Source organism: Bacillus sp. FSL W7-1360 (assembly GCF_038592975.1).
Classification (GTDB): Bacteria; Bacillota; Bacilli; order Bacillales; family Bacillaceae_D; genus Shouchella; species Shouchella lonarensis.
Genome location: NZ_CP151950.1, coordinates 2,245,574 through 2,300,603, shown reverse-complemented (window position 1 = coordinate 2,300,603; position 55,030 = coordinate 2,245,574). Strand labels below are relative to the sequence as shown.

At 43.8% G+C, this 55,030-nt stretch carries 71 protein-coding genes (2 of these 71 cut by a window edge); 10 read left to right on the top strand and 61 right to left on the bottom strand.

Annotation, left to right across the window (positions count from 1 at the left end):
• From NSQ26_RS11925 to rocF, 17 genes are all read right to left on the bottom strand, one after another.
• Nucleotides 1-831, bottom strand: the 5' portion of a protein-coding gene (locus NSQ26_RS11925) for an AraC family transcriptional regulator (RefSeq protein ID WP_499718272.1). It extends 45 nt beyond the left edge of the window; 831 of the gene's 876 nt are visible here — the first part of the coding sequence; it begins with the start codon at nt 829-831; the stop codon falls past the left edge of the window.
• Nucleotides 832-921: 90 nt separating this feature from the next.
• Nucleotides 922-2,160 carry an MFS transporter gene (locus NSQ26_RS11920; protein WP_499718271.1) on the bottom strand — a complete coding sequence of 413 codons (1,239 nt, stop codon included), beginning with the start codon at nt 2,158-2,160 and terminating at the stop codon, nt 922-924.
• A 51-nt stretch (nt 2,161-2,211) separates the two neighbouring features.
• Entirely contained in the window at nt 2,212-3,090 is an 879-nt protein-coding gene (locus NSQ26_RS11915) for a GNAT family N-acetyltransferase (protein ID WP_499718270.1), read from the bottom strand.
• A gap of 12 nt (nt 3,091-3,102) precedes the next feature.
• Complete coding sequence (locus NSQ26_RS11910) at nt 3,103-3,498, bottom strand: RidA family protein (protein WP_499718269.1); 396 nt, start codon at nt 3,496-3,498, stop codon at nt 3,103-3,105.
• Complete coding sequence (locus NSQ26_RS11905; RefSeq protein ID WP_499718268.1) at nt 3,495-4,310, bottom strand: protein phosphatase 2C domain-containing protein; 816 nt, start codon at nt 4,308-4,310, stop codon at nt 3,495-3,497. The genes NSQ26_RS11910 and NSQ26_RS11905 overlap by 4 nt, the downstream gene beginning before the upstream one ends.
• Nucleotides 4,311-4,398: 88 nt before the next feature.
• Nucleotides 4,399-5,046: an ABC-2 transporter permease gene (locus NSQ26_RS11900; protein ID WP_499718267.1), complete on the bottom strand. Its 648-nt coding sequence runs from the start codon at nt 5,044-5,046 to the stop codon at nt 4,399-4,401.
• A gap of 59 nt (nt 5,047-5,105) precedes the next feature.
• On the bottom strand, nt 5,106-5,963 hold the full coding sequence (locus tag NSQ26_RS11895) for an ABC transporter ATP-binding protein (protein WP_499718266.1): 858 nt from the start codon (nt 5,961-5,963) through the stop codon (nt 5,106-5,108).
• 41 nt (nt 5,964-6,004) lie between these two features.
• Complete coding sequence (locus NSQ26_RS11890) at nt 6,005-6,832, bottom strand: PhzF family phenazine biosynthesis protein (RefSeq protein WP_499718265.1); 828 nt, start codon at nt 6,830-6,832, stop codon at nt 6,005-6,007.
• Nucleotides 6,833-6,853: 21 nt separating this feature from the next.
• Entirely contained in the window at nt 6,854-7,669 is an 816-nt protein-coding gene (locus tag NSQ26_RS11885) for a class I SAM-dependent methyltransferase (protein WP_499718264.1), read from the bottom strand.
• Between the two features lie 32 nt (nt 7,670-7,701).
• Nucleotides 7,702-8,469, bottom strand: a complete 768-nt coding sequence (locus tag NSQ26_RS11880; protein WP_499718263.1) for a GNAT family N-acetyltransferase — start codon at nt 8,467-8,469, stop codon at nt 7,702-7,704.
• Between the two features lie 576 nt (nt 8,470-9,045).
• Nucleotides 9,046-10,536 (bottom strand): L-lactate permease, encoded by a 1,491-nt coding sequence (locus NSQ26_RS11875; protein ID WP_499720058.1) that lies wholly within the window; start codon nt 10,534-10,536, stop codon nt 9,046-9,048.
• 91 nt (nt 10,537-10,627) lie between these two features.
• On the bottom strand, nt 10,628-11,077 hold the full coding sequence (locus tag NSQ26_RS11870) for a hypothetical protein (RefSeq protein WP_499718262.1): 450 nt from the start codon (nt 11,075-11,077) through the stop codon (nt 10,628-10,630).
• 53 nt (nt 11,078-11,130) lie between these two features.
• Nucleotides 11,131-11,712, bottom strand: coding sequence for an antiterminator LoaP (gene loaP / locus NSQ26_RS11865; RefSeq protein WP_499718261.1), 582 nt, complete (start codon nt 11,710-11,712; stop codon nt 11,131-11,133).
• A gap of 38 nt (nt 11,713-11,750) precedes the next feature.
• Entirely contained in the window at nt 11,751-12,131 is a 381-nt protein-coding gene (locus tag NSQ26_RS11860) for a sigma factor-like helix-turn-helix DNA-binding protein (RefSeq protein ID WP_499718260.1), read from the bottom strand.
• A 257-nt stretch (nt 12,132-12,388) separates the two neighbouring features.
• A complete protein-coding gene (locus NSQ26_RS11855) occupies nt 12,389-14,056 on the bottom strand; it encodes a nicotinate phosphoribosyltransferase (RefSeq protein ID WP_499718259.1) in 1,668 nt (555 codons plus the stop codon).
• Between the two features lie 67 nt (nt 14,057-14,123).
• Nucleotides 14,124-15,314, bottom strand: coding sequence for an ornithine--oxo-acid transaminase (locus NSQ26_RS11850; protein WP_499718258.1), 1,191 nt, complete (start codon nt 15,312-15,314; stop codon nt 14,124-14,126).
• A 13-nt stretch (nt 15,315-15,327) separates the two neighbouring features.
• On the bottom strand, nt 15,328-16,218 hold the full coding sequence (gene rocF, locus NSQ26_RS11845; protein WP_499718257.1) for an arginase: 891 nt from the start codon (nt 16,216-16,218) through the stop codon (nt 15,328-15,330).
• Between the two features lie 201 nt (nt 16,219-16,419).
• Here rocF and NSQ26_RS11840 point away from each other — a divergent pair, with 201 nt between their 5' ends.
• The 4 genes from NSQ26_RS11840 to NSQ26_RS11825 all read left to right on the top strand — a co-directional run bounded on the left by NSQ26_RS11840 (nt 16,420) and on the right by NSQ26_RS11825 (nt 21,417).
• Nucleotides 16,420-16,632, top strand: coding sequence for a hypothetical protein (locus NSQ26_RS11840; RefSeq protein WP_499718256.1), 213 nt, complete (start codon nt 16,420-16,422; stop codon nt 16,630-16,632).
• Between the two features lie 82 nt (nt 16,633-16,714).
• Nucleotides 16,715-18,370 carry an IS1634 family transposase gene (locus NSQ26_RS11835; protein ID WP_499717752.1) on the top strand — a complete coding sequence of 552 codons (1,656 nt, stop codon included), beginning with the start codon at nt 16,715-16,717 and terminating at the stop codon, nt 18,368-18,370.
• A 126-nt stretch (nt 18,371-18,496) separates the two neighbouring features.
• Nucleotides 18,497-19,639 (top strand): sigma-54 interaction domain-containing protein, encoded by a 1,143-nt coding sequence (locus NSQ26_RS11830; RefSeq protein ID WP_499718255.1) that lies wholly within the window; start codon nt 18,497-18,499, stop codon nt 19,637-19,639.
• Between the two features lie 119 nt (nt 19,640-19,758).
• The gene (locus NSQ26_RS11825; RefSeq protein WP_499718253.1) at nt 19,759-21,417 is read left to right on the top strand and encodes a glycoside hydrolase family 13 protein; all 1,659 of its coding nucleotides are present in this window, start codon (nt 19,759-19,761) and stop codon (nt 21,415-21,417) included.
• Nucleotides 21,418-21,448: 31 nt separating this feature from the next.
• Here the strand turns inward: NSQ26_RS11825 and murB are convergent, their stop codons facing one another.
• The gene (gene murB / locus NSQ26_RS11820; RefSeq protein WP_499718252.1) at nt 21,449-22,372 is read right to left on the bottom strand and encodes a UDP-N-acetylmuramate dehydrogenase; all 924 of its coding nucleotides are present in this window, start codon (nt 22,370-22,372) and stop codon (nt 21,449-21,451) included.
• Nucleotides 22,373-22,682: 310 nt separating this feature from the next.
• Between murB and ribD the strand changes: the two genes are divergently transcribed.
• Nucleotides 22,683-23,774 (top strand): bifunctional diaminohydroxyphosphoribosylaminopyrimidine deaminase/5-amino-6-(5-phosphoribosylamino)uracil reductase RibD, encoded by a 1,092-nt coding sequence (gene ribD / locus NSQ26_RS11815; RefSeq protein ID WP_499718251.1) that lies wholly within the window; start codon nt 22,683-22,685, stop codon nt 23,772-23,774.
• Nucleotides 23,775-23,833: 59 nt separating this feature from the next.
• Here ribD and brnQ read toward each other — a convergent pair whose 3' ends face one another.
• Nucleotides 23,834-25,195, bottom strand: a complete 1,362-nt coding sequence (brnQ, locus tag NSQ26_RS11810; protein WP_499720057.1) for a branched-chain amino acid transport system II carrier protein — start codon at nt 25,193-25,195, stop codon at nt 23,834-23,836.
• A 488-nt stretch (nt 25,196-25,683) separates the two neighbouring features.
• Between brnQ and NSQ26_RS11805 the strand changes: the two genes are divergently transcribed.
• From NSQ26_RS11805 to NSQ26_RS11785, 5 genes are all read left to right on the top strand, one after another.
• Nucleotides 25,684-25,902, top strand: coding sequence for a hypothetical protein (locus NSQ26_RS11805; RefSeq protein ID WP_090776273.1), 219 nt, complete (start codon nt 25,684-25,686; stop codon nt 25,900-25,902).
• Nucleotides 25,903-25,987: 85 nt separating this feature from the next.
• Nucleotides 25,988-26,737, top strand: a complete 750-nt coding sequence (locus NSQ26_RS11800; RefSeq protein WP_499718250.1) for an ABC transporter ATP-binding protein — start codon at nt 25,988-25,990, stop codon at nt 26,735-26,737.
• Nucleotides 26,712-28,181, top strand: a complete 1,470-nt coding sequence (locus tag NSQ26_RS11795; RefSeq protein WP_499718249.1) for a hypothetical protein — start codon at nt 26,712-26,714, stop codon at nt 28,179-28,181. Before NSQ26_RS11800 ends, NSQ26_RS11795 begins: the two co-directional genes overlap by 26 nt.
• A complete protein-coding gene (locus NSQ26_RS11790) occupies nt 28,174-29,031 on the top strand; it encodes a PqqD family protein (protein ID WP_499718248.1) in 858 nt (285 codons plus the stop codon). The genes NSQ26_RS11795 and NSQ26_RS11790 overlap by 8 nt, the downstream gene beginning before the upstream one ends.
• Nucleotides 29,028-29,318 carry a hypothetical protein gene (locus tag NSQ26_RS11785; protein WP_090776269.1) on the top strand — a complete coding sequence of 97 codons (291 nt, stop codon included), beginning with the start codon at nt 29,028-29,030 and terminating at the stop codon, nt 29,316-29,318. The genes NSQ26_RS11790 and NSQ26_RS11785 overlap by 4 nt, the downstream gene beginning before the upstream one ends.
• 49 nt (nt 29,319-29,367) lie before the next feature.
• Here NSQ26_RS11785 and NSQ26_RS11780 read toward each other — a convergent pair whose 3' ends face one another.
• From NSQ26_RS11780 to rpsL, 42 genes are all read right to left on the bottom strand, one after another.
• Nucleotides 29,368-29,964, bottom strand: a complete 597-nt coding sequence (locus NSQ26_RS11780; protein WP_499718247.1) for a flavin reductase family protein — start codon at nt 29,962-29,964, stop codon at nt 29,368-29,370.
• Nucleotides 29,965-30,469: 505 nt separating this feature from the next.
• Nucleotides 30,470-30,862, bottom strand: a complete 393-nt coding sequence (gene rpsI, locus NSQ26_RS11775; protein WP_090776267.1) for a 30S ribosomal protein S9 — start codon at nt 30,860-30,862, stop codon at nt 30,470-30,472.
• Nucleotides 30,863-30,882: 20 nt separating this feature from the next.
• Complete coding sequence (rplM, locus tag NSQ26_RS11770; protein ID WP_090776266.1) at nt 30,883-31,320, bottom strand: 50S ribosomal protein L13; 438 nt, start codon at nt 31,318-31,320, stop codon at nt 30,883-30,885.
• A gap of 275 nt (nt 31,321-31,595) precedes the next feature.
• Nucleotides 31,596-32,492 (bottom strand): phosphotransferase family protein, encoded by an 897-nt coding sequence (locus NSQ26_RS11765; protein ID WP_499718246.1) that lies wholly within the window; start codon nt 32,490-32,492, stop codon nt 31,596-31,598.
• A 74-nt stretch (nt 32,493-32,566) separates the two neighbouring features.
• Nucleotides 32,567-33,343, bottom strand: a complete 777-nt coding sequence (truA, locus tag NSQ26_RS11760) for a tRNA pseudouridine(38-40) synthase TruA (protein WP_499718245.1) — start codon at nt 33,341-33,343, stop codon at nt 32,567-32,569.
• A 19-nt stretch (nt 33,344-33,362) separates the two neighbouring features.
• On the bottom strand, nt 33,363-34,157 hold the full coding sequence (locus NSQ26_RS11755; protein ID WP_499718243.1) for an energy-coupling factor transporter transmembrane component T family protein: 795 nt from the start codon (nt 34,155-34,157) through the stop codon (nt 33,363-33,365).
• Nucleotides 34,154-35,011 carry an ATP-binding cassette domain-containing protein gene (locus NSQ26_RS11750; protein WP_499718242.1) on the bottom strand — a complete coding sequence of 286 codons (858 nt, stop codon included), beginning with the start codon at nt 35,009-35,011 and terminating at the stop codon, nt 34,154-34,156. The genes NSQ26_RS11755 and NSQ26_RS11750 overlap by 4 nt, the downstream gene beginning before the upstream one ends.
• Nucleotides 34,987-35,814 carry an energy-coupling factor transporter ATPase gene (locus NSQ26_RS11745; RefSeq protein WP_499718241.1) on the bottom strand — a complete coding sequence of 276 codons (828 nt, stop codon included), beginning with the start codon at nt 35,812-35,814 and terminating at the stop codon, nt 34,987-34,989. Before NSQ26_RS11745 ends, NSQ26_RS11750 begins: the two co-directional genes overlap by 25 nt.
• 127 nt (nt 35,815-35,941) lie before the next feature.
• Nucleotides 35,942-36,298 carry a 50S ribosomal protein L17 gene (gene rplQ / locus NSQ26_RS11740; RefSeq protein ID WP_090776260.1) on the bottom strand — a complete coding sequence of 119 codons (357 nt, stop codon included), beginning with the start codon at nt 36,296-36,298 and terminating at the stop codon, nt 35,942-35,944.
• Nucleotides 36,299-36,322: 24 nt separating this feature from the next.
• Nucleotides 36,323-37,267 (bottom strand): DNA-directed RNA polymerase subunit alpha, encoded by a 945-nt coding sequence (locus NSQ26_RS11735; protein ID WP_090776259.1) that lies wholly within the window; start codon nt 37,265-37,267, stop codon nt 36,323-36,325.
• A gap of 167 nt (nt 37,268-37,434) precedes the next feature.
• Complete coding sequence (gene rpsK, locus NSQ26_RS11730) at nt 37,435-37,827, bottom strand: 30S ribosomal protein S11 (RefSeq protein WP_090776258.1); 393 nt, start codon at nt 37,825-37,827, stop codon at nt 37,435-37,437.
• A gap of 20 nt (nt 37,828-37,847) precedes the next feature.
• Entirely contained in the window at nt 37,848-38,213 is a 366-nt protein-coding gene (rpsM, locus tag NSQ26_RS11725; RefSeq protein WP_090776257.1) for a 30S ribosomal protein S13, read from the bottom strand.
• A 21-nt stretch (nt 38,214-38,234) separates the two neighbouring features.
• Complete coding sequence (gene rpmJ / locus NSQ26_RS11720) at nt 38,235-38,348, bottom strand: 50S ribosomal protein L36 (protein ID WP_090776256.1); 114 nt, start codon at nt 38,346-38,348, stop codon at nt 38,235-38,237.
• Nucleotides 38,349-38,380: 32 nt separating this feature from the next.
• Nucleotides 38,381-38,599, bottom strand: coding sequence for a translation initiation factor IF-1 (gene infA / locus NSQ26_RS11715; RefSeq protein ID WP_010896341.1), 219 nt, complete (start codon nt 38,597-38,599; stop codon nt 38,381-38,383).
• Nucleotides 38,600-38,674: 75 nt separating this feature from the next.
• On the bottom strand, nt 38,675-39,421 hold the full coding sequence (map, locus tag NSQ26_RS11710; RefSeq protein ID WP_090776255.1) for a type I methionyl aminopeptidase: 747 nt from the start codon (nt 39,419-39,421) through the stop codon (nt 38,675-38,677).
• Nucleotides 39,418-40,071: an adenylate kinase gene (locus NSQ26_RS11705; RefSeq protein WP_090776254.1), complete on the bottom strand. Its 654-nt coding sequence runs from the start codon at nt 40,069-40,071 to the stop codon at nt 39,418-39,420. The genes map and NSQ26_RS11705 overlap by 4 nt, the downstream gene beginning before the upstream one ends.
• A gap of 112 nt (nt 40,072-40,183) precedes the next feature.
• On the bottom strand, nt 40,184-41,497 hold the full coding sequence (gene secY, locus NSQ26_RS11700) for a preprotein translocase subunit SecY (RefSeq protein WP_090776253.1): 1,314 nt from the start codon (nt 41,495-41,497) through the stop codon (nt 40,184-40,186).
• Nucleotides 41,497-41,937 (bottom strand): 50S ribosomal protein L15, encoded by a 441-nt coding sequence (gene rplO / locus NSQ26_RS11695; protein ID WP_090776252.1) that lies wholly within the window; start codon nt 41,935-41,937, stop codon nt 41,497-41,499. Before rplO ends, secY begins: the two co-directional genes overlap by 1 nt.
• Before the next feature lie 36 nt (nt 41,938-41,973).
• Nucleotides 41,974-42,162 carry a 50S ribosomal protein L30 gene (gene rpmD, locus NSQ26_RS11690; protein ID WP_090776251.1) on the bottom strand — a complete coding sequence of 63 codons (189 nt, stop codon included), beginning with the start codon at nt 42,160-42,162 and terminating at the stop codon, nt 41,974-41,976.
• 13 nt (nt 42,163-42,175) lie between these two features.
• On the bottom strand, nt 42,176-42,676 hold the full coding sequence (gene rpsE / locus NSQ26_RS11685) for a 30S ribosomal protein S5 (RefSeq protein ID WP_090776250.1): 501 nt from the start codon (nt 42,674-42,676) through the stop codon (nt 42,176-42,178).
• A gap of 21 nt (nt 42,677-42,697) precedes the next feature.
• On the bottom strand, nt 42,698-43,060 hold the full coding sequence (gene rplR, locus NSQ26_RS11680; RefSeq protein WP_090776249.1) for a 50S ribosomal protein L18: 363 nt from the start codon (nt 43,058-43,060) through the stop codon (nt 42,698-42,700).
• 29 nt (nt 43,061-43,089) lie between these two features.
• The gene (gene rplF, locus NSQ26_RS11675; RefSeq protein WP_090776248.1) at nt 43,090-43,626 is read right to left on the bottom strand and encodes a 50S ribosomal protein L6; all 537 of its coding nucleotides are present in this window, start codon (nt 43,624-43,626) and stop codon (nt 43,090-43,092) included.
• Between the two features lie 29 nt (nt 43,627-43,655).
• Nucleotides 43,656-44,054 carry a 30S ribosomal protein S8 gene (gene rpsH, locus NSQ26_RS11670; protein WP_090776247.1) on the bottom strand — a complete coding sequence of 133 codons (399 nt, stop codon included), beginning with the start codon at nt 44,052-44,054 and terminating at the stop codon, nt 43,656-43,658.
• A gap of 26 nt (nt 44,055-44,080) precedes the next feature.
• Complete coding sequence (gene rpsN / locus NSQ26_RS11665) at nt 44,081-44,266, bottom strand: 30S ribosomal protein S14 (RefSeq protein WP_090776246.1); 186 nt, start codon at nt 44,264-44,266, stop codon at nt 44,081-44,083.
• 30 nt (nt 44,267-44,296) lie between these two features.
• Nucleotides 44,297-44,836, bottom strand: a complete 540-nt coding sequence (gene rplE / locus NSQ26_RS11660) for a 50S ribosomal protein L5 (RefSeq protein WP_090776245.1) — start codon at nt 44,834-44,836, stop codon at nt 44,297-44,299.
• A 28-nt stretch (nt 44,837-44,864) separates the two neighbouring features.
• Nucleotides 44,865-45,176: a 50S ribosomal protein L24 gene (rplX, locus tag NSQ26_RS11655; protein ID WP_090776244.1), complete on the bottom strand. Its 312-nt coding sequence runs from the start codon at nt 45,174-45,176 to the stop codon at nt 44,865-44,867.
• A gap of 38 nt (nt 45,177-45,214) precedes the next feature.
• Nucleotides 45,215-45,583, bottom strand: a complete 369-nt coding sequence (gene rplN, locus NSQ26_RS11650) for a 50S ribosomal protein L14 (RefSeq protein WP_090776243.1) — start codon at nt 45,581-45,583, stop codon at nt 45,215-45,217.
• A gap of 30 nt (nt 45,584-45,613) precedes the next feature.
• The gene (rpsQ, locus tag NSQ26_RS11645) at nt 45,614-45,874 is read right to left on the bottom strand and encodes a 30S ribosomal protein S17 (protein ID WP_090776242.1); all 261 of its coding nucleotides are present in this window, start codon (nt 45,872-45,874) and stop codon (nt 45,614-45,616) included.
• 14 nt (nt 45,875-45,888) lie between these two features.
• Complete coding sequence (rpmC, locus tag NSQ26_RS11640; protein ID WP_090776241.1) at nt 45,889-46,092, bottom strand: 50S ribosomal protein L29; 204 nt, start codon at nt 46,090-46,092, stop codon at nt 45,889-45,891.
• Nucleotides 46,079-46,516 (bottom strand): 50S ribosomal protein L16, encoded by a 438-nt coding sequence (gene rplP, locus NSQ26_RS11635; protein WP_090776240.1) that lies wholly within the window; start codon nt 46,514-46,516, stop codon nt 46,079-46,081. The genes rpmC and rplP overlap by 14 nt, the downstream gene beginning before the upstream one ends.
• 2 nt (nt 46,517-46,518) lie before the next feature.
• On the bottom strand, nt 46,519-47,181 hold the full coding sequence (gene rpsC / locus NSQ26_RS11630) for a 30S ribosomal protein S3 (protein WP_499718239.1): 663 nt from the start codon (nt 47,179-47,181) through the stop codon (nt 46,519-46,521).
• 2 nt (nt 47,182-47,183) lie between these two features.
• Nucleotides 47,184-47,528 (bottom strand): 50S ribosomal protein L22, encoded by a 345-nt coding sequence (gene rplV / locus NSQ26_RS11625; RefSeq protein ID WP_499718238.1) that lies wholly within the window; start codon nt 47,526-47,528, stop codon nt 47,184-47,186.
• Between the two features lie 22 nt (nt 47,529-47,550).
• Nucleotides 47,551-47,826, bottom strand: a complete 276-nt coding sequence (gene rpsS / locus NSQ26_RS11620; RefSeq protein ID WP_090776237.1) for a 30S ribosomal protein S19 — start codon at nt 47,824-47,826, stop codon at nt 47,551-47,553.
• Nucleotides 47,827-47,886: 60 nt separating this feature from the next.
• Nucleotides 47,887-48,717, bottom strand: a complete 831-nt coding sequence (rplB, locus tag NSQ26_RS11615) for a 50S ribosomal protein L2 (RefSeq protein WP_090776236.1) — start codon at nt 48,715-48,717, stop codon at nt 47,887-47,889.
• 26 nt (nt 48,718-48,743) lie between these two features.
• Nucleotides 48,744-49,031, bottom strand: coding sequence for a 50S ribosomal protein L23 (rplW, locus tag NSQ26_RS11610; RefSeq protein WP_090776235.1), 288 nt, complete (start codon nt 49,029-49,031; stop codon nt 48,744-48,746).
• Complete coding sequence (gene rplD, locus NSQ26_RS11605) at nt 49,031-49,654, bottom strand: 50S ribosomal protein L4 (RefSeq protein WP_499718237.1); 624 nt, start codon at nt 49,652-49,654, stop codon at nt 49,031-49,033. Before rplD ends, rplW begins: the two co-directional genes overlap by 1 nt.
• Nucleotides 49,655-49,678: 24 nt before the next feature.
• On the bottom strand, nt 49,679-50,299 hold the full coding sequence (gene rplC / locus NSQ26_RS11600) for a 50S ribosomal protein L3 (RefSeq protein ID WP_499718236.1): 621 nt from the start codon (nt 50,297-50,299) through the stop codon (nt 49,679-49,681).
• Between the two features lie 60 nt (nt 50,300-50,359).
• On the bottom strand, nt 50,360-50,668 hold the full coding sequence (gene rpsJ / locus NSQ26_RS11595; protein ID WP_017729599.1) for a 30S ribosomal protein S10: 309 nt from the start codon (nt 50,666-50,668) through the stop codon (nt 50,360-50,362).
• 277 nt (nt 50,669-50,945) lie between these two features.
• Nucleotides 50,946-52,136, bottom strand: a complete 1,191-nt coding sequence (tuf, locus tag NSQ26_RS11590; RefSeq protein WP_090776232.1) for an elongation factor Tu — start codon at nt 52,134-52,136, stop codon at nt 50,946-50,948.
• A gap of 115 nt (nt 52,137-52,251) precedes the next feature.
• Nucleotides 52,252-54,330: an elongation factor G gene (gene fusA / locus NSQ26_RS11585; RefSeq protein ID WP_499720055.1), complete on the bottom strand. Its 2,079-nt coding sequence runs from the start codon at nt 54,328-54,330 to the stop codon at nt 52,252-52,254.
• A 41-nt stretch (nt 54,331-54,371) separates the two neighbouring features.
• Nucleotides 54,372-54,842, bottom strand: coding sequence for a 30S ribosomal protein S7 (gene rpsG / locus NSQ26_RS11580; protein ID WP_499718235.1), 471 nt, complete (start codon nt 54,840-54,842; stop codon nt 54,372-54,374).
• Nucleotides 54,843-54,883: 41 nt separating this feature from the next.
• A protein-coding gene (gene rpsL / locus NSQ26_RS11575; RefSeq protein ID WP_090776229.1) for a 30S ribosomal protein S12 crosses the window boundary here: on the bottom strand, nt 54,884-55,030 show its 3' end. It continues 273 nt past the right edge of the window; 147 of the gene's 420 nt are visible here — the last part of the coding sequence; its start codon lies off the right edge, out of view — the gene reads right to left on this strand; the stop codon is at nt 54,884-54,886.

Below are 55,030 nucleotides of genomic sequence, written 5' to 3'. Positions count from 1 at the left end.
TGGCGCAGTTAAATCCTTATCTTTGATTGACAAAAGCTCCGGCCCTTCTATTTGTTGAAAATGCGACGACGGAAACCATTCTGAATAAATGCGGCCCCACGTTTCTTGGACAGTTTGCGGAAAGGGCCCTCCTGATTGAAACACCGCCCACGTCAGCGCAGGAACCTCCAGTTGCGTAAACCCTGCTGGACACTCATCTGTTGTGGCTACGCCAATGTAATGGTCAAGCTCACCTTTTTCCTCCATCCGTCCTTCCGAAAAGTTGGTCGACGCTTGGATGATACCGAGCGGCTCAGCATTGGACAGTGTCTTTAACTGCTCAATTTTCTCCGCGCCTAGCTCTTTCCACATCGCCGTAATATGTGGGTTTTCGCCTTTAAAAATAATCGGCACCCTCTTCTTCACGCCAACAATCCGATACGCTTCCTTCTTTACAATGCGATAATCCATTTCTGTTCCTCCCTTAACCGATAATTGGAAGGTCATTCGTGGAAATGCTTTAAGCGACTGCTCATCATGTCGGGCTTCTGACGGCGTAACACCATGCACGCTTTGAAAAGCTCTTGTAAAAGCGTCTGGTGAGCTGTAACCATACTTCACCGCAACATCGACTACCCGCACATTGCCCTGATTCAGCTCAAAAGCCGCCAACGTCAACCGCCTGCGTCGGATATATTCTGATAACGTAACCCCCGCTAGGAACGAAAACATCCTTTTGAAATGATATTCCGAACACAAAGCCCTCCTAGCTACTTCTTCAAAGTCAATATCTTGCGCAATATTTTCTTCGATATACGCAATCGCCGCATTCATGCTCTTCAGCAAATCCATTGTAGTGACCTCCCTTATCGACAGATTAACAAAAATGAATGGTGAGCATCCGATAATTGGTGCACAATAAAGTCGGATTTTTTCTAACCTCTAACTCGCGCTATACTCGCTTCCCTCTACAAACAACGCTCTTTTCTCGCGCCGGAACACTGATTTACAAATGACACCACCTAATAGTAATAACCCGACTGAACCAGCAATCACCACTGGTCGAATGGACAGCATTTCTGCTAATCCCCCTACTAGTACCGTTAAAAAGATAATCAATAGCGATGTAACCATCCCAAAAATACTCTCAAAACGCCCCATAATTCCAATCGGGACATTATTTTGATAAAATGTCAAAAAGCCCGTATTCGCAAACGTTAACGCAAATGTCAACAAGAAAAATCCGATCGTTGCCATCATAAAGCTGTTAGAGAAGGCATAAATGAGGTACCCAAATCCTATAAACAGAGAGCCAATACCGATTAATGTATTTGGAACAAGCTTCTTTGCAAATATTGTATTCACTATCGCCCCCGCAATAAAACCCAGTCCTGCCATACTCACAAGGAAACCGTATGCACTATTAGACAATGACAGCACTCCTTTAGCGAAAGCAGCTTCTTGTGAGTCCATGGCCGTCATGAAAACTGTCACACCACTAAATAATAAATAAACCTTCGCAACGTAAGCGGAGGACTTACTAAATTTGATTACCTCTAACCAGTCTTTTTTGATTACATGCCAGGACACTTTCTCCATACTCTTTTGTTGTGACCTATCCACATTAGGCAAAAACAAGAGAATGAACGCAGAAATAAAGATTGCAATTGCATTTAATTGAATCGCTAAAGATGGTGTCCCAATGATAAACAACAACCCAGCGAGAGACGGCCCAACGAGAAATCCACAAGAGTTAATAAAATTACGCAACGCATTGAAACGCTGGCGATTTTCTTTTGGAACCAACTTGGTCATATACACCATTGAGGTTGGCTCAAATATAGACGTTGCCATGTTAATAACAAAAACCAACACATAAATGAGCCATAAAGGCGAAACAAATGACAGCAGGAAAATACAAATCGCTCTAAAAATATCCAAACTGATCATCATATTCCGCTGATTTAGGCGATCAATAAAGCTCCCCGCCCAAAAGTTTGCACATAAAGTTGCAATCGGCAATAAAATATATAGCGCCGCAACAGCAAGAGGAGACTTAGTCATATCAAATACCATTAAATTAATTGCAAGCAAGTACACCCACGCACCTATATTGGACGTTCCAATCCCGACTAACAACAGCGCCGGATGCTTCCCAACAGAAAACGTGTCTTTATTCATCGTAGTAGCTCCCCCCTTAAGATGTCGTAGCAGAACGGGGGATGAGTAATGTTATCTCTCTTTCCGCGCCGTTACCGCCAACCTATAAGCTTCCAGCATATGTTTTTCCGTAAAGCCCATGCTTTTATACAAATGGATTGCCGCTTGATGATCTTCATCCACACATAGTGTGATGTCTTCTACACCAATCGCTTCAAATAAAAAGTGAACCGCTTGTGACAGCAATATTTTCCCGTACCCTTTCTTTCTCGCGTTCGCCTTGACACCGACGAACTCAATTGATCCCTCTTTAAATGCTTTTTGCCCCTCGACATACACGTATCCAATTATTTCATTTGCTTCCTTCACAACATAAGCAACGCGCTCTTTATTCAAACGTTCGACAATCTCTCTCCCAGAATAGTATGTGTTCGGAAATAGTTCATCATGAAGAGCAATAAACGTGGCTTCATCGTCGCGTTGTAATGGCTCGACACCCATTCTCTCTCGCTCGCAGCTATTTGACGTTACCTGCAAAATACACTCTCTCCCAGTAAATGTCGCTTGCTTTTGTTTCATCCAGGCAATCGCATGCGTATTTTGTTCATTATAAAAGCTATGACACGTATACGTTTCCGTTCCCGAAAGTGACGAAACACGCTGGTGCCACAATTGGTCAGCAATTTCTTCCCAATTTGAGGCCCGCACAAATGGACCCCACAACTCAAGCTCTTTTCTCTCCGTATCTACTTCAAAACCAAGTGCACCGATGATTTCTCCTTGCTCATATTGGACGACAAAATCTGTCGGGCTAAAGTCTTCCTTTAATGTACTCAATATTTCTTCTGCTTTGCTACCGCAGTAACCGACGTGATGCTCTGGTAATTGGTTCATCGTTGCCAAAAAACGTGCTAACTCCTTAAAGTTCACCTGCTCTACCTGTTGATTCATATCATTTTCCCCCTATTCATCCGCGACAGCAATCGCTTCTACTTCAATGAAAAGCTCATCTTTAATGAGTCTACTTACTTCCACCGCCGAGCTAGCCGGTGGATTTTTTACTGAAATATATTGATCCCGGATGTCGCGCACAACATGCATTTGCGAAATATCTGTTAAAAAGAACGTCAACTTGATCACATCTTCAAAACTGACACCTGCCGCTTCTAACGCAATCCGGATGTTTTCAAACACTTGTTTTGTTTGTCCAGCTAAATCATTTACACCAACCACTTGTCCATCTTGATTTAACGCTATTTGGCCTGAAATATAAATCGTTCTCGCATGGCGCGACTCAACGACATGCGTGTAGCCAAACGTAGGTGGCATTTCTTTTGGATTCATAAATTTTTTACTCACTTCGTTCCCTCCCCGTGATTTGCTGGGTACACACCCTGCTCTTCATTTTCATATGTCCAGCTAATTAAAGTCGCACTATCCACGCCATTTTCTGCGTGGATCTTATTTAAAATGCGACTAAAATGACTCTTCCTATCCCCATCACGCGTGATCCAACTTGATAATGTTTCATCATCAAGGAATAGACTATCTTTTTGATGATAAAGGCCATCTGTCGCTAAAAGAACCACATTTTTCCCGCTCCGCAGCTCTCTCACTCCTGTCGTATAGCACGGCACGTCCAGTGCTAAAGAACTGTTTTCCCCTACAAACTCAAAAAATTGCCTTTGATTGATTCTGTATTGATGGAAAGAGGCCAGTTCTTCATGAAACACATACAAGGAGCAGTCTCCAATCGACAGCCACCATATAAACGGGCCTTTTTGTACACAAATCAAACAAGAAGCTTCCCCTTTAACGCTTGCACACTTCTGCTTGAATGCTTCCGATAAGAGCATCTCTTTCATATACAGGTCGATACGTGTAATCGCACTTGACACCGTGCGCGAAAGGATCTCCTCAATATTTTCGTGATGACGATCTAGCTCAGAAATGATGCATGCAGCACTTTCACTTGAGTGATGCGCATCAATGATAACCGCAAACGTCCAGTCATTTCCTGTCATCAAAAAGAGCGCATCCTCATTTTTATGTGCACCAGCGGTCGTACTGCCGCCATACATGCCTAAAATGGTATTTTCTATCGATAAAACTGTTGGCTTATTTAGAAATGGTTTTTGTTTCCCTGTCCAGCTATAGAACAACTTTCTCACCTCTTTATTTCACCCCTTTTTGTTCATCAACGAACAAAAAACGAAAGAATGCCCCCAACTACCCGAGACATTCTTATGCAAAAAACACTTAAAACTCTTTTCTTTTATAAATCAACACTGCAATAAAATAGGATAAAATGAACAACACCAACGTCATAACTAAGAATAGACTAGAGAACAGCAATTCACGGAGAGCCTCCTGCAACGCATGTGACACAATGATTTCATACAGTATCCGGCTGAATATAAACAATCCAATGGCTGTGATGACACCAGTGACCACAGCCGCTTGTGATTTCTCTATTCCTAATTTATACGTAAGCGGGTATGTTACTGAACCCAACACAAGAGTCACCCCAAGCCCATTGACCATCCAGGAAATCGTATACACTGTCAAAAACCCTCCCGCAACCAATTCGGCTACCGTAAATAGCACAACCGTCACAACCAAGCCTAGCAACACTGTCATCACATAAAAGAAGTAATGACTTTGAACAACATGATTGCGTTTTAATGGCATTGTCAGCATCAATTTATGCCAACCAGACATCGATTCATGCTTCAAGCTCTCCGCTGCAGGAGAAGAAATAAGTACCATTGGGATATATGCGGCGAAAAAGAACCAGTTTTCATTTTGTATGAGAAACACAATGCCCACAATCGCCACACTCAACGCAATATACATCTTCAGGCTCTTCTCGACTGAATAGTATTGACTTAACAGCAACCCTTTCACGATCCTCAACTCCCCTTCTTCAAAACTTAAATTCTAATACTGGTTTAACAACAATCCTCTCATGCTCTTTCCCCTCTCATCAACAACACCGTTACATCATCAATTGAAAAGTCTTTTTGCTCGACTGTGGCAGGTATTCGCCCCCAGTCAGAGACGAGCACCTCAAGCTGATCTCCAGCCTGCTTGTATGCAACAACCAAATGAGACGCAATTTGTTCAAACTCACTTTGTGTACATGAAAGAACCGCGTATTGGGTGAGCAGTACTTCTTTACTCACTTTCAATAAAATCTCTCCACCTTTAATGAAGATAAGTTCATCGGCAATCTTTTCTATATCGCTTGTAATGTGCGATGACAACAAAATGCTGCGCTCTCCATCCTTCACAAACTCCTGTAGCACTTGTAACAAGTCATGTCTACCAGCTGTATCAAGCCCCGCTGTCGCTTCATCTAAAATGAGCAGTTTTGCATCGTGAGACAACGCCACTGCCGCAGACAATTTCATTGACATGCCTCGTGAGAAGCCCCCAATTTTCTTTTTGCGTGGCAATGAAAAAAAGTCAATATAGCGATCGAATGTTCCTTGGTCCCAATTTTGATAAATATGACGCAGCACGTCCCCTAATTTCACAACTGTCAATGTGCCTGGCAAATTCATCTCGTCAAAGACGACGCCAATGCGTTCTTTTACCTCATAATTCTTCTCCGTCATTTCCTCTCCAAAAACCCGCACGGTCCCAGCATCTTTATGTAGCGTCCCTAAAATCGCCCCCATCGTCGTAGATTTTCCCGCGCCATTTTCCCCAATAAACCCAACGACCACGCCACGAGGAATTGAAAATGATACCCCTTTTAAAGCAAACGCCTTATCTGCATAACGCTTCTGTAAATTTTCTACTTCTAAAATTGCTGCCATGTTTGTTCCCCTTTCTCCATCGTAATCTCATCTTTTCTCACTCACATCAATGAAAAACTCTTTCCAATTCTTACAGCATATCCACCAACATAAACATGCGAGCGCTCATCTACAAAACTATTGATTGTGCTCCCTGAACCTAAAACATACCCTTGTTCAATGACGACACTCTTTTGTTCGTACCTTTTATATAGGACGCCACTTAGAGCACCTGCGGCTACTCCTGTTGCGATATCTTCCTCTACGCCATATAACGGATTAAAACTACGCGCATGAAAGTTTGCCGCTTTATCAAGCGTTTCCTCCGTATAGACATAAATCCCATTCACTTGATTGTCATGAGACCAGGCGCTTATTTTGCAGAAATGAGGACTCATTTCGTGTAAGTCGGTTAAACATTTAACAGGAACGAGTAGTTTAGGGCTACCAATGGACGCAATCGTCAGCGGATGTGTTGGATCAATTGCAGAAACCGGAATGTTTAAAAGATGTGCGACCATCTCTAGTTTTTCATAAGGACGATCCATAGACAGGCATCCTGCATTAAAGTGGATCAAGCCATCCTCATTCTTTCTTACCACAACCTCTTTGTTCAACATCGCTAGTGTCAACGTCACCTCTGTATTGACCGGTAAATCATGCGCGACCGCGATTAATCCGTGACCACAAAAAGGTGACTCTTTTTGTGAGGGAAAAAACCGTACCCGTGGCGTCGATTCGTTCTCATACATGAATACGGTTAAAGTATCATGACTCGCAGTGGCCGCTTGTATTTCCTCTTGGGTCACGGAGCCATCCACTTTCACAACGTAGGCCGGATTTCCTTTCGTGCGGTCTTTTGTGAATGTTTTTATCAGTGTTTCATTCATCGTTGTTCGCTCCTGTGTTGTTTATAGAAAACTTTTCGTGAAATCCCCCTGTTTTTCCGCTATCAGAATATAACTTGCAGGGACGTTTACTGGCTGTTCTGCTAAGTGCGGAAATAATGCTGAGATGTCGTGAGGGAACTCTTCAAACTTCTCTAACTGCAGCTTGTTTGCAATGACAGCGGAAATCACTTGCGATAGGGTCGGATCGAATACATAATGAGGCGCACTTTCATACGCTGTGTTTGAAACATAATCTAGCCCGTCATCGTAGACACGCGGCTCCTCAATAAAATACGAATATTTCAGTTGCAAGGGATTGTCTCTATCCTTCTCATCTAACATGAACAATAATGGATGGATATCATAGATGAGTACTTTGCCATTACGAGCAAGCAGCCTATTCACGACCTGAAAGAATTCTTGCAGATCAGGAAACCAAATCAAAGAACCAGATGAAATATAGATGAGATCAAATTGGTGATCGTATCGCTCGGGTATCTCGCAGATATCTGTTTGCACAAAATCACATGTGATCCCTGTGTCTGCCGCTAATTGTTTTGCTTGCTCGATGGCATGGTCACTAATATCAAAACCGACACAAGAAGACGCGCCCAAGTTTTTAATAGACAATGTCTCCAGTCCATCGTTACAGCAGAGCTGCGCGACACGCTTTCCTTTTAAACCGACTGATTCCAAATGACGCGTGACCAATTCATCTAAACAAGCGTATCCTGAAACAAAAAACTTCTCCTTTATCTTTTTCTTCGCTTCATGATGAACAGCGGCTACTTCGTTCCAACTTTTACGATTTGCTTGGATATAGTCTTTTTTCTTCATTAATGTCTTCCCCTTTATGCATCAGTTACTTTTTAGCGCTGAAAAATATAGTAAGTATCGTACGCTTCTTCATACACGTAACCGAGCTTTTTTGCCAGCTCAGTTGACTCAGGATTCGCTGCATCCCAGCTTGGGTACTTTCCTTTCGCGAGACAGTCCAATATTAATGCAGCTGATACAATGGTGGCTAGCCCCTTCCTTCTATGGTCGGGGTGTGTACCCACTTCAATTTCAATCCCATCATCATAAATACTATACGATGACGCACCGCACATGACTTGTCCTTCATGTAAAATCGCAAATCCTTCTCCTCGCGCCAAAAAATCTTCTATAGATTCAAACTGAGCGGTGAAGTCCTCAGAAACTTCCTGCAATGACGGATGGTGCGCGATGTTTTCGTCCATCTTTTTTAATTCATACCCTTCCGGCAGACTTGCTAACAACGACTGCAAGTGCTCACGATCTAAATCTCCAGCGTTCTTTTTAAATTGATATCTATGAAATTTCTCGAATGCACCTTGATGAATCGTTTCTATCTGCTTTTTCCATTCGTCTGTATGAACAATGACCAACGCATCTTCTGGGAGGTTGCATAGTAATTCCCGCGCCCCTTTCGCGTGCGGATCTCCACCATAAAACGTAAAAATACCAATCGTCACTTGCGCCGCGGTAGGATTGGTCCGGTCATTCACCCAAGCTTCTCCCATGTGTCCTTGAAGACAGGAAAGGAGGATGGTGCTCTGGATTCCTTCAAACATTGGAAATAGTTTTTTTCTCAAATCAATATCAACTTCAATCATCGATGCACCCTCTTTTATCTAAAAAATTCTCCAGTTTCTCTTTTACTATTTTAATCGCTTTCATGATCATCATCAACATATTTCGACTTAAAGTGATACTCACACACACCTGTTCTACTCCCTCAAACACGCCCTCAACACCTCATCATCACAAAAAGGATATGACTGATTGCCAATCACTTGAGCGCGCTCATGCCCTTTCCCGCAAATGATAACGACATCGCCGTTCTTCGCACCATCACCCCACGCCCTTTACACATAGCTCCGCCCGTTCACCCAAATGGCCGATTTGCGCTACGCAAAAATATGTCCCCTTTATTCCATTAACGAGCCGAAACATCGATTAATTTCCTTCAGGTTTTTAGTTAAACGTTATATTAAATTGTTTATCTGAAGAAATCAATAGAAACGACTTTGTTCGACATTTCTTTATCTCTTCATCTGTTGACCTTCAATCGTATTCACTTCCTTTCTAGAAGGATAGAGAAATCGCCATTTCAATCATTATGATAGAGGGAACGGCTCTTGGTGTACATGGTTCATTTTCGTTTTATATGTGCATCATCACGATGAATATCATGATACAAACCAAGAGACCGCCAACAGCTGTAAAATAATTAGCGTCAAAGTCCCCGACCCTACAAGCATCATCTTCTTTAAAATTTCGTTTTCTTTATCCCCAATTTTACAAACAGAAATCGCAAGTACCACTCTAGAAGGATTAAGCATCGTCATTAACGATGAACTCACATTTTGTGCACATGCAAGTAAGACAGGCGATAATCCTATTTGTAGGGCAGTTTCCGTTTGCAATCTAATAAACATCGTATTTGAAGCCGTATTACTTCCCGTTAAAAAACCCCCTATAGCCCCAATAAAAGGAGAAAGATACAAAAAGAAAGACCCGAAAGCATTTGCTGCGACTGAAGATAATATAGCTATCATGCCCGCTTCCATCATCATTTCAGAAACAGCAACAAATAAAAGCGTGGTGACAATCACAGGTGCACACTTTTTTATCGTTACATCGACACTTTCCATTGTTTTTGGTCGGTTAAGCCTAAATAGTGCAATTGCAAAAAGGCAACTTAAAATTAAAAAGAACCCCGGAGAATATAGCAACGGCAGCTGGAAATTATATTCTGGTAGATCAATATATAAATTATTTGATAATACGTCTTTCACATGTACAACAGTTCTTGATATAAATAAGGTCACAATTAAAAATAAGTACGGCGCAATAAACTTTAGAAATAAGGACTTTCTCGTCATTTTCTCTGAAGGAATATCACCATGGTTTCTAACACTTTTAATTTTTATCATCGCAAAAATAACAAACATGACCGTGAATGAGCCAAATAGTCCCGCCAACTCTACACTCAAATACTCGTTACATAACCATACAGAGACACCAAGGACAGCACCAATTACAACAATCTCATGTAATCTCTTCAATGTCTCCTTTTTCCCTACTGCAATAAAGCCGACCAATATCGCAAAATAAATGTAAATAGGAATACAGAGCAAAGCACTCCCCGATCCCAGTTTTTCTAAAGGTACATTTCCTAGCGTCGCACCTATAATCGTTCCCATAGAAAGCGTCCCCCAAGGAATGATGCATAGACTGACTAATGCAATTAAAGTTGATTGTACCCCATTAAATCCTAGCGCAAGTAAAATCGGCGCGATGACAATTACTGCAAGACCAAAACCACTCACCGACTCTACTAATGGAGATAAACCTAATGCTAGTAATAATGCTTGATAAACTTTATCATTCGTCGCACTGGAAATAGTAGAAGCAATTCCCTCGACTGCTCCTGCTTTATCCAACAATTGAAATAGCAAAATCCCAAAAAATAAAATGTACGCGATCGTCGATGTCGTTAAAATGCTTTTGAAAAAAGGTTCAAGTAAATGCCCAACCGACACACCGAAAACAGGTAATAATGCGACACCCAGTGTGAGAAAGCAAGTGATCAGACCTGTAAAAACGGCAGATTTTTTTAGCACAAAAATCAAAAATAAGATACTGACTATGGGGATTAATGATAGGACAACTTCCACGATCAAGTGACCACTCCTTTTTACGTTGTTCAGTGGGGCTATTCCCACCGAACAACCAAAACCTTCCCTGTTCTTATTGTCCAGTTAAGTGTCACACCGCGCCCATCACCTCATGCTCTTCCAACTTCATCCGCAAATTAAACCCAAACGCCAACACCCGCTTTGTCAACATGTCAAAGAAAATTTTGTCTAACAACGTCATCTCATGGCAGTTGTACAATTCTAAAAAAATCCGCTCATTTTCATTTTTTTCAAGGTAATGTTGTAGCTGGTCAATTAATAACGTGAAACTTGCCTTCATATTTCGAATATAGTCGGCATCTTCATCAACCTGTAATGTACGCGCAACACTTCGTCTCTCCTTAACCACAAACTGGCGCACATCAGGATAAATCCGGACAACAGCGTCATAATGGTCCATAAAATAATCTTCTTTATTCTTCACTGTAAGGAAAATATGTTCCGTTAAGGCAAACACACTTTCACAACCACGGTGATACTTGGAAAAGAAAATCGGAAACGCTTTTGTGATTGTTTTCATTCGATAATCCCCTTTTCTTTTATCAGCATGTCAGATAACCAATATGTTGAATGCTAATGAGCAACTTCACTCATGACAGATAATATTTCTACACTCATATCCACTTCTTGGGTATCTCCCATAAACGAAAATGCTACTTTTGCTCGTTTTTTACGCTTGTTCACCTTTTTAATGAGGCCTTCAAATCCTTTTAGTGGACCTGAGCGAACAACAACACGTGCGTTTTCGATATAAATTTCAGAAACACCTATATTTTCGCCTTCCTTCATCAGGCTTAATAATAACGCCATCTCTTTCACTGGAATTGCACTAAAACATTCGCTTTGGGTCATCACATTTGAAGCGTCTTGTGCATCATAGTCAAGGTGATAACGGCGGTGATTTAATAAATGGAAACAACCTGGGGTTGTTTTTAAGCGGTTGTATAAATCTATGTTCATATGAGTTTGCAGGAGCAAATAACCTGGAAATAATTTTTTTATCACTTCATAATGTATCCCTTGACGTCTTTCCCACATTTTCCTTCTTGGAATGAGTACTTGCTCAATATACGCACTTAAGTATTTATCAATTAAACAACGGGCTTGTTCTTCTCTCCCTGATCGGACGTATAAGGCATACCATGAAGGTTCCATACTTTTCGCCTCCCCGCAGTTCACTGTTTTTGCAAAAGCTACTTGGAAAACACTAATTGCTTTTCTAAGCGGAGTAAGCGCGCCAATTCGTCTAAAGCCTCTCCTTTGATCCGGTGATAATGTCGGTGACTGATTGAGAAATTTTGCGCAATTTGTTGCACTGTTATTTTCTCTCGTTGGAAATTACGTAAGAAAAATAGTTTACGTTCTTGTTGTGGTAGTTTGTTTAACGCTTTCAATAGGTTAGAAATTTGTATACATTGTTCCTCGCTTAATATTCCTTGCTGCACAGCAGAAGCTATTTGTTCTTCTGTCCAATCAAACTCAAATATTTCGCTTATGTGTGGCATATCTTTTTGGTCTAATAAATCAAGGTTTTCACGACATTCTTGCAGCAGTTTATCCACTTTTCTACGCATTCTCTACTCCCTCCCTTTAATATCGACAAGATTTTCTTATCTCTAAAAAAAGGTAACGCAGTGATCAACGACCTTACTCTTCATTCGACAAATGTCCTTGCTGCTATGCGCTGATCATGTCCCACCTTCTCGAACATTGTAGCACGCTATGTTGAATCGAGCAATACAATTCCCTAAAGTGTGCACAAAAGTGTACAGAGAACATTTGTTCACAAAATGAAAAACACCTGTTCCCAGATGTTTTTCATTCCCATATACTATTCTTCAGTGCGATGCGCTGCAATCAAGCGCACTTTCATCTCTCGCAATTCATCCGATAACGCCACTGGGTACACTTCCGGCACTTCAAGGCGCAAATATTCCTCCCAGAAAGAGGCTTTTTGCTGCCTATGATTGTCACGAACCACTTGTAGCGACGGCACATCATAGACACATTCTCCGTTTTGAAAAATCGGTTTGTTCAACAGGACTGCTTCAAAATCTCGGACTTTCTTTGATTTGAGTGGATTTGTCGGATGCTTTAACGTAATCTCTTCTTTTCCTGCTAACGTTTCGTGTTCAAGACAAATGTAATCACCTTTTGCCATCCCATCCTTACCGAAAAGACGGTATACCTTCTTCCGTCCGGGATTTAAGATTTTTTCTAGGCTCTCGGAAATTTTGATGAGTGCTATCCAGTCATCAAAATTGGATTCGCCACGTTCAACTTCGTCCGCAAACGGGCGGCGGGCAACGATTTTATGCACCCCACCAAGCGCCGGGTTGTCGTAGGCAGTAATGTATTTTGTGCCAACGCCCCAAATGTCGATTTTTGCTCCTTGTTGCTTCAAGGATGCAATCGTGTATTCGTCTAAATCATTGGTGGCGGCAATTTTGACATGCTGCAACCCAGCTTCATCAAGCCGTTTGCGAACTTCTTTTGATAAGTAGGCGAGGTCACCGCTATCGAGGCGGACAGCGACCATGTCGTAGCCTTTTTCCGCAAGGGTATGCGCAGTGGTGATTGCATTCGGTAAACCACTGCCAAGTGTATCTGTCGTATCAAGCAGTGGGATCGTTTTTTCTGGGAACACGTCTGCATATGCGAGAAATGCCTCTAGTTCGGACGGGTGGAACATAATGTACACATGCGCTTGGGTACCTGTGACCGGCACATCAAATTGCTTTCCTGCTTTCACATTGCTCGTTGCATCAAAGCCAGCGATGTACGCCATTTTGGCACCGTACACACTCGCGTCACGGCCTTGGGCACGGCGCTTTCCCATTTCAAGCAGTGTATCTTCACCGACAATTGTCTTCATACGAGAACCTTTTGTCAGTACGAGTGATTCAGCGTTCACAATATTAAGGAGCATTGCTTCAATCCAAATGCATTCCCACACAGGGGCCTCGATGCGCATGAATGGCGTATTTGGGAAGACGAGGTTGCCTTCTTCTACTGCATATAAATCGCCGCTAAAGCGTAGTGACCGTAAGTCTTCTAAAAATGCTTCTTCAAAGTTTTCTGGTCGAGCACGTAAATAAGCGATATCACTCTCGTTAAAGTACAAGTTCTTAATTGTGTCGATCAGATGACCTAAACCGCCGAAAGCGACGTAGCCACCGAGTTCCCCAGTCACATCGCCAACCGCTTTGACAAACGGGGCTTTGCGGTAAAAGTCATCAAAGACTACTTCGGTTTTATGTAAGCCTTCTTTCCAGAGCGCGTACATCATTGTAATGGCATAGTAGTCAACATCAAGGGCGTAGTCTTCCGCTGGATTATAGTATGGCGTCACGTGAAAGTGCGTACCTTCACAAGCAAGGCATGATCGGTTTGCTTTCTCCTCATTGGAAAAGTGCGGCTGATCACAATTGGTACAAATATGTATGTAGCGGAATTTTGTTGGTTTAACGTAGTCAAAAATCGTTTTATCGGGTTTCATCACATATCATTCCTTCACATTTGTTACGAAAACACCGCCGCGGTTTTATCCGCGACGGACGACCATTTTATTTCAGTACTTCTTTAATTTGCGCGAGCGCCCAATCAAGCTCTTCTTTTGTAATGATGAGTGGTGGGGCAAAGCGGATCACCGTGTCATGTGTTTCTTTGCACAGTAAGCCTCGTACTTTTAATTGCTCACAATACGGGCGCGCTGCTTCAGTCAACTCAATGCCGATAAACAAGCCGCGTCCTCGTACTTCTTTGATGCTTGGATGCGTCAATTTTTTCAGTTCGGCCATGAAATAAGCACCTAGTTCTTCTGCTTTTTCAACGAGTCTTTCTTCCTCTAATACATTGAGTGCCTCAATGGCCACTGCACAAGCAAGTGGGTTCCCACCGAATGTCGAGCCATGCGAGCCGGGTTCAAATACACCTAATACATCGCTATTGGCACAAACAACGGAAATTGGCATCACGCCGCCACCGAGTGCTTTTCCTAAAATGTACATGTCTGGCTCGACGCCTTCGTGGTCACAGGCAAAGCGCTTGCCCGTACGTCCAAGTCCGGCTTGGATTTCATCTGCGATCATGAGCACATTTTCTATACTACAAATATCTCGAACCGCTTTTAAGAAGCCGTCTGGCGGAATGATAATACCTGCTTCTCCTTGGATTGGTTCAAACATAAAGGCAGCCGTATTCGGTGTGATTGCCGCTTTTAGCGCGTCGATGTCGCCGTAAGGAATGATTTTAATCCCTGGTAAGAGTGGGCCAAATCCGCGTTTGTATTCTTCACTCGACGATAAAGACACTGCCGCCATCGTCCGTCCGTGGAAGTTGTTTTCACAAACAATGATTTCCGCTTGATTGTCTTGTACGCCTTTGACATCATATGCCCAACGACGTGCCGTTTTAATGGCAGTCTCGACCGCTTCTGCACCGGTATTCATCGGCAACACCATGTTTTTATTCGTCCACGCGGCAATTTTTTCGTAAAATGGTGCGAGTTGATCGTTGTGGAATGCACGCGACGTGAGCGTGACGCGCTCCGCTTGTTCTTTCAATTTATTAATGAGGCGCGGGTGACAGTGTCCTTGGTTTACCGCAGAATATGCACTTAACATATCCATGTAGCGGTTGCCTTCCGGGTCTTTTACCCATACCCCTTTTGCTTCAGAAATGACGATTGGTAGTGGATGATAGTTATTTGCACCATATTTTTCTGTTGTTTCAATGATCGTTTTTGTTGCTGTCATCGGTAACGCCTCCTTATAAGTATGTTTTGCCGAGTAGTGATGCCGTCAAGGCCACTGCAATTTCCGCCGTTTTGTTTTGCTCATCCAGTAGTGGGTTTACTTCCACAACATCAATGGATGTGATCAGTTCTGATTTGGCAAGCATTTCAAACGCGAGCTCTGTTTCTCTATATGTCGGGCCAGCAGCAACGCGTGTGCCCGTGCCGACCACTTCACGCGCATCAAGGGAATCTACGTCAAAACTAATATGAACACGGTTTGTTTTTGCACGCAAGTAAGCGATCGCTTCTTGCATAACCGCGGCCATCCCTTTTTCATTGATGTATGGCATTGTATACGTTTGAATGCCGTGCTCGCGAATCAGTTTCTTTTCTCCCTCATCGATTGAGCGCGCCGCAATGAGGACGACATTTTCTGGCTTAATGAATCCACCGGTAAAGAGGCTTTTTAAACGCTCGTGCCCGATGCCCAGCCCAGCTGCAAGTGGCATGCCGTGAATATTGCCAGATGGAGACGTTTCATCTGTATTTAAATCAGGGTGCGCGTCATACCAAATGACACCGACGTTCGGATCATGCTTGACAACCCCGGCTAATGTACCGAGCGCAATGCTATGGTCACCACCAAGCGTAATCGGTAGCGTCCTCTCTGTCAACATCTCATACACTTGATCGCGCAATTCATTTGTTGTTTCAACAATCGCGCGCCCGTTTTGCAGGCCCTCTTCTTTCCCTGATGCAGTGGACGGTACAATGTCGCCTTTGTCGATGACGGTTGTATATAATGTCTTTAACATATCAATAAATCCGGCGTGCCGCAATGCTTGCGGCCCAAGATCGACCCCACCGATGCCTTGACCGAAATGCATCGGCACCCCGATTACGGAAATGGTTTTATTTTTCATTCGTTACACCTACCTTTTAAACTTACACATTCATGATGCTGTACATCAAACTTCTTATGCAAAATAGATGCCAGCGTCTCTAATACGAACGTTGCGTGCGTTTCCATGACTTCCTCTCTCTATTTTAGCAAAAAATCTTGGCATATGCGCAGATTTTTTTTACAATCATCTTATATACAAATGTAAAGGGGCACAACAACGATGGATCAAGCAGAGGAAAAGGCATATGTTTATGAACGCGTCTTAGCAAAAGCAGATATTGGCGTACACATCATTACAAAAGATGGCCGCACAGCTTTTTATAACGAAACGATGTCGCAAATTGAACATCTTGCGCAAGAAGAGGTCATCCAATCGAATTTACTTGACATTTTTTCTTTTAACTCACATTTCGCATCCTTCCTATCACCCTAGGAAGGATTTTTTCATCCAATGTCGAATGATGTATAAGCAGGTATAAAGCTACCCGAAATACATAGCCAGATGAGGGATGGACATGAACATACAGATTGATGCAGTTTACCAAGCCACGTATTTGAATATGATTAGCGAGCTCATAAAACAATTGAAACTCCCAAGTAAAATCACGAACTTTGTCAATGCCAACGACCAATGTCAGGTGTCGCCAGGAGATGCTGTTCATCTATTATTGCTCGATATTCTTAGTGGCCGTCAAGCCTTGGTACATGTAGAAGAATGGGCAAAAGAGATCGATCTCCATAAACTGTTACATGAAAAAGTCGCTCCTAGCTTTTTTAATGATGACGCATTAGGAAGACATTTAGATCGCTTACATGATGCAGGCATTCACCAACTTTTATCATCGATTTTGCTGGATGTATACAAACACGAGGAGATCCCCTTGAGCGTATTTCACGGCGATACAACAAGCCTGTCCTTGTACGGCGCATACGATCGCCCAAGCCGAACACTGAACATCACAGAAGGATACAGTCGAGATAAACCCGGTTATAAGCAAATTCAATTTGGTGTTGTCGCTAATGAAGATGGCATCCCTATTTATGCGGATGTTCATGACGGAAATGAATCTGATAAAAGCTGGAATCCTCAAGTGTTAGACCAACTCCATGATCAATTCTCACAAGTCGATCTGGATGGGTTCATTTATGTAGCGGACTCAGCTGCAATGAGCGCAAAAACGTTAAAACAAGCGAAAGCTGCGGGCGCAGCGATCCTTACCCGAGGGCCGAATCATTTAAAAATCGTGAAAGCTGCACTTGAGAAAGCAGATGAGACAGACACACCATGGTCCGAGGAAATCTCCTTTGTTTCAAGCAAAAAAGGTGCCACGTACCGCTTATTTGAATGCGCTGATACATATGAGGGACATGACGTGCGACTCATCGTTGCCGAATCCAGCGCATTAGACAAGAAAAAAGAAAAGACACTAACAAAAAAACGAGAACAAGAACACGCGATGATCGAGAAGCAACAACAAAGCTGGATAAAATCACCGTTTCATTGCGAAGAGGATGCAATAAAAGCCTTTAGCGAGTGGGAAAAAGAAGCAGGTCTCTGTTTTCATACGGTTCAACCAAACATTCGCGCCACCGAGGTAACGAAGCGGAAGCGCGGCCGCCCGAAAAAAGGTGTAGAACCTGAAGTCCAAACGCACTACATCCTTGAAGTAGAGAAGACGTTTGATGAAACAGCTTTTGCACACGCAAGAAGAAAGGCTTCACGTTTTGTACTTGTCACAACAGTGCCAACCGAGTGGCAAGGAGAACCTGCGTGCCCGAAGCGTTTGCTTGAGCTTTACAAAGGACAGATCAACGTGGAGATGAACTTTCGCTTTCTCAAAAACCCTTTTTATATCGATGATGTCTATGTCCATAAACCAGAGCGTGTTCAAGTACTTGGTTACTTATTTCTTCTCGCCCTTGTCATTTATCGAGTCTTCCAACGACGTATCCGGCAACATATTACCACAGCGCATCCAATGAAAGGAGCCGGTGGTCGAACGCTAACAAAGCCTACAGGAGAGGCGATTTTTCAGCTATTTAAATACATTCAAGTGGTTGCCTTTACGCTACCAGACAACACAAAACAAAGGAGTTTTTCACGACCGCTTACGTATGAACAACAAAGGGTGTTAACCGCGCTGGGCATGGATGAATCGATTTACCTGTAATCAATTCCATATGAATGAGCCATGGAAAAAAATTTGCCTCTTCCATGGCTTTTCGGGTAGCGTTAAATCTATAGGTAAAAAAAGGAATTTAATTCTTGGTTATTCCACCTCGGAGAGGTGCGAAATGTGAGTTTTAAAGACGGACAAGAAAGTACTTTATTAAAAGTATTACATGAAGAAGAGGCGACACTGAATCGTGAGCAAACATACTACAATGCACACGGCGACCAAATTGTCGCTGTTACGCACACATTTCCCATTTATTATCACGGTGAGGTCATTGCTGCAGCTGAATTGGCGCGCAATGTCACATCTACAAAAGAGCATGTTCATACACGCGGACAAACGGGAACAGCACGCTACCAATTTGAAGATATCATTGGTACCAGTGACGTGATGAAGCAAGCGGTGCAGCGTGCAAAACAAGTGGCGCAGTCGGACTTGCCAGTGCTCATCACCGGGGAAACCGGGACAGGAAAAGAGTTGTTTGCCCAAAGTATTCATGCAGCGAGCAGCCGCGCTGAAGCGCCTTTTATCGCCGAAAACTGCGCTGCCATCCCTGAATCATTAATGGAAAGTTTATTGTTCGGTTCTAAAAAAGGGGCCTTCACCGGTGCCACAGATCGACCGGGTTTACTGGAGCAAGTAAAGTTTGGGACATTGTTGCTCGACGAACTTCAGTCATTAAATCCAATGCTGCAAGCAAAGCTGTTACGCGCCATTCAAGAACGCGTTTTCAGGCGTGTTGGCGATACAGTTGAGCGGCCATTTAACGGACGTATTTTATCAACGATGAATGAATCACCTGAACACGCGATGCAGGCAGGTACATTGCGTCCTGACTTATATTATCGCCTTGCTGCGATTCAATTACACATCCCACCACTAAGAGAACGCCCATCAGACATTGAACCACTATTGCAACACTTCATCACAAAAAGCGCGCCCCACGCGACGTATGATCCGCGCTTAGCCAGACAATTACAAGCATATCCTTTCCCGGGAAATGTTCGTGAACTTGCACATGGGGTCGAAGCTGGCTTGTTGTTTGCCGGAAACGCGCCACTGGCACTTACTCATTTCCCTTCTCATATTGCACAAGGCAATCAACAAAAATCAGCAGCCACATTAAAAGACATCGTCGCCCGTGCTGAACAGAAAGCAATCACCACCGCCCTTCGTACACACGACGGCAATATTACAAAAGCCGCAAAATCACTTGGGGTGAGTCGCCAAAGTTTACAATATCGGTTGAAGGAACGGCCATAAACCCCTGTAAACGGTACAACTTGCCAGGAAAACGCTTCACTTTTTTCTTGAGATTTTCACCCGCACCCCTTATAATAACAGTGATGCAAACGTTTGCACTAGAAATGGGGAGATCAATTATGAAGCAAACATGGTGGAAAGAAGCCATTTGTTACCAAGTTTATCCGCGCAGCTTTTACGATGCAAATGGCGATGGAATTGGCGATATCCGTGGCGTCATCGAGAAGCTCGATTACTTACATTGGCTTGGCATTGATGTCATTTGGCTTAGCCCGATGTATGATTCACCTAATGATGACAACGGGTATGATATTCGTGATTATCAAGCGATTATGTCCGAGTTTGGCACAATGGCAGACTTTGATGAGTTATTAGCAGCTGTCCACGCGCGTGGCATGAAGCTCATCATCGACCTTGTCATTAATCATACATCTGACGAACACGCATGGTTTGTGGAATCACGCACATCTCGCAACAGCAACAAGCGCGACTGGTACATTTGGCGCGATGCCTTGCCAGATGGGCGCGAACCGAACAATTGGGCTTCCATTTTCAATGGCTCAGCGTGGAAATGGGATGAAGCAACGAACCAATATTACTTACATTTATTTTCTGAGAAACAACCTGATTTAAATTGGGAAAATAAAGACGTCCGCCATGCCTTATATGACATGATGCGTTGGTGGCTTGATAAAGGGGTAGATGGCTTCCGCGTTGATGCAATTAGTCATATTAAAAAGGTGCCCGGACTCCCAGACTTACCAAATCCAAATGAAGATGACTACGTTGAATCTTTTGCTGGCCATATGAATAGACCAGGTATCCATCAATTTTTGCAAGAAATGAAGAAAGAAACGTTCGACCACTACGATATTATGACGGTTGGCGAGGCAAATGGTGTCAGCATTGATGATCCTACTGATGCTGATGCGTGGGTCGGTGAAGAGAACGGTGTCTTTCACATGGTCTTTCAATTTGAGCACTTAGGCTTGTGGGGCAAAGATGCCGAACAAAAACTAGACTTAGCCGCGTTAAAAACCGTCCTCTCAAAATGGCAAACTGGCTTAGAAGGTACTGGTTGGAATGCGTTATTTTTAGAAAATCATGATCAACCACGCAGCGTTTCTACTTGGGGAAATGACACAACGTACTGGCAAGAAAGCGCGAAGGCACTCGGGACTTTATTCTTTTTTATGCAAGGCACACCATTCATTTATCAAGGCCAAGAGATCGGCATGACCAATGTTCGCTTCCCATCAATTGATGATTATGATGATGTGTCAATGCGCAACTTTTACCGGATCGAACGGGAAAAAGGCCGTAGCCACGATGAGATCATGGCTATTATTTGGACGCAAGGGCGCGACAATGCCCGGACGCCGATGCAATGGTCAGCAGAAACGCAAGGCGGATTCTCAACTTCGGAAACAACCTGGCTTGGGGTAAACGATAACTTCAAACAGATCAACGTTGTCCAGCAACAAAACGATGCGCACTCCATTTTACATTACTATAAACAAATGATTTCTTTGCGGAAACAAGAAAAAGCCCTCACGTACGGGGCGTATACACTCGTTGCCGGAGATCATCCCGACGTGTTTGCCTACGAGCGGACATATGAAGGGACAACTTGGAAGGTCGTGGTGAACATGGGTGCCCGCGACACCGACTTTTCACTCGATAAAGAAGCCATTTGTCGGTTACACAATTACGAGACCTGTCCAGAAAACGGCCAGCTTCGTCCTTATGAAGCGCGCGTCTACCAATCTAAAAAATAACCATAAGCCGATCACTTTCATTGTGGTCGGCTTAATGAGGCGCATCCTCACCAATCGTAATCACTTCTGTTTCTAAGTCAACCGCAAACTTTTCTTTCACCGTTTGTTGTACGTGTCGAACCAAATTCATGTAATCCGTTGCGGTTGCACGGTCAACATTGACGATAAACCCTGCATGCTTCGTAGACACTTCTGCTCCGCCGATGCGCGTGCCTTGCAAGCCACTGTCTTGAATCAATTTCCCTGCAAACATACCAGGCGGGCGCTTAAAGACACTGCCACATGATGGATACTCAAGCGGTTGCTTCGTTTCCCGGGCAATAGTCAATTCGTCCATTTTCTTCTGGATCGCTTCTGCATCACCATGCGCAAGTGAAAATGTCGCTTCAAGGGCAATATAATGCTTTTCTGAGAAAACGCTTTTTCGGTAAGCAAACGCAAACTCATCTCGGTAAAGCATCTTCTCCTCGCCCGTCGGTGTAAGCACACGCACACTTTGCAAAACGTCAGAGATTTGCCCACCATATGCACCTGCATTCATATATAACGCGCCGCCAACGGTTCCGGGAATGCCGCACGCGAATTCAAGTCCCGAAAGAGACGCATCTCGTGCAGTGTGTGATGCAGCGATAATCATTGCGCCTGCTTGCGCGACCATGTCTGTTCCTGACACGGTCATCTGGTTAAAGTTTTTCAAGCTCAGTGTAATGCCCCGAATGCCACCATCTTTGACAATGACATTTGAACCTTTGCCGAGCAATGTCACTGGTACATCATACTTTGCAGCAAACTGCAAAATACGCTGCGCTTCATCATACGTCTGTGGCGTCAAAAATAAGTCAGCTGCACCACCCATTTGTGTGTACGTATGTTTATATAAGTATTCATCAACATGTATCGTCTCTTCCGGCAACGTCGCAAGTAACGGCCGACAAATATCAATGTATGTGTCCATTCGTCATCTTCCTCTATGCTTATTTATCCATGAGGGTTGTCACGCATGTTCCTTTATTCTTTCACCTATAATGTAGCCTATGCATGGCACATATTTTCGTGCGATAAAATCAAGTCACTCGTGTGCGCCAAAATGACATACCCATGTCCCATTATGCATGATTCCTTCCAAAAAAGACAGGAGAAAGGATGTTCTTGCGGTACGAATGTTGCCATGCGGTGTGCTGCACATTCATCTGCCGTTGCTAGTTGTCCCTTTGTCCGTTAATATAGAAGGACGAGATCCGTCATTCGCAAGAGGAGGAATAATCATGACGACAACGGACGAACAGTACATGCAACTAGCACTCACTAACGCTCGCGCTGCAAAAGGACAAACCGCCCCTAACCCACTCGTTGGTGCCGTCATCGTCAACCATAACGAAATCGTCGGGATTGGCGCCCACTTAAAGGCAGGAGAAGCACACGCTGAAATTCATGCACTCCGCATGGCCGGCGAGAAAGCACGTGGCAGCACTGTTTATGTCACGCTTGAACCATGCGCCCATACAGGCAAAACAGGACCGTGTGCACAAGCATTAATTGATGCGAACGTGAAAAAGGTTTTTGTTGCGACACGTGATCCAAACCCGCTTGTTGCCGGAAGAGGCATCGACATGCTCGAACAAGCAGGTATCAAAGTCAACGTTGGTTTATGTGAACAAGAAGCACAAAAATTAAATGAAGTGTTTAACTATACCATTGTTAAGCGCCTGCCTTTTGTGACGTTAAAAGCAGCCATGACACTAGATGGAAAAATTTCCGCCTATACAGCAGATAGTCAATGGATCACTTCTGAGGCTGCACGAAAAGACGTTCACCACTTACGCCATGAACATCAAGCGATTGCCGTCGGGGTCGGAACCGTTTTAAAAGACAATCCCTCCTTAACAGCACGCATTGAAAACGGACGACACCCGCTGCGCATCATCGTTGACTCACGGTTGCGCACACCGCTTGATGCCCATGTCGTCTGCGACGGTACTGCAGAGACATGGATCTTTACTGCAAGCGAATGTGATCACAAAAAAAAATTAGCATTGGCTGCTAAGAAAGGTGTCCGCATTTTCCATACCACTGGAGGCTCCGAAGTAAACTTGCGCGACATGCTGCATACATTATATGAATCAGGTATCACATCGCTATTGCTAGAAGCAGGGGGGACATTGAACGCTGCCTTTTTAAATGATTCTCTCGTCCAAAAACTGATTGTCTATGTCGCGCCAAAATTGATTGGCGGTAAGAACGCACCGACTTTTTTTGAAGGCGCGGGACTTTCTGCAATGAGTAATGCTCATGCACTAGACATGACCGCTTTCGAACAAATTGGTCCCGACTTAAAGATTACGTGCTATCCTACATGAGCATTTAAAGTAAGAGCATGAAAAAGGACGCTACAAGAGCGCCCTTTTTTTGATGATGCTTATGACTTTTTAAAGAACGAGATGGTTACACCAAGAACGAGTCCAACCGCCGCGGGGAGGAGCCAGGCTAGACCTTGGTCCATAAGTGGCAAAGTCATTACTCGACCTATTAAATCCCATTCTTCATTAAATTCCTTCAGCCCAGCATTAAAACTAACAATCGCCGTAAACAAGACGGTGAACTGATAAATGGCGCGCCGCTTCCCAATGAGCTTGTCAAAGAAGGCAAGGAAGATGAGGACAATAATAATTGGATAAATAAACTGTAAAACAGGAATAGAAAAGCGAATCAATTGATCCAATCCAACATTGGCGATAATCGCACTAAACAACACAAACACAAACACAAACACTTTATACGAAATACCAGGGAAGTATTTCCGGAAATACATTGAGCAAGCAGACGCGAGACCCGCTGCAGTTGGGATGCAGGCAAACAAAATTGTGAGTCCTAAAATGACATTACCTGTTAAACCAAAATATTCTCGCGCTACAGCAACTAGTAAGGAGGCACCATTACTTTCAAAGTCACCGACTGCAGAAGTGCTCACCGCCCCTAGATAACCTAATCCAGCGTAAATAAGCGCGAGTGGGATCGCTGCTACGAGACCTGCTTTCCATGCCACTTTACGCACATGTAACGGATTTGATACACCTCGGTCTTTAATTGCCTTCACAATGATAATCCCAAAAACAAACGAAGCAATGGTATCCATTGTTAAATACCCTTCTGTAAATCCTTTAAATAACGGGTAGGACGCATAGGCATCCTTTGGCGCTTGGAACGTTCCAAGTGGACCTGTCATCACAGATACAAGCAAAATACCGATCACTGTAAATAACAATGGTGTCAAAATCTTTCCGATTCGATCGACAAATTTCCCCGGACGCAGCGCCAGCACATACACAATCGTAAAATAAATGATTGTAAATAAAAATAACGGCCAACTTTGTATACCGAAAGCCTCTAGAAATGCCGGACTACTTTGATTTACACCAAACTGCTCCAGAAAAGGTACAACCCCAATTTCATAAGCGACATTCCCTGTCCGCGGCATTGCAAAAAACGGTCCAATCGTCAAAAATGTCAGACTAGTAAATGCGATAGAAAATCTGATGCCTACACGTTTGCTCAACCCTTCTGCATCGTCACTCCCTAAATAAGTAATGGCCAGCACCCCAAGAATAGGCAAGCTCACACCAGAAATAAGAAAACCGACAATGGCCGACCATGCATTCATGCCTGCATCTTGTCCAAGTACAGGAGGGAAAATTAAGTTTCCAGCACCAAAAAATAAAGAAAATAGCATGAGACCAATAAAAATGGTTTCTTTGTTTGAAATTTTCGTTCCTGTATTCATCAAAAACAGCCCTTCCTTTTAGAAATATCATTAAATTAACACCATGTAAATATAAGGTAATTTAACTAATAGATTTTTCAAATTGTAGCACATCTTTTTTTTGCTGTCCATACCTATGAACATTTTTTCTCATTTCAAGCAAAATCATTTTAAAGACAAAAAACTCCCAAAAAATGACTGCTGTAAAAAAACACTTTCCACAAAAAACACCACAATCAACAAAAAATATGTAAAAAATAAAAGCTAAATTTCCCTTTATATCAATGGTTTCATCCTACTACACAAAAAATATTTATTAAGTTTTTATTTTTTATAGTGAAATCCATATATTTATATATTATAATAACGTTATCAAGACCCCATGTCTTGGTAACGCCTTCCATCTACTGACAATCGGTGAAATAAGGGGGAAATCGTATGAATCACATGTCGGATCGGCGTGCCTTTAGCAGTAAAACATCCATTTATTTAACTAGGGGGAAATACTTATGACGACAGCAGCATATGAAACACCGGTAGTTGATTTGCACTCTTATGAAGTAACAGAAGACTTTGCCTGGTTCTCTGTCTTTGTTGTTGTTCTTATCGCACTAGGCGCAACAATCCTTCTAGGCGCAGGCATTTGGTGTCTTGTGAACGGAAACGGCTCTTTCACTGGCGGGCTCGAGTGGGAAGGCGGCCTCCGCGTTGCTTTGGAATGTAAATAGAATTTGAATATTTTAGACATATCGGGGCGGAGGCTACTCCGTTCCAATGTCTTCATCACCTTACATACATAAAGGAGGGTTCTCAATGCTTCATGTACAAGCAATTAAAAAAGTTTATGACAAGCAGATCGCAGTTCATGACGTGAGCTTTCACATCGGACAAGGAGAAGTTGTTGGGCTTGTCGGTCCGAATGGGAGCGGGAAAACGACGACCATTAATGCCATTTTAAATGTCATTAACTTAACTGACGGTGCTGTACATATGGGAGACTTTCCATGCACGAGCAAATCATTTAAGAAGCAAGTCTCTTATGTTCCTGATGACCTCCTCCTCCCACATGTGCTCACAGGGAAAGAATATATTGAGTTCGTCGCTGCAATGTATGAACTCGACATTGCCAACAATGAACGCTTGACCTCTTTAATTGACATCTTTGATATGAAAGAAGCATTAAAGAAACCGATCGAGGCGTATTCCCACGGCATGAAGAAAAAAATCCAACTCATTTCCGCGGTCATGCTTGATACAAAACTACTTGTCTTAGATGAACCATTCCGTGGGCTTGATATTGAAGCAAGTATTATTACAAAAAAATTAATCAAAAATTTCACCAGACAAAACTGCTCGTTGCTGCTTTCAACACATGATTTGCTTACCGCTGAAGCACTTTGCGATCGGATTGTCATTCTTTCTAAAGGAGAAAAGGTCGCTGAAGGGTCCCCAGAAGAATTGAAACAGACGTACGGCGCAACCGATTTAGAGGAAGTGTTCTTAATTGCATCTGGACTCAAAAGCAGGAGTGATCGGTATGAAAAAATCATTCAAAATATGTAAGATTGTCCTCAAAATGTGGCTGAAAGAGTTCGCCAAAATCATTAACTCCTATCAAAAACTCATTTTGCTTATCTTTTTCTTAGGATCGATCATGTTTGTTGGTGCTTATGGTAGTTATCAATTGACCAGCCCGATTATGGAAACCTTTTTACAAGGAAATTATGAATCGCTTACATTACTTGTGTTTGCAGCACTCATGAATACATCGGTCATCTCTGTGGCACTTTATATTGCTTTTAAAACAATCACACCAGAACAAGACCGCTTATCGACACAATTAAACTGGTTCCCGCTCTCGAAGTTTGATATTCAAGTAGGGTACTACTTACCTTTCGTCGCGATGATTACATTCACCACACTACTATTTACATCGATTATGATGTTGCCGTCATTGCTTGTACACGGCATCGACATTGGTTTTATTGGTTGGTTATATGCAGTTATTCTGTTACAAACATTGATGATTGTTTCTTTGGCACATGCCACATATACCATCCTCTATGTCTCGATGAAAAAAGTTGGTTTGCCGTTGCCGAAGTCGTTGTCATTGTTTGCGCTCACGGCCATTTGTGTCATACTCGGTTTGTCTTTATTCGATCTAAACGAAATTACGACAGCAGCAACAAACTTTGACTATAAACTTTTTTATTTGCTTGCGCCACTATTTTTGGTCGTGTTTGATCTGATGGTGACGAGCCCATCCATGGTTTTTGCAGTGACAAGCGTCCTTTTATTTGCAGTGGCGATCCCTTTTATTACGATGTTGCTGCCATACAACCAACCAGAGAAACGACAAGTCACCCTCCTTTCTAGTGTAGAAGGACCGAAAAACAAATATTTAGCTCTGATGATGAAAGAACTGAAAACGGCGATCCGACACGAAGAAACGATCTCCACATTTGTGATGATCGTGACACTCCTTCTCATCGCTGTCATTTCTTTCGAATTCACACCAACGGTTTACGCGATTTTACCATACTTCCTTGCTGCCCTTGCTTCACTACATGCACTGCAATCGTATGGCAATGATGTACACATGTTCCCACTCTATCGCTTTTATGGACTCGAGACGCGAATGGTATTTGGGGCAAAGCTCTCTGCCCTTGTCGCAGTTGCATTATTTCAGCTCATCGTCTTTTTCTTATTTATCGTCAGTCCGTATCTCACCGTCAACATGTTACTCATTTGTGTTGCTGTGTTATTGACGGCGAGTTTGATACTTTATGCCATCGGCTCAATTATTCCGATTAATAAAGACAACCCTTTGACAGGGGTTTTCTCTTTTGCAAGTTTGTTAGTGTTCGTGATCCCGATGTTCTTTATTATTAATACCTTTTTTCCCGACTTATCGCTTGGCATTAAAATAGGGATCATCATCGTATTTGAAAGCATCCTGCTTTATCTCGCTTTCTATGTGACGAAATGGAGACTACATTATGTTTAACTACATTCCTGTCATTCCTCATAGCGTGGAGGTTCATACAGACTGCATTGAAGATAAGCAGACAACACAATCATTTCCACTTAACGCAACGGCAAGAACGATGTTAACTGTCATTGACGGTAAAAAAAACATCGCGATGATTATTGAAGCACTTAACGACATTTTCCCTGTGAGTAAGGAGCAATTACAAACAGATTTCATTCAATTATGTCGCTCCTTGAACGAAAAACATTTGCTTAATTTTCATGTCACTTCTTCTAATAAAGTGGTCTCAGTCTTACGATATTACGCCCAACAATACCACCCTAGCTTCCATGAGCGAACAGATATTTCCGGAAAAAACTTTTTGCCGATTTTCATGCACTTGTTCGTCCTGTTATTTAAAAAGCTGTCGCTCTTTTGGTGCTTTATCACCCTCATGTTTGCTGGGGCAGCGGTCATTTTTCAAACACCGCAATTACTTTTATACGTTTACTATTTTTCAGTGCTTCACATCGTCGTCGTTGTCAGCTTCGCTCTCCATGAAGCCCTTCATACGTATCTCGGCAGAAAAATTGCCGGCACACCTTTTGGTTTTATCGCCAATGATTGGCTTTCAATCAAATTTGTCCGTCCTGCCTCTAGTCAAAAGATGCCGCGGATGTGGCTGGCGACATTACTCGGTCCACTCATCCCTGGCACGATCGGGCTCATCGGGCTGATTACCTTAGTAAGCACCACTTCAACACCACCTATTGTTGGCGTGTTCAGTTGCATCTTATTTTCACTTCATTTACTTTATCTTAATCCATTCTTTGGCGACGGACGCACCTTAGTTCAACAACTTTTACTTAGGAGGCTTTCATTATGATGAAAAAACCATTACGAGCAGCACTAACAGCCGGTGCCTTTAGTTCACTTATTATCATTCCATTCGTAACCGTCATGTTCACACTCTATTACATGTTTTCAGGAACAGCAAAAAGTTTTTTGTTCAATACTGTGACAATTGATGCTGATGCAGACGCGGGGCGCTTATCTTTTGAAATTAGCCAAAACTACTTTTATCTGCTCATCGCAACCTTTTTCATCGTATTTGCCGTTATGTGGCTCTTCACCTCTTGGCGGACAAAAAGAGCAGAAGCTATTAGTAAGTAAATGTAAAAGGTCAACCGAAGCACAAATGATGTGCCCCGGTTGACCTTTTTTATGCGCGGAATGTTTTTCCGAGTGATTGTTCAGCTAAACCAAAGTAATGGCGGAAGTTGTAAATGAGTGGACTCCATCTACTCGGATCAACATGGTGCTCATCTAGCACAATGTCTTTATGTGCGTGTACACAAACGACTTCCGTTTCAACAATTGCAAAAAACGAAGCATACTCTGGCTCACGAATGTGATGTACTTTCGCTTCAAGTTGCAGTGGAAATTCAGCTAGCCGGGAAGGTGCGACATCATGCGCACCCACAGCAGTTAAGCCACTCGCTTCATGCTTGTCCTTTTTGTATGTAAATCCAAGTTCATGCTTCCAGTCCGGTACTGGGTCTGTCCCAGTATAAGAAGCGATCCGCTCAACATGCTTCCATAATGCCGGGCTTGGTACGTTGATGACACATTCGGGATGACGTTTTAAGTTTTCAATGGCTTTTCCGCCTAAACCTATACCAAGTGTTACAAAAGAACCAAGTGCCCACGAAGAAGACATCGGGCTAATATTGATGGTGCCATCTTCGTTTAACGTATTTAATAAAATGACGGGTGTACCATAATACAAGATTTTCGGTTCGATCACTGTTGTTTCCATTATTGTTCTCTCCTTGTTGGTGTTATGAACCTTAAAAAGAAAGCGTATACATATGTTCTTATGTTACAATAACTACTAGTTGAACAAGCTAGATGAGGGCTAATGTCGCCTCCTGCTAGAAGGGAGGTGATACGCATGACGACGTTCCAACAATGATGCTCATGCTGCAAACAGCGATTGTTGTTGTCTTGATCCTGTCGTTCCGCGATAAAGAAGAAAAATAAGCCCTCGAGCCGCTGAAGTTCGTCGGGCTTATTTTTCAGTTCCAACGTGACGTTAGCGCCACTAGCATTCAACCATGCCGGTGGATCTATGATCTGCCGGTCTTTTTTAGCTTATGTCTTTATACCAATATTATACACTGAAAAAAGGAAACGAATCAAGGGGCATATTGACTAGAAGCACCAGCAACATAAGGGTATTTACCAAAAGTGTGAGCACCTACTTTTTCAAACAAAAACAACCTCCACACCAAAAGGCGCGGAGGCTTGGAAACATTGCTGTATTAACGTTTTGAGAACTGAGGTGCACGACGTGCTGCTTTCAAACCGTATTTCTTACGTTCTTTCATACGTGCATCACGTGTAAGGAAACCAGCAGATTTCAATGATGGACGGTTTTCTGGATCAACTTGTAATAGCGCACGCGCTACACCGTGGCGAATTGCGCCCGCTTGTCCAGTGAAGCCACCACCGTTTACATTTACATGTACGTCATATTGTCCAGTCACACCTGTTTCTACAAGTGGTTGCTTGACAATAAGTTTCAATGTTTCTAGACCGAAATATTCATCAAGGTCACGACCGTTTACAGTGATTGCACCGTCGCCAGGAACGAGGCGTACACGGGCAACTGAATGTTTACGGCGACCTGTACCATAATATTGTACTTGAGCCAAAGTCATTACCTCCTAACAGATTAACCGCGAAGCTCGTATGCTTCTGGTTTTTGTGCATGATGATTGTGTTCAGGGCCTGCGAATACGTGCAATTTCATGCCTTGTTTGCGGCCAAGCGTGTTCTTTGGTAACATCCCTTTAATCGCTAACTCTAGCATACGCTCAGGCTTGTTTGCGCGCATATCTTGTGCCGTCGTTTGCTTCAAGCCACCTGGGTGGTTTGTGTGACGGTAGTAGATTTTGTCTTGTAGCTTCTTTCCTGTCAAGTGAATCTTGCTTGCATTCACGATGATCACATGATCGCCTGTATCAACATGCGGTGTGAACGTTGGTTTATATTTTCCACGTAAGATGGACGCAACTTCTGATGCAAGACGACCAAGTGTTTGACCTTCTGCATCAATTACATACCATTTACGCTCAACTTCATTGGACTTTGCCATATAGGTTGTACGCATTGATGATCCTCCTTCATAATAAACAGCTTCCTATTGTTGTTCTTTTTATTCATGCAGACGCACATCATATCCTGTGAGACTGGCTGATCTACTGAGGATGTGGTGCATGCTTCTATGCATATTCATTCCGTAACCCGGGGCAGTGGGTCTTTAGAATTACCATTTAACATCATACAATATATAGCGGGTGATGTCAACTACTTTTCCCTTCATGGAACCGCCATTTCCTCAGCAATACAGATGTCAATCCAGTTCAATCATTAAAATATGGATCATCATTTACGCACCGTCGCCTTCCCTACTTCTTCCTGTAACGCACCGACAATGTTGTGAATGCGCTTTACTTGTTGTTCAAATTGCTGTTCATTTCGTTGCTCCGAATAAAAAACAATGGCCAACATGACCGCCGTATCCAACCGGTACAATAATGCACGTACCGTTTTAAATGCCGCTTTTTCAAATGGCAACGCAAGATCAAAGTCCCCATACTCCATCATTCTGCAAAACTCTAACAAAGGGGGCCCGATTAACGCATTACTCCAATCAAGTAAAAAGAGTCTATTTCCATCTTGACTTTCTAAAAAGTTTTGTGGGCGCACGTCCATGTGAAGCAAACAATATTGTTCATGTTCCTGTCCGGGAACCAAATAGGGGCGGACTTGGTCTAAAGAGAATGGGAGTGATACAAAGTTTTCAATCACTGTTAACCGCCGCGAAAGACGCGCTACGATCACTTCATTAACATCATTATAGTCTTCCATGCCTCGCAATAGGAACGTTGGCAATGGCATAGCGTGCACAGACGCGAGTACATTTGCGACTTCCTTGTTACTGAGCGGTTTTGCTGGGTACAAACGATCCATTACCAATAGAGGTTCTCTGCTCGTCTCGATTAATGTCAATCGTTTAGGACTATGTGCAAACCCATTTTGCTGCAAATGCTTAAGTAATGCATATTCTTGCGCAAGAATTTCTCTACTCTCATGTATGAGATCGTTACCATTATTGATGTGTGCCTCTCTCGTTTGTTTGATTGCTACTTGCTCATTCGTGACATGGTCGAAACCTTCATACACAATTGATTCAAGTCCTTCACCAATTTTTGTTGTTGCAACGATGCGACGTTCTTGAAGCATTTTATTTAACATAAAAAGTTTATCCTTGTCGGTCATTGTAACACCTCTTTTGGAGATTTCGCACATCATAAAGCATCAAGTTCTCTACCTCACCACTTGATGCTTCCCTTTTAACATCCTTCCCGCCTATCAAACGTAAAAAGTGACTCCTCATAATCCACCTGCCATAAATACAACCCATGCGCCGGTGCGGTCTTCCCTGCTTGCTCGCGGTCTTCTGCCACAATAATCTGCTTTAAATCATCAGCATGACGCTTTCCTACCCCTACTTCTAGCAGTGTTCCTACAATAATTCGAACCATATTATACAAAAAACCGTCCCCACGAACAATAAACACAAGCTCATCCCCTTGCGGCTGCACACAAGCGTGCGTAATCGTCCGTACTTTGTGACTAATGTTAGTGTTCGCAGCGCAAAATGACGAAAAGTCGTGTGTACCGAGTAAATGTCGCGCCGCCGTTTGCATTGCTGGCACATCAAGCCGTTCTCGAATGTGTACAGCTTGATGGCGCCTAAAAATATTCGGACGTGCCCCGCACATCACCATATAGCGATATTCCTTGGCAACCGTATCATAACGGGCGTGAAATGTGTCTGGTACGGTCTTTACTTCTTCTACTTGAATATCTGCTGGCAACTTTGGATTGAGCGCATACGGCCATTTTTCATCTGGGAGTGCGAGCGGTGTATCAAAATGAATCACTTGACCATAGGCGTGCACACCGGCATCGGTGCGTCCTGAGGCAACGACAGGGATGTGCATCCCTTTATGGACCTCCGTTAGCGCTTGTTCAAGCGCAGCTTGAATTGTCCGTTTTTGCGGCTGTACTTGATAACCCGCATAGTTCGTGCCTTCGTAACTAATTTTACATGCGCGTCTTCCCATGTCTTTCTCCCCTTTAACTTTACAGCGATATCATCACGACGATGAGCACAAATGATAGTAGCAACGTCAATGTATCACGCTTTGTCCACTTCATTTTTTTCCACATCGTTCGGTGCTTCCCCGGAACATACCCACGTGCTTCCATTGCTTGCGCCAATTCTTCTGCTCGTTTCAATGAACGGACCATCAATGGAACCAATAAAGAACTGATTGTGCGTACACGTCTCCTTAATGGCTGATCACGAATGACAACCCCTCTTGCTGTTTGCGCGCGCACCATTTTCTCTAGTTCTTCTGCCAGTGTCGGTAAAAAACGGATCGCGACTGACATCACAAGTGCGAGTTCACTTACCGGCACCCGCGCCTTTTTCAGTGGCATGCATAAGCGCTCAAACGCCGACGTCAATTGCAGTGGCAAGGTCGTCACCGTTAGGAGTGTTGCGGCAATGAATAATAATAACGTGCGCCAAACGACACGGAGTCCGCCAAAAACACCTTCTTTATACAACGGAAATGAAAATATGGTCACCAGCTCCTCACCTGTACGCACGAAAACCACTTGCATCATAAAGAAGATGAACAAGAATATACCTAATAACTTGAACGTTTTCATTAAAATACGCCAAGACACACCGCTGAGATGCCAGCCCAGCGCGACGGCAATCGTTGCCACTATAAACGCAAGGGCACCATTTATAGCGAATAACGCAAGTGAAAACAGAAACGCGCTCAATAACTTTACCCGGGCATCAAGTGTATGTACGAAAGAGTCACCTGGTATATAGCGCCCAAGTAACATTGTATGTGCCTTCATGTTGTTGGTCCTCCCACCTTCTCTAGCCACGCTGCAAGTGCTGCCGCATCTTTTAAAAATGGGTATGGTTGTGACAGCGCCATATTTTTCGCAAAACGCATCGCTTCTGGCTGCGAAAGATGCGCCCGGACACAAATTTCTTCTGACTGGAAAATACGTGCAGGTGTGTCCACGGTCAACACACGACCGTCATGCATAACAACACATACATCAGCAAAGCGGGCAACGTCATTCATGTCATGCGTCACAAGCCACGTTGTCAGTCCGTTGTCACGATGATACGTCATAAGCATTTGCATAAATTGTGCTTTTGATAATGGATCAAGCCCCGCTCCAGGCTCGTCCAAAACGAGCATTTGTGGCTTTTGTGCGAGCACAGATGCCAGCGCCACCCGCCGTTGCTCGCCCCCAGATAAGTGGAACGGAGAACATGTCTTAAGTGACTGCGCTACACCCATGATGTCCATCGCATCATCTACGTACCGCTTGACCGTTTGCTCATCAAAACCAAAATGTCGCGGACCAAACGCAATTTCTGCTTCAACCGTTTCCGCAAATAATTGGTTTTCGGGATATTGAAAGACAAAACCGACTTTCTGCCTTAACGGAAATAACTCATGGGCGCGCTTAGCATATGAAAGGTCATATTCACCCACACGAATCTTACCTACACTTGGCGTAAGCAGCCCGTTTAAATGTTGAATCAGCGTCGATTTCCCTGAACCTGTTTGACCAATGACCGCAACAAACGCGCGCGAAGGAATTGTAAAAGACACATCGACTAACCCTGGAATAGGCTGTCGACCAGTTTCTACCTCATAATTGTACGTTACATTTTCAAATAATACGTCCATAGCGCTTCAATCAACGCCTCCTCGCGATCACAGTGCGGTAGATGCACGCCACGCTGCTTCAGTTGTTCCTGTAGTTCATAAACAAATGGGCGCGTCACTTGGAGTTTCTGCACAAGCTGGATGCTCGAAAACAGCGCCTCAGGTGTTCCGTCATAGACGACTTGCCCTTCAGCAAAACCTAGTACGCGATCTGCACGTTGCATTTCTTGCACATCATGCGTTACAGAAATGATTGTCATCCCTTTTGCATGCAACTGATCTATGCACGCGTTTACTTGCGCTTTCCCTTCTGGGTCGAGCATTGAAGTCACTTCATCCAGCACAACAACCTCTGGAGACAGTGCAACAACACCGGCAAGCGCGACACGTTGTTTTTGTCCGCCGGACAACTGATGTACACTTCGTTTTAGCAATGGTTCGATCCCAAACTGCCGCGCAACTTGTTGCAAACGTTCCGTTATTTGTTCCGCTGGCCATTCGGCATTTTCTAGCCCAAACACAATATCATCTTCCACAATGCTTGTCACCAACTGATGGTCAGGATTTTGAAAAACGAAACCGACCTTGCTCCGAATGAATGCACATCCTTCCTTACATTTCGTGTCTAATCCGTCCACCATCACTACACCGCTTGTCGGGATAAGCAGTCCATTAAGCAAGCGGGCAAAAGTTGACTTCCCTGAACCATTGCCACCAACAATCGCCACTCGTTCTCCTTGCGCAATTTTCACATAGACATCTGTCAATACTTGTTTTGTTGTATCAGGATATTGGAACGCATCACAGTGCACGGTAAGGTACATTTCCTTCCCCTCTTTCGCGTACAAAAAAAGGGCATAGAGAATTAAACCTCCTGCCCTTCCTATCACTGTCAAAACGCACGACTCACCTTGCGTTTTTGCGCAAGGTGGCTGCATTTAAACGTGCACATTAAACAAATTCAATAATTGCCATCGGTGCGCCATCTCCACGACGAGGACCGACTTTCAAAATACGTGTATAGCCACCTTGACGCTCACTAAAGCGTGGTGCAATGTCAGCAAACAGCTTTTGAATCGCATCTTGCTCTTCATTTGCCATCTCTTTACGAACAAATGCAGCCGCTTGACGACGCGCATGCAAATCGCCACGCTTACCTAGTGTGACCATTTTCTCAACGATCGGACGCAATTCTTTCGCTTTCGCTTCTGTTGTTTCAATGCGCTCATTAATGATTAGATCTGTCACTAAGTCGCGAAACAACGCCTTACGCTGTGAACTTGTCCGACCTAACTTTGAGTATGCCATGCTCATTCCCTCCTTTAAAACCTGCTATTCTTCATTCCGTAGCCCAAGTGTAAGCTCAGCCAACTTTTCTTGTACTTCTTCTAAAGACTTCCGTCCTAAGTTCCGTACTTTCATCATGTCTTCTTCTGTTTTGTGCGTCAGCTCTTGTACTGTATTAATCCCAGCTCGCTTCAAACAGTTATAAGAACGAACAGAAAGGTCAAGTTCCTCAATCGTCATTTCTAGCACTTTTTCCTTCTGATCTTCTTCTTTTTCAATCATGATTTCTGCTTTTTGAGCTTGATCCGTGAGACCTACGAAAATATTTAAATGCTCCGTTAAAATCTTCGCACCAAGGGCCACTGCATCCTCAGGACGCGTGCTCCCATCAGTCCATACATCAAGGGTTAGTTTATCGTAATTCGTGACTTGCCCAACACGTGTATTCTCAACTTGATAGTTTACACGTGATACAGGGGTGAAAATCGAATCAACAGGTAATGTACCAATGGATTGATCGTCACTTTTGTTCGCATCAGCGAGTACGTAACCACGGCCACTTTTCGCTGTTAAACGCATGCGAAGTGATGCCCCTTTTGTCAGTGTCGCAATGTGCAGGTCAGGATTTAAAACTTCAACATCACTGTCATGAGTTAAATCGCCTGCTTTTACAACCCCTTCTCCTTGAACATCGACTTCTAGCGTCTTCACATCATCCGAATAAATCTTCAAGGCTAGCTTTTTCAAATTCAAAATAATTGTTGTCACATCTTCCACAACGCCTTCAACTGTTGAAAACTCGTGTAGGACACCATCAATTTGAACATTGGAAACAGCAGCCCCCGGAAGAGAGGATAAGAGAATACGGCGCAACGAGTTTCCAAGTGTCGTTCCATAACCACGCTCTAGTGGCTCAACAACAAACTTACCATATGTGGCATCTTCACTCACTTCGACCGTCTCAATATTCGGCTTTTCAATTTCAATCATTAAACAAACCCTCCTTCAAAACGTCGAACTCCGGAAAACGCAAGGATTGCTCAGAAGGCATTTTTTACCTCCCGATGAGCAAACCCGTCAGTCTTACCTTCATTGTCAAATAGATGTCGTCTCATCCATTATAGACACTAGCAGGAAATCTATACAATGATTGATTATTACACTCTACGACGTTTCGGTGGACGGCAACCATTATGAGGTACAGGTGTCACATCTTTGATCATATTCACTTCAAGACCTACAGCTTGTAATGAACGGATCGCTGCTTCTCGACCAGCACCAGGCCCTTTTACAGACACTTCTACTGTTTTCATGCCATGTTCCATTGCAACTTTCGCGGCAGATTCTGCTGCCATTTGCGCTGCATATGGCGTCGATTTACGAGAACCTTTAAATCCAAGTGCTCCTGCGCTTGCCCATGAAATCGCGTTCCCGTGTGGATCTGTGATCGTCACAATCGTATTGTTAAAAGTGGAGCGGATATGCGCAACACCTGAATCAATATTTTTACGTTGACGACGCTTTGGACGAGTATTCGTTTTCTTAGCCATGGTTTAACAAACCTCCCTTACTATTTTTTCTTATTCGCGATTGTCCGCTTAGGACCCTTCCGCGTACGCGCATTGTTTTTAGAATTTTGACCACGAACCGGTAAGCCGCGACGATGGCGAATCCCACGATAACAACCAATCTCAATCAAACGCTTAATGTTTAAAGACGTTTCCCGACGAAGATCACCTTCTACTTTATGTGCTTCAATCGCTTCGCGAATACGTCCTAGCTCTTGCTCTGTTAAATCCCGAACGCGCGTGCTTTGATCAACGCCAGCTTGATCAAGAATTTGCGCTGCTGTCGATTTACCAATTCCATATACGTATGTGAGTGAAATAATGACGCGCTTATCACGCGGAATATCCACACCTGCAACACGTGCCATACATAGCACCTCCTTTAATTATTAGCCTTGTTTTTGTTTATGCTTTGGGTTATCACAAATGACCATAACATGACCATTGCGACGAATCACCTTGCATTTATCACAAATCTTTTTCACAGATGGTCTTACCTTCATAGTACAAACCTCCTCATATACGGAGTGTGGATTTATTTATAACGGTACGTAATTCGTCCGCGCGTCAAGTCATAAGGAGAAAGTTCGACCGTCACTTTATCACCCGGTAAAATCCGGATAAAGTGCATGCGAATTTTTCCAGATACATGCGCCAGAATTTTATGACCGTTTTCAAGCTCAACCCGAAACATTGCGTTTGGCAATGGTTCAATGACGGTTCCTTCCACTTCAATCACATCTTCTTTTGCCATGAATGGGTATCCTCCCTTCGAGTAAGATGCTAGCAAACCTAAAGGTCTCTTCGAAGCTTGTTTGAGACTGTTTACTCATCGCTGCGTCAAGATTTCATATCCTGTCTCTGTGATCGCAATCGTATGCTCAAAGTGAGCACAGTTTTTTCCATCTACAGTCACAACGGTCCACTGATCCGCAAGTGTTTTCACATAGCGACTGCCTGCATTAATCATTGGCTCAATTGCTAGCACCATGCCAGGCTTTAAGACGGGGCCTTTCCCTGGTGGTCCATAGTGAGGAATTTGTGGGTCTTCATGCAAGTTTTGCCCAACGCCATGTCCTACATACTCTCTCACAACCGAGTAACCAAGTGGCTCAACATACGATTGGATCGCATGTGAAATGTCAGAAAGACGATTGTCCGGTCGCGCTTGTTCAAGTCCTTTAAACAGCGCTTCTTCTGTCGCCAGGAGCAATCGTTTGTCTTCTTCACGAATTTCACCGACAGCATATGTCCATGCTGAGTCTCCATGATAGCCGCGGTAACAAGCACCAATATCCAGGCTAATAACATCGCCATCCTTTAGCACGCGACGTCCAGGAATGCCATGCACCAACTCTTCATTGACTGACGCACAAACGCTGCCTGTAAAACCACCGTATCCTAGAAAAGAAGGTACCGCATCGTGCGAACGAATAAACGCTTCGGCCATTGCATCTAACTCACCGGTTGTCATCCCAGGATGAATGTGTGGCTTGAGATGTGCATGCGTCAAAGCAACAATACGTCCTGCTTCACGCATAATTTCAAGCTCACGTGCTGTCTTAATCACAATCATGAACGCTGCTCCAAAAAGAGTGCTTCAATATCGCGAGAGACTGCCTCAATGTCCTGATCACCATCGATGTTTTTCAGATAGCCTTTCGCAGTGTAGAAATCAATCAAAGGCTGCGTTTGTTTTTTATTCACTTCAAGACGTTTCTTGACCGTTTCCGGTTTGTCATCGTCTCGTTGAATTAAGTCACTACCGTCAATATCGCATTTACCCGGTACTTTCGGTGGGTTATACGTGAGGTGATACGCTTTGCCTGATGTCGGTGAAACCCAACGTCCTGACAAACGCTCGATTAACACTTTCTCTGGCACATCAATGTTAATGACGTAGTCAAGCGTACGCCCAATCTTCTCAAGTAGTTCCTCAAGTGCCTCAGCTTGTCGCGTTGTACGCGGAAATCCATCTAGCAGAAATCCGTCCGTACAATCAGCTTGCATGAGTCGTTCACGCACAATCCCTATTGTTACTTCATCTGGAACGAGCTCACCTGCATTCATGTACGATTGCGCTTTTAAACCAAGCTCCGTTTCATTTTTAATCGCCGTCCGAAACATATCGCCCGTAGAAATATGCGGGATTCCGTGACGTGCAGTAATTTGCTCTGCCTGTGTCCCTTTTCCAGCACCTGGCAAGCCCATGAGTATTAAATTCATTGACATCCCCTTCCAGAGTACAGATCACAGTCGCCAGAAGCCAGGTTTGCGGCATCACTCATGCAACATTCTAAGCATGACTTCTGACTTTCAGAAAAGTACCTGTAACGTTTTACTTCATAAAGCCTTTATACGACCGTTTAATAAGCTGTCCCTCAATTTGTTTCATTGTATCTAATGCTACACCAACAATGATTAACAATCCAGTCCCGCCAATTTGAACTGCAGAAGGCAAATTCATTACGGCAATAAACACGACTGGGATCGTAGCAATTGTCGCAAGGAACAACGCACCTACAAACGTGAGTCGGTATAAAATTTTCGTTATAAAAGTTTGTGTCGCTTGACCAGGACGAATGCCAGGAATGTATCCACCTTGCTTTTGTAAGTTCTCTGCCATTTTTTCCGGATTCACTTGCACAAATGTATAGAAATACGTGAAAGCGATGATGAGTGCAACAAACACAGTACCGCCAATCCATTTACCTGGCTCAAAATTGGCTATGATCCACTTTGCAATATCATTTTCTTGCCCCACAAACGATGCAATCGTTGAAGGAAAGTAAAATAACGCTGAAGCAAAGATGACTGGAATCACGCCGGCTGCATTTACTTTAATCGGTAAATGCGTCGATTGACCGCCCATCGTTTGTCGGTTAGCCACTCGCTTCGCATACTGCACAGGAATTTTCCGTAATGCTTGCTGCACATAAATGACCCCGATGATAATGAGCAATACGACCAGCGCCAATAACGCGACGGTGACGACACGCAAGAACAATTGATCACCAGCGCCTTCAAGTTGCGATACGTATAGCTGCTTCAACATACCCGGTACGCCAGCTGCAATCCCTGCAAAAATGAGCAAAGAAATCCCATTGCCGACACCATACGCAGTAATTTGCTCACCTAACCACATGAGAAATGCAGTCCCAGCTGTTAAAACAAGCGCAATTGTCAAGAACGTCGTGACATTTGTGTTTAACAAAAGTGGTTCTCCCGTCGAGTTAGCCGACGACATCGTATTAAACCCGATGGACATCGCGATTGCTTGAATAAAACCTAAAACGATCGTTCCATATCGTGTGACCTGTGTGAGCTTTTTCCGGCCAGCTTCACCTTGCTTTGCCCATTCCGCAAACTTCGGTACAACATCCAGTTGTAATAACTGAACGACGATCGATGCTGTGATATAAGGCATGATCCCCATCGCGAAAATCGAGAAGTTACTCAAGGCACCCCCGCCAAATGAGTCAAGAAAACCAAACGCTGTGGCTCCTTTAAACATTTCGTCTAACGCAGCACTATTGGTGCCTGGGACTGGAATAAATGACCCAATTCGAAACACGACAAGCATCATAAGCGTAAAGATGATTTTGCGACGTAAATCTTTTACACGGAAGATGTTGGAGATCGCCTTGAACATTAAACCACCTCTGTTGTTCCGCCAGCTGCTTCAATTGCTTTGACTGCAGAGGCAGAGAACTTGTGTGCTTTGACAGTTAAGTTCTTGTCTAAACTTCCATTACCAAGAATTTTAATGCCGTGTTTCACGTTTTTAACAACCTTCGTTTCAACCAAAAGTTCCGGTGATACGACGGTACCTGCTTCAAAACGATTCAACGTATCGACGTTTACGACGGTATACTCTTTACGATGAATATTTGTGAAACCACGTTTTGGTAAACGACGGTAAAGTGGGTTTTGTCCACCTTCGAACCCTGGACGAACGCCACCACCTGAACGGGCATTTTGACCTTTATGTCCCTTACCGGAAGTTTTACCGTTACCAGAACCAATTCCGCGCCCTACACGCTTGCGGACTTTACGTGAACCTTCTGCTGGTTTTAACTCGTGAAGTTTCATGCTTCCTACACCTCCTCGTTACTTTAAAATCTCTATTTACGCATCCAACTCGTTGACTGTTACAAGGTGATTTACTTTGTTCACCATGCCACGAATCGCTGCGTTATCGTCTTGTATAACGGTTTGGTGCATCTTGCGCAAACCGAGTGTATTCACTGTCACGCGCTGATCGCTCGGACGACCAATCAAACTACGTGTAAGGGTGATTTCTAATTTCTTCGCCATCATAATCCCTCCCTTATCCTAACAGTTCTTCTACGGATTTACCACGTAGTTTCGCTACTTCTTCTGCTCGCTTCATACTTGTCAAGCCAGCAATCGTTGCGCGAACCATATTAATTGGGTTATTTGAACCAAGTGATTTTGAAAGAATATCACCCACACCAGCAAGATCAAGTACTGCACGCACTGGTCCACCAGCAATAACACCCGTACCTTCAGAAGCTGGCTTAAGTAATACGCGACCAGCACCGAAATGACCAACCGTTTCATGCGGGATTGTCGTATTCACAATCGGCACTGTGATCAAGTTCTTTTTTGCATCTTCTACTGCTTTACGAATCGCTTCTGGCACTTCTTGGGCTTTGCCCATTCCGAAACCAACGTGTCCGTTTTTATCCCCTACAACAACGAGTGCAGCGAAACGGAAGCGGCGCCCCCCTTTAACGACCTTTGCAACCCGGTTAATGGCAACCACTTTTTCTTCAAGTTCCAATGTGTTTGGATCGATAGAACGCATAAAAGTTTCCCTCCTTCGTTGTTAAAATTTAAGTCCTGCTGCACGAGCAGCATCTGCTAATTCCGCAACACGGCCGTGGTATAAATAGCCACCACGATCAAAGACAACGACTTCGTGACCATTGTCCATCGCGCGTTTTGCAACCAACTCGCCGACTTTGCGAGCCGCTTCTTTATTGCCGCCGTTCTCTAGCTTTAGCTCTGTATCAAGCGTAGACGCTTGCGCTAAAGTGACACCATTCACGTCATCAATCAATTGCGCGTAAATGTGCTTAGAAGAACGGAATACGTTAAGACGTGGACGTTCAGCCGTACCGCTTAATGTGCGGCGTACGTGCGCATGTCTTTTCTTACGGCCTGCATTTCGATTAGGCTTCGTAATCATGAGACGTCATTCCTTTCCTTCAAAACGAATTATTTTCCAGTTTTTCCTTCTTTACGACGCACATATTCGCCTTCATAACGAATTCCTTTACCTTTGTAAGGCTCTGGCTTCCGTACAGCGCGGATATTTGAAGCGAGCGCACCGACACGTTCTTTATCAATTCCTTTTACAACAACCTTTGTATTTGACGGTACGTCAATCTCTAAACCGTCTTCTGGTGTGATCTCCACAGGATGAGAGTAGCCAACATTTAAGACTAGTTTTTGACCAGATTTAGATGCACGATAACCGACACCATTTAGCTCAAGGGCACGTTCAAATCCTTTTGTCACACCTTCAACCATGTTATTGACAAGCGCACGCATCGTACCGTGAAGTGAGCGATGCTCCTTATGATCTGAAGGACGCTCAAATGTCATTTCGTTCCCTTCAATCACTACTTTAATTGCCGGGTGCAATTCACGGCTTAATTCACCTTTAGGTCCTTTTGCAGTGAAATGATTTCCTTCTAACGTGACCGTTACACCTTCAGGAATAATGACTGGCTTTTTCCCTACACGAGACATTCATGTCCACCTCCATTCATGCAAACTTATTACCAAACGTAAGCAAGTACTTCGCCACCAATTTGTTGGTTACGCGCTTCCTTGTCCGTTAAAATTCCTTTTGATGTTGAAACAAGTGCAACACCAAGTCCACCTAGCACACGTGGCAGCTCATTTGCTTTTGCATATACACGCAAGCCTGGCTTACTAATACGTTTCAAGCCTGTAATGACACGTTCATTTTTTACACCATACTTTAAGAAGATGCGAATGACACCTTGTTTATTATCTGCAACATACTCGTAATCACGGATGAAACCCTCTTGTTTCAAAATCTCAGCAATTTCCTTTTTCACCGTAGAAGCAGGTAACTCAAGCTTTTCATGGCGAACAAGGTTCGCGTTACGAATACGTGTTAACATATCTGCAATTGGATCAGTCATGACCATTGTTATTTACCTCCTTCCGAGTCGTATTACCAGCTTGCTTTTTTCACGCCAGGAATCTGCCCTTTATAGGCAAGTTCTCTAAAGCAAATACGACAAAGTTTGAATTTGCGTATCACTGAATGAGGACGACCACAACGCTCACAGCGTGTATATTCCTGCACTTTGTACTTCGGCGTACGCTTTTGCTTTGCAATCATTGATTTCTTCGCCAACGTCATCCCTCCTCTTCTTTTAGTAAGAGATTATTTCTGGAACGGCATGCCTACTTGAGTAAGCAACTCACGCGCTTCCTCATCTGTTGCCGCTGTCGTCACGATGACGATATCCATACCACGTACTTTATCGACTTTATCGTAATCAATCTCTGGGAAAATCAATTGCTCTTTCACACCGAGTGTATAGTTTCCACGCCCGTCAAAGGCTTTCTTTGATATACCGCGGAAATCACGTACACGTGGTAAAGAAACTGACACTAGTTTATCTAAAAAGTCATACATCCGCTCACCACGTAACGTGACTTTTGCACCAATCGGCATGCCTTCACGTAGCTTAAAACCAGCGATGGATTTCTTTGCTTTTGTGATGACTGGCTTTTGTCCAGTAATTGCTTGCAATTCTTCCACTGCCTTATCTAACACTTTTGCGTTTTGAACAGCTTCACCTACACCCATATTCACAACGATCTTTTCGATCTTTGGAACAGCCATGACCGATGTATAATTGAACTTTTCCGTTAAGGCGGGAACAATTTCTTTTGTGTATTTCTCTTTCAAACGGTTCATTTCCGTGATCCTCCTTTCACACTACTGACTATTTATCAATCGCTTCGCCAGATTTTTTTGCAACCCGTACTTTTTTGCCATTCACTTCTTCATAGCCAATACGTGTGCGCTCACCAGTCTTCGGATCAATTAACATGACATTGGAAGAATGGATCGCAGCTTCTTGCTCGATAATCCCACCTTGTGGGTTCTCTTGTGACGGTTTCGCATGTTTCTTTACGAGATTGACACCTTTAACGAGCACGCGGCTTTTCTTTGGATATGCTGCAAGGATTTCCCCTTGCTTCCCTTTGTCTTTACCAGCAATGACAACGACGTTATCACCCTTTTTGACATGCATAATGTTGCACCTCCTTGATGCTTAATGCTGTTTCTACCTTACAGTACTTCTGGAGCAAGGGAAACAATTTTCATAAACTGATTGTCGCGAAGTTCGCGCGCAACTGGGCCAAAAATCCGTGTGCCTCGTGGGCTCTTATCGTCACGAACAATGACTGCTGCATTTTCATCAAACTTAATATATGAACCATCGTTACGACGCACACCGCTCTTAGAACGAACGATCACCGCACGTACAACTTCGCCTTTCTTAACAACGCCACCTGGTGTTGCTTGCTTGACGGAACAAACAATGACATCACCAATGTTCGCTGTCTTACGGCCTGAACCTCCTAGCACTTTAATACAAAGTACTTCACGTGCACCAGAGTTATCAGCTACTTTCAAGCGACTCTCTTGTTGAATCATTTCGCTTTCCTCCCTTCTAACAGCTTACCTTTAGATAATGATCGCTTCTTCAACGATCTCGACTAGACGAAAACGTTTATCCTTAGAAAGTGGGCGTGTCTCCATAATCCGAACGATATCGCCAACTTTTGCTTTGTTTTCTTCATCATGTGCTTTAAATTTCTTAGAGTACTTCACACGTTTACCATAGAGACGGTCTTTTTTGTATGTCTCAACAAGAACTGTAATTGTCTTCTCCATTTTATCAGATACGACACGCCCTTGGTAAACTTTACGCTGATTGCGTTCCATGTAACAAACCTCCTTTAGCCGTTATTAATTCCGAGCTCACGTTCACGCAAAACCGTTTTCGCACGCGCAATTGCTTTACGGACTTCACGGATGCGAATTGGGTTGTCAAGTTGTCCTGTTGCTAATTGAAAGCGTAAGTTAAACAGCTCTTCTTTCAGCGCTTCTGTTTTTTGTTCGATTTCAGCAGTGGTTAAGTTGCGGATATCAGTTGCTTTCATTTGAGTCACCACCCACTTCTTCACGTTTTACAAATTTACATTTGATCGGTAATTTGTGAGAGGCAAGACGTAACGCTTCACGGGCAACTTCTTCAGGCACACCCGCAATTTCAAACATGATCTTACCAGGCTTCACAACAGCAACCCAACCTTCAGGTGCCCCTTTACCAGAACCCATTCGAACTTCAAGTGGCTTTGCCGTGTACGGCTTAGATGGGAAGATTTTGATCCAAACTTTCCCGCCACGTTTCATGTAACGTGTCATTGCAATACGCGCTGCTTCAATTTGACGGTTTGTAATCCAAGATGCTTCAAGCGCTTGTAAACCAAACTCACCAAAATGTACATCTGTACCGCCTTTGGCACGTCCACGCATTTTCCCACGATGTTCACGACGATATTTCACACGTTTAGGTAATAACATGATTAGTTGCCTCCTTCCTCTTTGTTCGTTCCTTTCGTTGGAAGGACTTCACCACGGTAAATCCAGATTTTAACACCAATCTTACCGTATGTTGTATCTGCTTCCGCTGTACCGTAGTCGATATCAGCACGCAGTGTGTGAAGTGGAACCGTTCCTTCATTGTAATGCTCAGCACGCGCAATATCAGCGCCACCAAGACGTCCGGATACTTGTGTTTTGATCCCTTTTGCACCAGCACGCATCGTCCGTTGCATTGCTTGCTTCATTGCACGACGGAATGAAATCCGATTTTCTAATTGACGAGCAATATTTTCTGCAACAAGCTTTGCATCAAGGTCTGCTTGCTTAATTTCGGAAATATTAATGTGGACACGTTTACCAGTAAGATCATTTAATGATTTACGTAATGCTTCCACTTCTGAACCGCCTTTTCCGATCACCATTCCTGGCTTGGCAGTTGAGATTGTAATGTTTACGCGGTTCGCAGCACGTTCGATTTCCACTTTAGACACAGAAGCGTCTTTCAAGCGACTTTCGATGTGGTCACGAATTGCAATATCTTCATGCAACAAATCTGCATAGTCTTTTTTGCTTGCGTACCACTTTGAATCCCAGTCACGAATGACACCGACACGCAACCCAATTGGGTTCACTTTTTGACCCATGATTATCCCTCCTTCGTTTCTTTTACAACCAATGTAATATGGCTTGTGCGTTTATTAATCCGGCTCGCACGGCCTTGTGCGCGTGGACGGAAACGTTTCAACGTTGGTCCTTCATCCACAAATACTTCTGAAATGTATAAGCTATTCGGCTCCATTTCATAGTTGTGCTCTGCATTTGCAACCGCCGAGTTTAAAAGTTTTTCAACGACTGGCGAAGCAGCTTTTGGTGTGTGCTTCAAAATCGCAATCGCTTCACCGACTTGTTTACCGCGAATAAGATCAATGACAAGACGGACTTTACGAGGCGCAATGCGTACTTGTTTCGCTACAGCTTTTGCTTGTTCCATGGGAATGGTCCTCCTTCCTTACTTAGCGTCTTGTTTTCTTATCTGCGGCATGCCCTTTGTACGTACGCGTAGGAGCAAATTCGCCAAGTTTATGTCCAACCATATCTTCAGAAACATAAACCGGTACATGCTTGCGTCCGTCGTGGACAGCAAATGTGTGACCAATGAAATCAGGGAAAATTGTTGAGCGGCGTGACCATGTTTTAATGACTTTTTTATCGCCTGTCTCAGTTGCTTTCTCCACTTTTTTCATTAGATGACCATCAACGAAAGGTCCTTTTTTCAAGCTACGACCCATGAGAGTGCCTCCCTTCGTGATTCGCCCACGGTTCCATATAAGAACCGTAGCCAAACCGCGTTATTTTTTCCGACGACGTACAATGTACTTATCGGAGTGTTTGTTTTTCTTCCGTGTTTTAAAACCAAGTGTTGGTTTACCCCAAGGTGTCATTGGTGAAGGACGACCAATTGGTGCTTTTCCTTCTCCACCACCGTGTGGGTGATCGTTCGGGTTCATAACAGAACCACGCACTGTTGGGCGAATCCCTTTATGACGTGAACGTCCTGCTTTACCAATGTTGATGAGCTCATGTTCAACATTACCGACTTGACCAATGGTCGCACGGCATGTCGCCAAGATGTAGCGTGTTTCCCCTGAGTTCAAACGAACAAGCACATACTTATCTTCTTTACCGAGCACTTGCGCTTCAGTTCCTGCTGAGCGTACAAGTTGTCCACCTTTTCCTGGACGCATTTCAATATTATGAATGACTGTACCAACTGGAATATTTACAAGTGGTAGTGCATTCCCTGGTTTAATGTCTGCCTCCGGACCTGACTCAATCATTGTACCTACAGTAAGACCCTTTGGCGCTAAAATATAACGCTTCTCTCCGTCTACATAATGGATGAGCGCGATGTTTGCTGAACGGTTTGGATCATATTCAATCGTGGCAACGCGACCTGGAATGCCATCTTTGTCACGTTTAAAATCGATGATCCGGTACTGACGCTTATGACCGCCACCTTGATGGCGCACTGTTAAGCGACCTTGGTTGTTTCGTCCGCCTTTTTTGTGCAGCGGTGCAAGCAACGACTTTTCCGGTTTGTCTGTTGTCAACTCAGCAAAGTCTGATCCTGACATGTTACGACGTCCGGGACTGGTCGGTTTATACTTTTTAATAGCCATTTTTGATACCCTCCTTCTCTTATTGATTAGCTTTCAAAGAAGTCTAGTTCTTTGCTGTCAGCAGAAAGCTGGACGATCGCTTTTTTACGACGAGCAGTAAAGCCTGTGTAACGACCGAATCGCTTTGATTTCCCTTTGTAATTCATTGTGTTCACGCGGTCAACTTTCACCTCAAAAATCTCTTCAATCGCATCTTTGATTTGTGTTTTATTTGCGCGTACATCCACTTCGAATGTGTACTTCTTTTCTTCCATTTGACCAGCTGAACGTTCAGTAATCACAGGGCGCTTAATGATATCACGTGCATTTGACATTACGCAAGCACCTCCTCTACCTTTTCGACTGCATCTTTTGTGATAATGACCTTGTCGTGCTTAAGCAAATCAAGAACATTGACACCTGCAGCAGTGACGAACGTTACATTCGGCAAGTTGCGAGTAGATAAAGCAATCGTTTCATTGTAATCAGCTGTCACAACGAGCGCCTTCTTTTCTACTGAAAGATTTGCTAGAACATCCTTCATTGCTTTTGTTTTAATGGCTTCAAACTGTAATTGATCTAGGACAATCATCTCATTTGCACCCACTTTGGCAGACAGTGCCGATTTCAGTGCAAGACGACGTACTTTTTTAGGGAGTTTAAAGCTATAGCTACGTGGTGTTGGACCGAAAACAACGCCACCACCAACCCATTGTGGCGAACGAATGGAGCCTTGACGCGCGCGCCCAGTCCCTTTTTGACGCCATGGCTTTCTACCACCACCACGTACTTCCGAACGTCCTTTTGTTTTGTGTGTTCCTTGACGGAGAGATGACTGCTGCATAACAACCGCGTCGTGAAGAACGCTTTGATTTGGTGTAATCCCAAATACGCTATCCGCAAGCTCAACGTCTCCTACTTGTGAACCTGTTTGGTTATAAAGTGCTACTTTTGGCATTCGAATGGCCTCCTTTCTTAAAAATTACCCTTTTACTGCACTACGAATCGTAACGTAGCTTTTTTTCGCACCAGGAACGTTCCCTTTAACGAGCAATAAATTGCGTGCTTCGTCTACACGAACGATCTCCAGGTTTTGCATTGTCACTTGCTCTCCGCCCATGCGACCCGGTAACAACTTCCCTTTGAATACACGGTTTGGCGCGACCGGTCCCATTGAACCAGGACGACGATGATAACGTGATCCGTGTGACATTGGTCCACGAGATTGGTTATGGCGCTTAATTGCCCCTTGGAAACCTTTCCCTTTTGAAGTCCCTGTCACATCAACGATATCTCCCGCTGCAAATATGGCGACGTTGACTTCTTGCCCTACCTCATGTTCGTCAACGTTTGCACCACGGATTTCCTTTACGAAGCGCTTAGGGGCCGTTTCAGCTTTCGCCGCGTGACCTTGTGCTGGTTTGTTTGGTTTTTTTGCATCTGCAAACCCAAGTTGAATCGCTTCATACCCATCAGATTCAACTGTTTTCTTTTGAAGCACGACATTTGGTGTTGCCTCAATCACTGTTACTGGAATGACGTCACCAGTTTCAGAAAAAATTTGTGTCATGCCAATCTTTTTACCTAAGATTCCTTTGGACATCCGTTACACCTCCTAAAATAATTGTCATATCATATCATTCTTTCTATTTCTATCCAAACATCAAAGTTTAATTTCGATATCAACACCTGATGGTAGATCTAAGCGCATTAACGCATCCACTGTTTGCGGCGTTGGGTTCACAATGTCGATCAAACGCTTATGCGTACGCATCTCAAACTGCTCACGAGAATCTTTGTACTTATGCACTGCTCGAAGAATTGTATAAACCGACTTCTCTGTTGGAAGTGGAATCGGTCCAGACACGCTCGCACCTGAACGTTTTGCTGTTTCTACAATCTTCTCTGCTGATTGATCGAGCACACGGTGATCATACGCTTTTAAGCGAATACGAATCTTTTGCTTTGCCATGATAGCCCTCCTTTATCGTCCATTTTTAAAATAGACATGCTCCGCGAAAATTTCCTCACCCGCCCATGGCAAAGGGTCCGGGTGTGTCAGCAACCTTTCGCATCAACGCTGCCACGTATGTCTAAAACACATAAAATGATATCTCAGGCACACTTATACTATTATACAGACATGTATGGATGATTGCAAGGGGTAAAAGGAAAAAGTTTTACTGCTAGTAGCTTTCTAGCAATCAAATAAAAAGCACCCTACAAGGGCGCTTTTTACCGTAAATCAATTACTTCTCAATTGTTGACACAACACCAGAACCAACTGTGCGGCCACCCTCACGAATAGAGAAACGTGTTCCCTCTTCAAGAGCAATTGGTGCAATGAGTTCTACAATCATTTCCGTGTTGTCTCCAGGCATGACCATTTCCGTACCTTCTGGCAAATGAACAACGCCTGTTACGTCTGTTGTACGGAAATAGAATTGTGGACGATAGTTCGTGAAGAATGGTGTATGACGTCCACCCTCTTCTTTAGAAAGTACGTATACTTCCGCTTTGAACTTCGTGTGCGGTGTAATTGTACCTGGCTTTGCAAGCACTTGACCACGTTGGATGTCTTCACGGGCAACACCACGCAAGAGCGCGCCAATGTTGTCACCAGCTTCTGCATAGTCAAGAAGCTTACGGAACATTTCTACGCCAGTTACTGTTGTAGATTGCTTCTCTTCTGCAATACCAAGAATTTCAACCGTGTCTCCAACATTCAATTGTCCACGCTCAACACGACCTGTCGCAACCGTACCACGACCTGTGATTGAGAATACATCCTCAACTGGCATCATGAATGGCTTATCTTTGTCACGCTCTGGTGTTTCGATATACTCGTCAACTGCATTCATCAATTCAACGATTTTCTCTTCCCACTCTGCTTCACCTTCGAGTGCTTTCAATGCTGAACCTTGGATAACCGGAACATCGTCACCAGGGAAGTCATATTCAGATAGAAGATCACGAACTTCCATTTCCACAAGCTCTAGTAACTCTTCATCATCAACCATATCACACTTGTTCAAGAATACAACAAGCGCCGGTACACCTACGTTACGAGAAAGCAAGATGTGCTCACGTGTTTGTGGCATTGGGCCATCTGCTGCAGATACAACAAGAATTCCGCCATCCATTTGCGCAGCACCCGTGATCATGTTTTTCACATAGTCAGCGTGTCCTGGGCAGTCAACGTGCGCGTAGTGACGTGCTTCAGTTTCATATTCAACGTGTGATGTATTAATTGTAATACCACGCTCTTTTTCCTCTGGCGCATTATCAATACTATCGTAAGAAGCAGCGCTCCCTTTACCTGAACGTTTTGCAAGAACAGTTGCAATTGCAGCTGTTAATGTTGTTTTACCGTGGTCAACGTGTCCAATTGTGCCAATGTTGGCATGCGTTTTGGAACGGTCAAATTTTTCTTTTGCCATGCTTCATTTCCTCCCTTAATTGCAATCATTATTTATTGATAGGAAAGAGGGATAAATATATCCCTTACCTCTCCTAGGGTACAACAAAATTGCTTTAGGCGCAATGAGAAACGGTTTAAGCGCCTGTTTGCTTTTTAATGATCTCTTCAGCGACACTCTTTGGCACTTCTTCATAGTGATCAAAGAACATCGTATACGTGCCGCGACCTTGTGTACGTGAACGAAGTGATGTTGCATATCCAAACATTTCAGCAAGTGGCACAAACGCTTTAACAATTTGTGCGTTCCCACGCGCTTCCATACCTTCGACACGGCCACGTCGTGCAGTCACATCACCCATGATGTCGCCCATATACTCTTCTGGTACAACGACTTCCACTTTCATCAGTGGCTCAAGTAAAACTGGGTTACATTTTGTTTTTGCATTTTTAAGCGCCATCGATGCAGCAATTTTAAATGCCATCTCCGAGGAGTCAACGTCATGATAAGAACCGTCATAAAGTTTCGCTTTCAGGTCAATCACCGGATAACCAGCAATCATCCCGTTATCAAGCGCTTCTTCAATTCCTGCTTGGACAGAAGAAATGTATTCTCGAGGAACAACGCCCCCAACAATCGCATTTTCAAACTCAAATCCAGCGCCTTCTTCATTTGGTGAAAACTCAATCCAAACATGACCAAATTGTCCACGCCCACCAGACTGACGAACAAATTTCCCTTCCACTTGTGCCGTGCTACGAATCGTTTCACGGTAAGAAACTTGCGGTGCACCGACATTGGCTTCGACTTTAAACTCACGACGCATCCGGTCAACGATGATGTCCAGATGAAGCTCACCCATTCCACCAATGATTGTTTGACCCGTTTCTTCGTCTGTATGTGTTTTAAATGTCGGATCTTCTTCTGCTAATTTCGAAAGGGCAATCCCCATCTTATCCTGGTCAGCCTTCGACTTCGGTTCAACTGATAAGTGAATAACCGGATCTGGGAAGTTCATAGACTCCAAGATGACTAAATGCTTTTCATCACAGAGAGTGTCTCCTGTTGTTGTATCCTTCAAGCCAACAGCAGCTGCAATATCACCGGAATATACCGTTGAAATTTCTTCTCGTGAATTTGCGTGCATCTGTAAAATCCGACCTACACGTTCACGCTTATCTTTCGTTGCATTACGGACGTAAGAACCAGAATCAAGTGTTCCTGAATACACTCGGAAGAAAGTCAACTTTCCAACAAATGGGTCTGTCATCACTTTAAATGCAAGCGCGGAAAACGGTTGATCATCACCGGACTCACGCGTTACTTCCTCATCCGTATCAGGCACATGCCCTTTAATTGCTGGAACATCTAACGGAGACGGGAGATAGTCCAGTACCGCATCAAGCAAAAGTTGTACCCCTTTGTTTTTGAACGCAGATCCACAAATAACTGGGTAAAAATTGACTTCGCATGTTCCTTTACGGATTGCTGCTTTAACTTCTTCCTTTGTTAAAGGCTCCCCTTCAAGGTACTTCATCATCAAATCTTCATCAAGTTCAGCAACGGCTTCATGTAAAGACTCCTGAAGTTTCTCTGCTTGCTCTTTATATTCATCTGGAATTTCTGTCGTTTCCCAGTCCTGTCCAAGATCGTCTTTAGAAATATGAGCGACCATCTCAATCAAGTCAATCATACCGACGAATTCATCTTCTGCACCGATTGGCAACTGAATCGGATGCGCATTGGCTTGCAGACGATCACGCAATGTACCAACTGAATACATGAAATCCGCACCAGTCTTGTCCATCTTATTGACGAACACAATTCTCGGTACTCCATATGTTGTCGCTTGACGCCAAACGGTTTCGGTTTGTGGTTCTACTCCAGATTGTGCATCAAGAACAGCTACCGCTCCATCGAGTACGCGCAACGATCGCTCTACTTCAACAGTGAAATCTACGTGCCCAGGTGTATCAATAATATTGATACGGTGTCCCTTCCATTGTGCTGTTGTCGCAGCAGAAGTAATTGTAATACCACGCTCCTGCTCTTGCTCCATCCAGTCCATTTGTGAAGCACCTTCATGTGTCTCACCAATTTTGTGTACACGACCTGTGTAGAATAAAATTCGCTCTGTCGCTGTCGTTTTACCAGCATCAATATGTGCCATGATGCCGATGTTACGCGTATCTTTTAAGGAGAATTCTCTTGCCATCATGTCTCTCTCCTTTCTGATTCCTAACGTTTATACCGCACTTACCAGCGATAATGCGCGAAGGCTTTGTTTGCTTCTGCCATCTTATGCGTATCTTCGCGTTTCTTCACTGAAGCACCTGTATTGTTTGCTGCATCAAGCACTTCACCTGCAAGACGTTCTTGCATTGTCTTCTCACCGCGAAGACGGGCATAGTTTACTAACCAACGTAGACCTAGTGTCGTACGACGATCAGATTTCACCTCAACTGGGACTTGATAGTTTGCACCACCAACACGGCGGGCTTTCACTTCAAGTACAGGCATGATGTTTTTTAATGCTTGATCAAATACTTCCATCGGATCTTTCCCACTACGTTCTTTCACGAGATCAAACGCTTGGTACAAAATCGTTTGTGCTGTGCCACGCTTCCCATCAACCATCATGCGGTTAATAAGGCGGGTGACAAGCTTAGAATTATAAATCGGATCAGGCAGCACATCACGACGTGTAACTGGACCTTTACGAGGCATAACTCCCCCTCCTTTCAATATTCAATAAGTGTGGTTTTACTTTATTTCTTGTCTTTCGGTCTCTTTGTTCCATATTTAGAACGACCTTGCATCCGGTTTTGGACACCAGCTGTGTCAAGGGCACCACGTACAATGTGATAACGCACCCCTGGTAAGTCTTTTACACGTCCACCACGGATTAATACGAC

What these genes read in the sequence shown, in the direction of transcription:
- NSQ26_RS11920 (WP_499718271.1), bottom strand. Translation starts at nt 2,160, where the DNA reads ATGAATAAAGACACGTTTTCTGTTGGGAAGCATCCGGCGCTGTTGTTA.
- NSQ26_RS11915 (WP_499718270.1), bottom strand. Translation starts at nt 3,090, where the DNA reads ATGAATCAACAGGTAGAGCAGGTGAACTTTAAGGAGTTAGCACGTTTT.
- NSQ26_RS11895 (WP_499718266.1), bottom strand. Translation starts at nt 5,963, where the DNA reads ATGGCAGCAATTTTAGAAGTAGAAAATTTACAGAAGCGTTATGCAGAT.
- NSQ26_RS11890 (WP_499718265.1), bottom strand. Translation starts at nt 6,832, where the DNA reads ATGAATGAAACACTGATAAAAACATTCACAAAAGACCGCACGAAAGGA.
- NSQ26_RS11885 (WP_499718264.1), bottom strand. Translation starts at nt 7,669, where the DNA reads ATGAAGAAAAAAGACTATATCCAAGCAAATCGTAAAAGTTGGAACGAA.
- NSQ26_RS11880 (WP_499718263.1), bottom strand. Translation starts at nt 8,469, where the DNA reads ATGATTGAAGTTGATATTGATTTGAGAAAAAAACTATTTCCAATGTTT.
- NSQ26_RS11870 (WP_499718262.1), bottom strand. Translation starts at nt 11,077, where the DNA reads ATGAAAACAATCACAAAAGCGTTTCCGATTTTCTTTTCCAAGTATCAC.
- loaP (WP_499718261.1), bottom strand. Translation starts at nt 11,712, where the DNA reads ATGGAACCTTCATGGTATGCCTTATACGTCCGATCAGGGAGAGAAGAA.
- NSQ26_RS11860 (WP_499718260.1), bottom strand. Translation starts at nt 12,131, where the DNA reads ATGCGTAGAAAAGTGGATAAACTGCTGCAAGAATGTCGTGAAAACCTT.
- NSQ26_RS11855 (WP_499718259.1), bottom strand. Translation starts at nt 14,056, where the DNA reads ATGAAACCCGATAAAACGATTTTTGACTACGTTAAACCAACAAAATTC.
- NSQ26_RS11850 (WP_499718258.1), bottom strand. Translation starts at nt 15,314, where the DNA reads ATGACAGCAACAAAAACGATCATTGAAACAACAGAAAAATATGGTGCA.
- rocF (WP_499718257.1), bottom strand. Translation starts at nt 16,218, where the DNA reads ATGAAAAATAAAACCATTTCCGTAATCGGGGTGCCGATGCATTTCGGT.
- NSQ26_RS11840 (WP_499718256.1), top strand. Translation starts at nt 16,420, where the DNA reads ATGGATCAAGCAGAGGAAAAGGCATATGTTTATGAACGCGTCTTAGCA.
- NSQ26_RS11835 (WP_499717752.1), top strand. Translation starts at nt 16,715, where the DNA reads ATGAACATACAGATTGATGCAGTTTACCAAGCCACGTATTTGAATATG.
- NSQ26_RS11825 (WP_499718253.1), top strand. Translation starts at nt 19,759, where the DNA reads ATGAAGCAAACATGGTGGAAAGAAGCCATTTGTTACCAAGTTTATCCG.
- murB (WP_499718252.1), bottom strand. Translation starts at nt 22,372, where the DNA reads ATGGACACATACATTGATATTTGTCGGCCGTTACTTGCGACGTTGCCG.
- ribD (WP_499718251.1), top strand. Translation starts at nt 22,683, where the DNA reads ATGACGACAACGGACGAACAGTACATGCAACTAGCACTCACTAACGCT.
- brnQ (WP_499720057.1), bottom strand. Translation starts at nt 25,195, where the DNA reads ATGAATACAGGAACGAAAATTTCAAACAAAGAAACCATTTTTATTGGT.
- NSQ26_RS11805 (WP_090776273.1), top strand. Translation starts at nt 25,684, where the DNA reads ATGACGACAGCAGCATATGAAACACCGGTAGTTGATTTGCACTCTTAT.
- NSQ26_RS11800 (WP_499718250.1), top strand. Translation starts at nt 25,988, where the DNA reads ATGCTTCATGTACAAGCAATTAAAAAAGTTTATGACAAGCAGATCGCA.
- NSQ26_RS11795 (WP_499718249.1), top strand. Translation starts at nt 26,712, where the DNA reads ATGAAAAAATCATTCAAAATATGTAAGATTGTCCTCAAAATGTGGCTG.
- NSQ26_RS11790 (WP_499718248.1), top strand. Translation starts at nt 28,174, where the DNA reads ATGTTTAACTACATTCCTGTCATTCCTCATAGCGTGGAGGTTCATACA.
- NSQ26_RS11785 (WP_090776269.1), top strand. Translation starts at nt 29,028, where the DNA reads ATGATGAAAAAACCATTACGAGCAGCACTAACAGCCGGTGCCTTTAGT.
- NSQ26_RS11780 (WP_499718247.1), bottom strand. Translation starts at nt 29,964, where the DNA reads ATGGAAACAACAGTGATCGAACCGAAAATCTTGTATTATGGTACACCC.
- rplM (WP_090776266.1), bottom strand. Translation starts at nt 31,320, where the DNA reads ATGCGTACAACCTATATGGCAAAGTCCAATGAAGTTGAGCGTAAATGG.
- NSQ26_RS11765 (WP_499718246.1), bottom strand. Translation starts at nt 32,492, where the DNA reads ATGACCGACAAGGATAAACTTTTTATGTTAAATAAAATGCTTCAAGAA.
- truA (WP_499718245.1), bottom strand. Translation starts at nt 33,343, where the DNA reads ATGGGAAGACGCGCATGTAAAATTAGTTACGAAGGCACGAACTATGCG.
- NSQ26_RS11755 (WP_499718243.1), bottom strand. Translation starts at nt 34,157, where the DNA reads ATGAAGGCACATACAATGTTACTTGGGCGCTATATACCAGGTGACTCT.
- NSQ26_RS11750 (WP_499718242.1), bottom strand. Translation starts at nt 35,011, where the DNA reads ATGGACGTATTATTTGAAAATGTAACGTACAATTATGAGGTAGAAACT.
- NSQ26_RS11745 (WP_499718241.1), bottom strand. Translation starts at nt 35,814, where the DNA reads ATGTACCTTACCGTGCACTGTGATGCGTTCCAATATCCTGATACAACA.
- rplQ (WP_090776260.1), bottom strand. Translation starts at nt 36,298, where the DNA reads ATGGCATACTCAAAGTTAGGTCGGACAAGTTCACAGCGTAAGGCGTTG.
- NSQ26_RS11735 (WP_090776259.1), bottom strand. Translation starts at nt 37,267, where the DNA reads ATGATTGAAATTGAAAAGCCGAATATTGAGACGGTCGAAGTGAGTGAA.
- rpsK (WP_090776258.1), bottom strand. Translation starts at nt 37,827, where the DNA reads ATGGCTAAGAAAACGAATACTCGTCCAAAGCGTCGTCAACGTAAAAAT.
- rpsM (WP_090776257.1), bottom strand. Translation starts at nt 38,213, where the DNA reads ATGGCACGTGTTGCAGGTGTGGATATTCCGCGTGATAAGCGCGTCATT.
- rpmJ (WP_090776256.1), bottom strand. Translation starts at nt 38,348, where the DNA reads ATGAAGGTAAGACCATCTGTGAAAAAGATTTGTGATAAATGCAAGGTG.
- infA (WP_010896341.1), bottom strand. Translation starts at nt 38,599, where the DNA reads ATGGCAAAAGAAGATGTGATTGAAGTGGAAGGAACCGTCATTGAACCA.
- map (WP_090776255.1), bottom strand. Translation starts at nt 39,421, where the DNA reads ATGATTGTGATTAAGACAGCACGTGAGCTTGAAATTATGCGTGAAGCA.
- NSQ26_RS11705 (WP_090776254.1), bottom strand. Translation starts at nt 40,071, where the DNA reads ATGAATTTAATACTCATGGGCTTGCCAGGTGCTGGAAAAGGGACACAG.
- secY (WP_090776253.1), bottom strand. Translation starts at nt 41,497, where the DNA reads ATGTTCAAGGCGATCTCCAACATCTTCCGTGTAAAAGATTTACGTCGC.
- rplO (WP_090776252.1), bottom strand. Translation starts at nt 41,937, where the DNA reads ATGAAACTTCACGAGTTAAAACCAGCAGAAGGTTCACGTAAAGTCCGC.
- rpmD (WP_090776251.1), bottom strand. Translation starts at nt 42,162, where the DNA reads ATGGCGAAGAAATTAGAAATCACCCTTACACGTAGTTTGATTGGTCGT.
- rpsE (WP_090776250.1), bottom strand. Translation starts at nt 42,676, where the DNA reads ATGCGTTCTATCGATCCAAACACATTGGAACTTGAAGAAAAAGTGGTT.
- rplR (WP_090776249.1), bottom strand. Translation starts at nt 43,060, where the DNA reads ATGATTACGAAGCCTAATCGAAATGCAGGCCGTAAGAAAAGACATGCG.
- rplF (WP_090776248.1), bottom strand. Translation starts at nt 43,626, where the DNA reads ATGTCTCGTGTAGGGAAAAAGCCAGTCATTATTCCTGAAGGTGTAACG.
- rpsH (WP_090776247.1), bottom strand. Translation starts at nt 44,054, where the DNA reads ATGGTCATGACTGATCCAATTGCAGATATGTTAACACGTATTCGTAAC.
- rplE (WP_090776245.1), bottom strand. Translation starts at nt 44,836, where the DNA reads ATGAACCGTTTGAAAGAGAAATACACAAAAGAAATTGTTCCCGCCTTA.
- rplX (WP_090776244.1), bottom strand. Translation starts at nt 45,176, where the DNA reads ATGCATGTCAAAAAGGGTGATAACGTCGTTGTCATTGCTGGTAAAGAC.
- rplN (WP_090776243.1), bottom strand. Translation starts at nt 45,583, where the DNA reads ATGATTCAACAAGAGAGTCGCTTGAAAGTAGCTGATAACTCTGGTGCA.
- rpsQ (WP_090776242.1), bottom strand. Translation starts at nt 45,874, where the DNA reads ATGGAACGCAATCAGCGTAAAGTTTACCAAGGGCGTGTCGTATCTGAT.
- rpmC (WP_090776241.1), bottom strand. Translation starts at nt 46,092, where the DNA reads ATGAAAGCAACTGATATCCGCAACTTAACCACTGCTGAAATCGAACAA.
- rplP (WP_090776240.1), bottom strand. Translation starts at nt 46,516, where the DNA reads ATGTTATTACCTAAACGTGTGAAATATCGTCGTGAACATCGTGGGAAA.
- rpsC (WP_499718239.1), bottom strand. Translation starts at nt 47,181, where the DNA reads ATGGGTCAAAAAGTGAACCCAATTGGGTTGCGTGTCGGTGTCATTCGT.
- rplV (WP_499718238.1), bottom strand. Translation starts at nt 47,528, where the DNA reads ATGGAACAAGCAAAAGCTGTAGCGAAACAAGTACGCATTGCGCCTCGT.
- rpsS (WP_090776237.1), bottom strand. Translation starts at nt 47,826, where the DNA reads ATGGGTCGTAGCTTGAAAAAAGGACCTTTCGTTGATGGTCATCTAATG.
- rplB (WP_090776236.1), bottom strand. Translation starts at nt 48,717, where the DNA reads ATGGCTATTAAAAAGTATAAACCGACCAGTCCCGGACGTCGTAACATG.
- rplW (WP_090776235.1), bottom strand. Translation starts at nt 49,031, where the DNA reads ATGTCAAATGCACGTGATATCATTAAGCGCCCTGTGATTACTGAACGT.
- rplD (WP_499718237.1), bottom strand. Translation starts at nt 49,654, where the DNA reads ATGCCAAAAGTAGCACTTTATAACCAAACAGGTTCACAAGTAGGAGAC.
- rplC (WP_499718236.1), bottom strand. Translation starts at nt 50,299, where the DNA reads ATGTCCAAAGGAATCTTAGGTAAAAAGATTGGCATGACACAAATTTTT.
- rpsJ (WP_017729599.1), bottom strand. Translation starts at nt 50,668, where the DNA reads ATGGCAAAGCAAAAGATTCGTATTCGCTTAAAAGCGTATGATCACCGT.
- tuf (WP_090776232.1), bottom strand. Translation starts at nt 52,136, where the DNA reads ATGGCAAAAGAAAAATTTGACCGTTCCAAAACGCATGCCAACATTGGC.
- fusA (WP_499720055.1), bottom strand. Translation starts at nt 54,330, where the DNA reads ATGGCAAGAGAATTCTCCTTAAAAGATACGCGTAACATCGGCATCATG.
- rpsG (WP_499718235.1), bottom strand. Translation starts at nt 54,842, where the DNA reads ATGCCTCGTAAAGGTCCAGTTACACGTCGTGATGTGCTGCCTGATCCG.